Here is a 55186-nt window from a genome sequence, read left to right on the forward strand (position 1 = left end):
AAGTATAAGGCGCGACGCGAGATTCCGAAATATTGTTATTCAACAAATGGTGTAGTTTTGTGATTACATCTCGACAGGAAATATTTCTGCGCGGCGCCGTTTTCGTCGATCCAATGCCGGTGCATGAGCGGTCGCTGCGCGAAGTCGGCCGCGCGGTACGCCGCGCGCGACACGATCAGCGGAGAGCATGGAGTGCTGTCGAAAGGTGAACGACAGGAATGGCCGGGGCTGCTCGATCGCAGTGCCGATCCCGCGATGCGGGCCGGTATCGTAGGCACGTTCATGCAGGTGCTGAAGCGGTCCGACGTCGAATGATCGATGCGGTGCCGGCGCGTCGCACCGGTCGCGATTCAGAAATCGTTGCGCATCTTGCGAAGCAGGTCGCCGGGCGACTGGTGCGTGTCGACCGCGGTGAGGACATCGGTCAGGAACCACGGCAGGTTCAGTTGCGTGTCGGAATCGCCGACGCATACGCGGATCGGCGGCGCCTTCGACGGGAAGCGGGGGGCGTGTGCGGCGTCTCGGGACGGGACGCAATTTTTTGCGTTTGCTTGAACCGGAACCGGCGCATCGACGCCGGACGATGATGCGCCGGCGGCTGCCGGCAAGCTGACGGCGGCAAGCAGGGTCAGGACAGCGACAATGGCAACGCGTTTCATGGGAATCTCCGGCGATATATGTTCGACCGCGCGGGCGGACGCGAGTTCGTCGATGCCGCGGCACCCCGCTCATCCTCTCATCCGCGTGCACCGCTCGTCACATCACTGATACCCGTAACACTGCTTCAGCCCCGCATAGTCATAGAAGTGGCTGCCCGGCGCGATCTTCGCGCCGTCGCACGCGGCCTGGAAATCCGTCTCGCGCTCGTTGTACAGCATCTTCACGATCAGCCGCGACCCGTTGCGATAGACATCCCACTGCACGTTCGCGGCCATCGGCGACACCTGGTCGCCGCGCCACGGGTTGTTCGCATAGGTATAGGTCTGCGCCTGCGGCGTCGGCACGAACACGTTCTTCAGGTTCATGATCGACGCGAACGGAATCACGATCTCCGCATGCGTGAAGCGCAGCTTCGCGGCGCGGGTCAGGTCGCCGCGCGCGATCGCGTCGACTTCGCCGAAGAAGTCGTCCTGCAGCACCTTCGCCATCCGGTACGTGACAGGGTTCGCTTCCTGGATGCCGGGCCCCTTCTGGTAGTAGTCCTCGGCATCCTGCAGATAGGCCAGATACTGCGCCTGCTCCGCGCCGATGTATTTCTCCATCGTGACGCCGCCGGTTTCCGCCTTCATCGCAGGCGCGATCTGCAACAGGTTGTACAGCACGTTCACCGCATCGACGGCCGTCGCGATCTTCGTCTTGCCGTCGCCCTTCAGCGTGTTGGTGAATTTGCCGTCCGCCGACGTGAACGCATGGGTTCCCGTGTTCGCGAACGTGTAGCCGTCGGTGCCGAGCTTCGCGATGAACGCCGGCGACACCAGCGCGGACAGCACCGTTTGCGCAACGTCGGCCGCTTGCGGTGCGGCCTTGATCGCCTTCAGCTTCGCGGCCACCGTCGCGTCGTTCGCGTAGGCCTGGTAGGCCTGGCTTGCCTGATAGGTCGCGTAGTTCGGATCGCTCGCATCGGTCACGAGATCGGTGGCCGGTTTCAGCGAATGGAAATACAGCAGGAAGCGGTTGGTGCCGGCCGGCTGCGCGGCCGGTGCGTTCGCCGGATAGCCGGACGGCGCGGCCGGCAGCGTGATCGCGGCGGACAGCGCCGGCTGCGCGGCGACGAGCGCCGCGGAGAAAAACGTCGAGCTGTCGACCGCGCGATCCTGGCCCGAGTTGACGACGACAACCTGCCGGTTGCCCGCCGAGAACAGCGTGGGCAGCCGCTGCGCGAGACGCGCGGCGAGCTGCTGGTGTTCGCGGATGCCGGTTTGCGTGAGATTGCCGTATCCGGGCGTCGAGATGCCCGGCACGTCGTAACCGAGCAGCGCATTGGCCTTCATCATCGCGTACGTATCGGCCTTGAGCTGCGCGCCGAGCGCGGTCAGCGCGCCGTCGGCCTCGGCCTTGACCAGCATCGCGTAGATCGCGCCGTCGTACTTGAAGCCCGACAGCCCGCGCGAGCCGTGGCGTGCGACGAGTTCGGCGTAGACAGGCGCGTAGCCGGCGGGCGGCGCTTCGTACGTCGCGGCGTCCTGCTGCGGGCGGTACGGCGTCTTCGTCTGGTAGTAGGTTGCGGGAACCGGCGTTGGCTGAGGTTGCGGCTGCGGTGTGGGCGTCGAGCCGCTGTTGTCGGTCGACGTGGCGGGCGGTGTCGAGGTTTCCCCGCCGCAGGCGGCAAGCAGCAGGCAGGCGATTGCGAGTGCGGCGGTGGTGTGGGTCGGGCGTGTCATCGTGGCGTGTAACGGGCGGGACGATGCGGTATCGCGTCGTTCCGTTTCCGGGAGAGATCGGTCGAGCCCGGAAGTGTTGCAAGCGACTTTGACAGCAGAATGTCAGGATCGAGTCGGGCAATCGTCGGATTGCGGCCCGATCGACGATGGCCGGCTGCCGCCGGCCCGTGTGCCCGCGTTCAGTGCAGGCCGGCCGATGCGATCGAGCGCACCGTATCGGTGATGTTCACGCAGCGCGACAGGCCGAAATGCTCGGCTTCGCGGCGTTCGGGTTCGCTGCTCGCAATCGCCACCGCACGTTCGGGCGGCACGCCGAGCGCTTGAAGCGCCACGTCGAAAGGATGCTGGTTTGATCTGGAGTCCTGCTGATTGGCGTCAGTGACGACGACCGAGAAGCGGTCGAGGTTCGCGCGGCCGAACTGGCCTTCGAACATGTCGCTGAGCCGTGCGGCCGGCAGCGTCGTGACGAGACCGAGTCGATATCCTTCTTCCGACGCACGGTCGAGCCACTGGATGATTGCGTCGCGCTGATGGCGCGATTCGCGCGAATCCGGTGTTGCTTCGATCTGTGCGAATGCAGCGTCGAGACGGGTGACGATGGCTTCGATAACCACGGTGATTCCTCTTCAGAAACGTGATGATCCGTTCGCCGACGGGAATGCCACACACCTTAGCGTCGATCCGGAATATGCAACCAATTAATATTTTTATCCGACTCATACGATTCGACTAATGAATCGGGTTGTGAGCCAACGTGGGCGCGGGATGCGTGTCGCGCAATGTTTTTTCACGCAATGCATCGTATCGACAGCTTTCAATGTGATGCACCAAACTCGCGCACGTTGCGCATGCACCGGTCATATGCATGTGAAAAAAACGGCGTATCGGGCGATGCGTGCCCGATACGCCGTCATGCGCTGTCGCGTGTCGGCAGGCGATCAGTGCAGCTTGATCGACGGCTGGTTGCGGCTTTGCAGCCAGTGGCTCAGCGACTGGAACAGCGCGCGCTTCGTGCCGTACACGCTGAACAGGTGCTTGCGGTACAGGAACTTGTACAGTCCGATCGCGGCGAGCCCGTCGACGATCAGCGAGCGCGAACGCACGCCGAGGTCGGCCTGGTACACGGCGCCGGCGTGCCCGAGCGACACGACGGTGCCCGCATCGCGGAACGTGAAGCCGGCCACCGGCTTGCCGGCGACGCGGCGTGCGAATGCATGGACCAGATACACGGCCTGCTGGTGCGCGACCTGTGCGCGCGGCGGCAGGAAGCCGCTCGCGCCGGCCGACGGGCACGCGGCGCAGTCGCCGAACGCATACACGTGCGGATCGTCGGGCGTTTGCAGCGTGTCGGTCACGATCACCTGGTTCGAGCGATTGAGCGCGATGTCGCCGATCTCCCGCAGGATCGCAGGCCCCGCGACGCCGGCCGCCCAGATCGTGATGTCGCTCTCGAGCCGTTCCCCCGTCGCGGTCGTCACGGCATCGGCGCTCACTTCCGCGACGCGCGTATCGGTCAGCACGTCGACGTTCAGCGCGCGAAGCTGCGCGTGCATCTTCGCGGACAGCCGCGCGTCGAGCGCCGGCAGGATGCGCGGGCCGCCTTCGATCAGCCGGATGTGCACGTCTCGCGCGGACACCAGCGCCTTGAAGCGGTACGTCGTCAGTTGCTGGATCGCGTGCCGCAGCGCGGCGGCCAGCTCGACGCCCGTCGCGCCCGCACCGATCACGTTGATGCAGATCGGCGCCGCGCGCTTCGCCGGATGCTGCTCGGCCTGATGATTCGCCTTCGTGCAGGCCGCGAGAAACTTGCGGCGGAAATCCTCGGCCTGGTCGAGGTTTTCGAGCGGCAGCGCATGGCGTGCGGCGCCAGGCACGTTGAAGAAGTTCGTCACGCTGCCGACCGCCAGCACGAGATCGTCATAACCGAGCTCGCGCTGCGGCAGGATTTCCGTGCCGTCCGCGTCGTGCACGGCCGCGATCGTCGCCGTGCGGGCCGCGCGGTCGACCTGCTGCAGCGCGCCCTGCACGAAGCGGAAGCCGTGGCGCTTGGCCTGCGCCACGTATTCGATCGTGTGGGATGCTGGGTCGCGATGGCCCGATGCGGCTTCGTGCAGCAGCGGCTTCCAGAAGTGCGTCGGGTAGCGGTCGACGAGCACGACTTCGGCTTGCCCGCGGCGTCCGACCGTATCGCCGAGACGCGTGGCGAGCTGCAGGCCGCCGGCGCCGCCGCCGACGATCACGATGCGCGGCATGCGCGGCGCGCGGTCCGTTGCAAGGTTGGGCGTGATGTTGTCCATGTTGGGCTCCCGCTGATGACGATTCGGATGACATTGCTCAAGAACCGACGATATAGTTTCGAACCCAGTCGAACAATTTAATGTTTATAAGCGACTCATATGTATTCACTTATAGGAAAGACCGCGACGTTCCGGCAGTTGAAGGCGCTGGACATGATTGCGCGGCTCGGCAGCGTGTCGCGCGCGGCCGAGGAGTTGAACCTGACGCAGCCGGCCGTGTCGCTGCAGGTTCGCCTGCTCGAGGAGGCCGTGGGCGCCGCGTTGCTGCAGCGGGTGGGGCGCGGCGTGCAGCTGACCGCGGCCGGCGAGATCGTGTCGCGCTATGCGCGCGAGATCCTGCATCTGTGGAGCGAGGCCGGCGACGAAGTGGCCGCGCTGACGGGCGATCTCGGCGGTACGCTGCGGATCGGCGCGATCACGACGGCCGAGTACCTGATCCCGCCGCTGCTCGTCAAATTCACCGCGACGCGCCCGCATGTGAAGACGTATTTCAAGGTCGGCAACCGCGACGACATCATCCGCATGCTCGCGACGCATGAAATCGATCTCGCGGTGATGGGCAGCGCGCCGAAGGAGCTGCGCACGCACGCGGTCGAGTTCGCGAAGCATCCGATGGTGTTCGTCGCGGCACCCGGCCATCCGCTGATGCAGCGCAAGCGCGTCGCGCTGAAGGATCTCGAATCCGCGCACCTGCTCGTGCGCGAACGCGGTGCGGGCACGCGCTCGACCGTCGAGAGCCTGTTCAAGACGGCCGGCTACCGCTTCCATGTGGGGTCCGAATTGTCGAGCAACGAGGCCATCAAGCAGATGGCCGAAGCGGGGCTCGGCATTGCGTTCCTGTCGTTGCACGCATGTGCACTCGAACTGCGCACGGGGCTGCTCGGGCAACTGCCGTTCCCCGGCAACCCGATCGAGCGCGAATGGTATGTGGTCACGCTCGCCGACCGGCGAATCTCGCAGGTGACGGGGCTGTTTCGCGACTTCCTGATCAAGCAGGGCGCGCCGGTGATCGACGGCGCGACGGTGGCGCCGCACGAGCGGCGGCGCAAGTAGGTGGATGACGTCGGCCGGGCGGCCGCTCGGTCAGACTAGCCCGAAGTCGTCGTTGCTGTCGGGAATCGACGCGAGCAGCCGTTCGAGCCGATACCAGCCGACGATACGCAGGCACCAGGCGGCGATGGCGGTGCTGGCGTTGCGGGAGCGCGGGCCGGATGAAGGGCGGGTGGCAGAGGACGGCGATGGCGCGGTGAGCGCGGCGCGTTGCGGACAGCAATGGGGCATGACGGTCTCCGTAGGTGTCGGATGGTGCGATCGTAAGCGTCGCGGCGCCTGCCGGCGCGCACGCAAGGATCGTCCTGAGCAGAAACGGATGATCTTTTTCTGTCCGTCCGGATACAGCCCCCGCAGGCCCGGCACGCCGGCCGAAAACGCGTCACAATGCGCGTTCGATACACGATCTGCTGGAGCCAAGCCATGAGCGATGCGATTCTTGCCGCGCCGCCGGACAACGGCGTGCCGGTCAGCCTGCGTTCCAGCCGCGGGCTCGGCTGGCGGGGCTTCGGCGCGGCGTTGCTCGACATTCGCGCCGGCACGTACCGGATTCCGGCGGCCGACCATCACCGCATCGGCGTGCACATCGGCGGGCCCGTTCGCGCGGACTGCGTGTGCGACGGCGAGCGTGTGTCGCGCATCCAGGCGCATGGCGACGTCGACGTGATTCCGGCCGGCCTGCCCGGCCAGTGGACCGACAGCGCCGACTGCCGGATCCTGCACATCATGCTCAGCGACACGTTCGTGCGGCGCACCATCGAACACCTCGAACTGAAGCCGTCGCAGGCGCAGATCCGCCGCCGGCTGCAGGTGCGCGACCCGCGCCTGCAGCATATCGCGTGGGCGATGGCCGCCGAGCTCGAAGCGGAAGACGCGTCGGACCCGCTCTATGCCGAAAGCCTGTGCACGGCGCTCGTCGCGAGGCTGGTCGACGGCCAGCCGGCGTTCCGCGAGCGCCGGCGCTCGCTTGCGCCGAAAGCGGCGGCGCGCGTGATCGACTATGTCGAAGCGAACCTCGACCGGCGCCTGACGCTTGCCGAACTCGCGGCACTCGTATCGATCAGCGTGCCGCATTTCAAGGTGCTGTTTCGCGAAACGCTCGGGATGCCCGTGCACCAATACGTCGTGCGGCGCCGGGTCGAGCGCGCGAAGGCGCTGCTGCTCGAAGGCCGGCTCAGCATCAGCCAGATCGCGCTCGAAGCGGGGTTCGCGCATCAGAGCCACATGGCGAACTGGATGAATCGCGTGCTGGGCGCGACGCCGATGGAGATTGTGCGGTCGGGGGCTCGGGGCGGGCTGCGGCTGGCTTATGACGGCGACGGAAGTCAGGCATAACGAAGCCGCTGGGTGTAGGCAACGCATTGTTCTGGCTGCTTCAGCGTGACCAGCAACACCAGGTTATGGCCCCAGGGCAATTGTCCAACTGCCTGTTGGACAATTGCTGCGTCCGGCCAGGCGTCGGAGAATGAGCGCATGGACATCAGATTGGCGCGGGAAGATCCTTTCACACCCCGAAGGCCTTCTTGAGCGCGTGCACCAATCTCTCGATAACCTTGCTCTGCCCGCCGCCGCAGGATGTCACGGCCGATCTGCCAGTAGAGCAGTACCAGTTCGCGATTGACGTCCAGTGCGGCACGTTGCCGGGCACTAGTTGAATCCTTCATCCGTTCCTGTCCGAATCATCCCTCCCTGCGCGCCGTCCCGGCCGCGCATGCAGACAATCACCACACCTTCATCCCCCAGGAGCGGATCGTGTTCGTGATCTTCGGTGCATCAGGCAACGTCGGTTTGTCGACCGTAACAACCTTGCGCAACGCAGGCCATCCCGTGCGCGCGGTGCTGCACGACGCGCGTCATCGTGAGCGTTTCGCGCAGCTCGGCTGCGACGTGGCGATCGCGGCGCTGACGGATGAGCGCGCGGTCGCGTCGGCGATCGACGGCGCGCGGGCCGTGCAGCTTCTGTGCCCGGTGCCCGTCGCCGACCCCGATCCTGCCGCGACGATGGAGCGGACAATCGACGTCGCGACCGCCGCGCTCGCCGCGAACCCGCCGCCGGCGTTGCTTGCGCTGTCGGACTACGGCGCGGAGCGCGACGGCAATACGGGCATCACGCGCCTCTTTCATTACTTCGAGGAACGGCTCAAGACGATCCCGACGAAACTGACGCTGCTGCGTTCGGCCGAGCATCTGCAGAACTGGACGCGGATCCTGCCGGTCGCGCTCGGTACCGGTGTGCTGCCGAGCTTTCATCATCCGGTGGCCAAGGTATTTCCGACGGTCTGGGCGCCCGATGTAGGCGTCGTCGCGGCGCGGCTGCTGCTCGATGCGCCCGAAGGCGGCAACAAGCCGCGCATCGTCAGCATCGAAGGGCCGCGGCGGGTGAGCGTGACGGCGATCGCGGATACGCTCGGCACGGCGGCCGGCCGCGCGATCGTCGCGCACGAGCTGCCGCGCGACACCTGGAACGAGACGCTGCTGCGCGCGGGCCTCAGCGAACGTCATGCACAACTGATCGTCGATCTGTACGACGTGCACAACGCCGGGCAGATCGACGTCGAGGCCGGCGTGTCGGAGCGGCTTTATGGCACGACGACGCTGGCGGATGCGCTCGCGCAACTGGTGCGCCAGCACGCGCGATGATCGCAGCGGCGCCGAGCGGCATGCACGACGGGCGCAACGTGTATCACGCGGGTCGCCGCACCTTGTTCAGTACCGCATACGAAAGCGACCCGATAACGATCCCCCAGAACGCGGCGCCGAGCCCGAGCCACGTCATCCCCGACGCGGTCGCGAGGAACGTGATCATCGACGCTTCGCGGTGGTTCTCGTCCTCGAAGATCCCGTGCACGTTCGCGCCGATCGCACCGATCAGCGCGAGCCCCGCGAGGATCGCGACGAACGCCTTCGGCAACGCGAAGAACACCGTGACGATCGTGCCCGCGAAGAGTCCGCCGATCAGGTAGAACGCGCCGTTCGCGAGCCCGGCGACGTATCGCCGGTCCGGATCCTCGTGCGCGTCCTTTCCCGTGCAGAGCGCGGCGGTGATCGCCGCGACGACGATCGTGATCCCGCCGAAGCACGCGACGACGAGCGACATCACGCTGGTCGCCGTGATGATCGGGCACGCGCTCGTGTGATAGCCGGACACGCGCAGGATCGTCATCCCCGGCAGGAACTGGCCGGTGAGGCTGACGACGACGAGCGGCAGCGCGAGGCTGAGCGTCGTGCCGAGCGTCCATTCGGGCGAGATGAAGATCGGCCGCGCGACGCTCGGCGACACGTTGCCGAGATGCGTCATGCCGAGCAGCGTCGCCAGCGCGGCGCCGGTGAGCAGCACGAGCACGATGCTGTAGCGCGGCAGCAGGCGCTTGAAGATCACGTAGGCCGCGATCATCCCGAACGCGAGCGCAGGCTGTTCCGATGCGGCGGCGAATGCATGCGTGCCGAACGGCAGCAGGATGCCGGCCATCATCCCGCACGCGATGCCGCGCGGAATGTGGCGCACGAGCCGGTCGAAATAGCCGGTCACGCCGATCAGCAGGATGATCAGCGCGGCCGTGATGTACGCGCCGACGGCCTGGTTGAGCGTCAGTTGCGGAAACAGGCCGACGAGTAGCGCGGTGCCGGGCGCCGACCACGCGGTCACGACGGGCACCTTCAGCTTCCAGCTCGCGAACAGGCCCGATACGCCCGCGCCGATCGAGATCGCCCAGACCCACGACGACACCATCGCGTTCGACTCGTGAGCCGCCTGCGAGGCCTGGAAGAAGATCGCGAGCGGGCCCGCGTAGGAAATCAGCACCGCGAGAAACCCCGCGGTGATCGCGGAAACGGACCAGTCGTTGCCGATCGCGCGGATCGCGCCGGGCGGGGTGTTCGGTTGCATCGTCGTCGGAGAGTGGGATGCCCGGCCACGGGCGGAGCCGGGGCGAATGGCTTGTTTTGCGAACCCCGGATGACCCGCCATTCTGGGCATTGCCTACGCGATTGGCAATTCGCCGACGCGCCTCTGCCTTGTCGGCATTTCGTAAGGAATCCGCGCCGGCGCGGACGGATCGGCATGCCGTACGGCCTTGCGCGTGCATCGTCGAATCGGGCGGCTTCACGAAGACGCGCGGCGCCGTCGAACGTCACGTACTGATCTGCAGCACCTTGTCGACCACCGCCACCTTCACCCCGCCACCCGTCGACAGCGATGCCGTGCCCTGATCGAACGGATGCACGGGCGCATCGGTCGGCGTCCACGCGTGGCGCGCCAGCAGCTCGCGATACCCGCCGCGGATCACGAAGCCGCCGCATTTTTCCGCATACGCGTCGCGCCGCATCCGGTACGCGCGCGGCAGGTCGTACCACGGCAGTTTCGGCAGGTCGTGATGGACGAGGTGATAGTTGTTGTTCAGGTACAGCAGCCGCATCGCGAAGCCGGCTTCGTTGATCGCGATGCGCGCCTTCGGATGCCGTGCGGCGCGGTGCTCGTACAGCGAGCGGATCATCGCGAGCGACAGCGCGGGCCACGTGACCGCCAGCAGGTAGTACCACCACGGCACGCCGATCGTCCGTTGCAGCCACGCGAGCAGCGCGACCACGCATGCAGCGTGCGCCGCCCACATCGGCAGGTAGCGGAAGTCGCCGCGCCGGAACGCGACGAACGCATCGGCGAATGTCGCGGCGATGGCGAGCGGCGGCCCGGCGACGAGCCGCCCGGCGAAGGTCGTGCGTGCGACCGTCAGCGCGCGACGCCAGCGCGGCAGCCGAGCCCAGCGTTCGCGCGATACGTAGTTCGTTTCGGGATCGACGCCGGGCACGGTCAGGTCTTCGTCGCGATGATGGTCGAGGTGCGTGTCGCGATACAGCGCGTACGGATACCAGACCGTCAGCGGCGGATAGCCAAGCAGCTTGTTCACGAAGGCGGAACGTGTCGGATGGCCGTGCAGCAGCTCATGCTGCAGCGATAGGTGCCACGCGCCGAGCAGGATCAGCGGCGGCGTCGCGGCCGCGAGCGACAGGTGCTGCGCGCGCACGAGCAGCAGCACGGCGAGCCAGCTGCCGTAGATCGCGACGATCAGCAGCCAGGTCGGCCATTCGGTGCGGGCGGTGAAGCGGGCGTCGAGCGCGGCGATCGCGCGCGCGTGGTCGACGTCGAAGTATTCGGCCATGGTGCTGAAGCGGGATGGAACGGGCGGCGCGGAGCCGGCCCGGATGCTCGGGGGTCTCGCGGATCACGGTCGGCTTGCCCGGCATGCGCGCGGCGGCGATGCGGGAGCAGGCATCGGGACGTTACCGGGATGGCGCGGCACGGCCAACCAATCGATTCGCATTTGCTTATCGTCGCGCGGCCGATAAGCTTTCAGGCCGCCGCGGCGCGTTCGGTGCCCGTTTTCGTGCGATCGAACCGGGTTCCGCGGCGCCTGCGCCGATGCGTAGAATGCGCGCATGAGCCAATGGATCGCAGAACTGCCGATGTACAACGTGACGCCGCGCCACGCCGTGCTGTGGCGCGCGCTGCTGCGCGACGCGCTCGATGCGTTCGCGAACGCGGGCGGCCCGGCGGACGTCGTGCTGCCCGACGAACCGTTCGACGACCTGCACGCGCTGTGGCGACGCGACGATCTGCTGCTGTCGCAGACCTGCGGCTATCCGTATCGGATGCTTGGCTTGCGCGACACCGTGAGATTGATCGCGACGCCGGTTTTCGACGCGGACGGCTGCCAGGGGGCACGCTACCGCAGCGTGCTGGTCGTGTCGGCCCGCGCGCACGCGGGCGGCGCGACCACGCTCGCCGCCTGTCGCGGGCTGCGGGCCGCATTCAATGGCGGGGATTCGCACAGCGGAATGAACGCGTTTCGGCACGCGGTCGCGCCGCATGCGCACGACGGAAGATTCTTCGGGTCGGTCACGCCGTTCGGCTCGCACCTGAACGTGTTGCGTGCGCTGGCGTCGGGCGAGGCCGATTGTGCGGCGATCGACTGCGTAACGTTCGCGTATGTGCGCGACGCGCTGCCCGAATTGCTGAAGGAGATCCGGATCATCGGCACGACGGCATCCGCGCCGGGGTTGCCGTTTATCGCCTCGCGGGCCCTGGAGGAAAGGCAGGTCGCCGCATTGCAGGATGCGCTCGATCGCGCGGTCGCGGCCGATGCGGAACGCTCGCGCATGCTGAGGTTGAAGGGATTCGAACGGCTGTCGCCGGACGACTACGACACGATTGCGCGGTTTGCGCGGGAGGCCGCCGCGCACGGGTATCCGGAACTGGCGTGAGGTGCGGGCAAGTGCCGGGCGGCGCGAAACGGTGCGACCGTCCGCGCCGCTTCCCGTCACTCCTCGTCCATCAACCGGACCTTGACCCGCTTGCCCTTGATCTTCCCCGCATTGAGCTTGCGCAGCGCGTCGTGCGCGACGCCGCGCTCGATCGCGACATAGGTGGAGAACTCGGTCACGTTGATCTTGCCGATCTGCTTGCCGTCGAACCCTGCATCGCCGGTCAGCGCGCCGAGCACGTCGCCCGGGCGGATCTTGTCCTTGCGTCCGCCGAGGATCTGCAGCGTTTCCATCGGCGGCAGCAGCGTATCGTCGCCGGCCGGCTTCAGCTCGGCGAGCGGATGCCATTCGACGTCGCGCTTCTGCGCCTGCTCGATCGCGCCGACGCGGCCCATCTCGTCCATGCTCGCGAGGCTCAGCGCCCAGCCGTCCTGATCGGCGCGGCCCGTGCGGCCGATGCGGTGCACGTGCACTTCCGGGTCGGGCGTCACGTCGACGTTGATCACCGCTTCGAGCTGCGCGATGTCGAGCCCGCGCGCGGCGACGTCGGTTGCTACCAGCACCGAGCAGCTGCGGTTCGCGAACTGGATCAGCACCTGGTCGCGCTCGCGCTGGTCGAGCTCGCCGTGCAGCGCGAGCGCGTGGAAGCCCTGCGCATGCAGCACGTCGAGCAGGTCGCGGCACTGCTGCTTCGTATTGCAGAAAGCGATCGTGCTCACGGGGCGGTAGTGGTTCAGCAACTGGCCGACGGCGTGCAGCCGCTCGTTCTCGGTCACTTCATAGAAGCGCTGGCGGATCTTGCTGTTGTCGTGACGCTCCTCGAGCTTCACTTCCTTCGGATTGCGCAGGAACTGCTGGCTCAGCTTCACGATGCCGTCCGGATAGGTCGCGGAGAACAGCAGCGTCTGGCGCGTCGATGGGCACATCCGCGCGACCTTCGCGATGTCGTCGAAGAAGCCCATGTCGAGCATCCGGTCGGCCTCGTCGAGCACGAGCGTGTTCAGTGCATCGAGCTTCAGGTTGCCGCGATCGAGGTGATCCATGATGCGGCCCGGCGTGCCGACGACGATGTGCGCGCCGTGCTCGAGGCTCTGCGCCTGCGGGCGCATCGGCGTGCCGCCGCACAGCGTCAGCACCTTCACGTTTTCCTCGGCGCGCGCGAGGCGGCGCACTTCCTGCGCGACTTGATCGGCGAGCTCGCGCGTCGGGCACAGGATCATTGCCTGTACGTCGAAGCGGCGCGCGTCGAGGCGCGACAGCAACGCGAGCGAGAATGCGGCGGTCTTGCCGCTGCCCGTCTTCGCCTGCGCGATCAGGTCCTGGCCGGCCAGCGCGATCGGCAGGCTCGCGGCCTGGATCGGCGTCATGTCGACATAACCGAGCTGCGCGAGGTTGGCGAGCGTGGCGGGTGTCAGCGGCAGCGCGCTGAAGGGCGCTGCGGTGGGTTGGGTCATTCCAGGTCTCCGAGGTAAGGGCGGCCTTCCATCTGTTCGTAGACGATCGTGCCGTCGTCGGCTTCGAAGCGCTCGAGATAGTTGCGCGCGCCGCACAGCGGGCAGCGGAACAGCAGCCCCTGGCCCTCGTCCTTGATGACGACGTCGGACGTTTCCCACTGCGTGCCGCAGCTCTGGTTTCTGCAGGTAAACACGGTCTTTCTCCAGCTGAATTCGGTTGGTGGCGCGCCCGGGCGGGCGCGGCAACGGTGTGCGGCGCTCGCGCGGCTCGGGCGCGGGCCGCACCGGCGGTCGCTTGGACTGCGTCGATGCGGATGATGGATCGGGCGGCGACACGGGGTCGCGCGTGCCGCAATTCTAGCGGAAGCTGGCGCCGCCGCCCGTGCGCGCCATGAAAAACGGCCGCCCCGGAGGGCGGCCGTGTCGTGCGGCGCGGCGGCGTTCGATGCTTACAGCGCCATGTCGGCCGACGCCTTCGCCGGGCGGGCCGGTGCGGTGCCCGTCGCCTGCGACGGCACGTCGACGTCGATCTTCGGCGGCGGCGCGAGCTGCAGCACGTTGCTCGTGTAGGTCCATTCCTCGACGACCTTCGCCGGGCTGTCGTTCAGCTTGGTGCCGTAGCTCGGCACGATCTGGCGGATCTTCTGCTGCCACTCGGGCGTCGCGACCTTGTCCTTGAACACCTTCTTCATCAGGTTCAGCATGATCGGCGCGGCCGTCGACGCGCCCGGCGACGCGCCGAGCAGGCCCGCGATGCTGCCGTCCTGCGAGCTGACGATCTCGGTGCCGAGCTTCAGCACGCCGCCCTTCACCGGGTCGCGCTTGATGATCTGCACGCGCTGGCCGGCCTGCCACAGGCGCCAGTCTTCCTTCTTCGCGTTCGGGAAGTATTCCTTCAGCGCGTTGAAGCGGTCGTCGTCGGTCAGCATCAGCTGGCCGGCGAGGTACTGGACCAGCGGGAATTCGTCGACGCCCACGCGCATCATCGGCGCGACGTTGTGCGTGTTGGTGCTCGTGAGCAGGTCGAAATACGAGCCGTTCTTCAGGAACTTGGTCGAGAACGTCGCGAACGGCCCGAACAGGATGATCTTCTTGCCGTCGATGATCCGCGTGTCGAGGTGCGGCACCGACATCGGCGGCGAGCCGACCGACGCCTTGCCGTACGCTTTCGCGAGGTGCTGCTTCACGACGTCGGGGTTGTCGGTCACGAGGAACGAGCCGCCGACCGGGAACGCGCCGTAGTCCTTCGCCTCGGGGATGCCCGACGCCTGCAGCAGGTGCAGCGCGCCGCCGCCCGCGCCGATGAACACGAACTTCGCGTCGACGGATTGCGGTGGTTCATCCGAATGCAGCTTGACCCACGACACGTGCCACGTGCCGTCGGCGTTGCGCGAGATCTCGCGCACTTCGCTCGACAGCGACAGCGTGAAGTTCGGCTGTGTCTTCAGGTAGCCGACGAACTGGCGCGTGATCTCGCCGAAGTTCACGTCGGTGCCGATCGGCGTCCACGTCGCGGCAACCTTCTGCTTGCGGTCGCGGCCTTCCATCATCAGCGGCACCCACTGCTTGATCTGGTCGTAGTCTTCCGAATACTGCATGCCGCGGAACAGCGGGCTCGCCTGCAGCGCTTCGTAGCGCTTCTTCAGGAAGCGGACGTTGTCGTCGCCCCACACGAAGCTCATGTGCGGCGTCGAGTTGATGAACGAATGCGGGTTCTTCAGCACGCCCTGCCTGACCTGCCATGCCCAGAACTGGCGCGAGATCTGGAACGACTCGTTGATCTCGACGGCCTTCGAGATGTCGACCTTGCCGTCCGCCTTTTCCGGCGTGTAGTTGAGTTCGGCTAGCGCCGAGTGGCCGGTGCCGGCGTTGTTCCAGCCGTTCGAACTTTCGAGCGCGACGCCGTCGAGTCGCTCGACCATCGTCATCGACCAGTCAGGCTGAAGCTCGTGCAGCCAGACGCCGAGCGTCGAGCTCATGATGCCGCCGCCCACCAGCAGGACGTCGACCTTCTTCGTATCGGCCGCGTGCGCGGACGACGCGGCGACGCACAGCGCGAGCGCCGACAGTATTACCCGTAACGTTTTGATCACAGCAGATCCCTTTTTCAACTTGGATGCATCGGTTTGCCATGCCGCCCGACGAGCGTTTCGATCGCGGCCGATACGCGCATCCGGAGATCCGGATCGCGATTCCGGAATTCCGGATCGACGCTGCTCGTCGTTGCATTTGCGCACGCGAAACCGTTGAGAAGGACACCTTCGGATCGGCTTCTTGCGGGCGGGCAATCACCTGCGTCGCGGTGGCGCGCAACGCGCCCGGGCCCCTGCGGCAAGCCTGTGCGGACGACGCTTCAGGCTGCGTGGAAAGAGGCCGCGCGCGACGCGTGTGGCGGGGGCGGGGTGGCAAGGGGCGCGTAATATAACCGAAGTCGATTGCCGTGTCGCACGCGAAAAATATCCTTGTTTTTGTGGGGTTTTTCGCGTGTCCGGGTTTCCGGAATCGGGGTGTGCCGCGCCGGAAAACCGGCGGGAATTTGACGGTGCGGCGCTCGCGATTGGCGCGCCGCGATCCGCTCATTTCGCCGAATTGTTCCTGCAGAATTGCTCGTACGACAGCGCCGAATTCGCGAAGCCCTTTTGCTTCACGAGTTCCCACGGGCGCTCGCATTGCTGCGTCTGTTCGCACCATGCGTAGCCGGCCGAGCCGATGCAGCCGTGCGCGTCGCGATCGCCGCCGACCATTGGCGGCGCGGCCGGCGCGGAAGCGTCGATCGGCGCCGACGCATTGGCAGGCGCGGTGGATTGCGCCGCACAGGCGCTCAATGCGAACGCGATCGCGGCGGCAAGCGAGGCGGCAAGCGAGGCGGAGGGGATGAAACGTTTCATGGGGGCGTGCTCCATGGGATGGGTTTAAGGGAACGGAATGACGGCCTGCATGTTCATCGCACCGTTCACGCGTCCGGCACCGGCACGCGCGACGAGAACTTCACCTCGCGCAACGCGAGGCTCGACTGGATCGACGACACACCGGCCTGCTTCCTCAGCACGCGCTCGACGAATTCCGCATACGCGTCGAGATCGGCCGCGACGACCTGCAGGATGTAATCGGCCGCGCCGGTGATCTTGTGGCACGACAGCACCTCGTCGTGCCGCCGCATCACATCCTCGAAGTGATCCGAATCCTGGCCCGAGTGCATGTTGAACGTCACCTGCACGAACGCGAACACGTTCATCCCGAGCGCTCGCCGGTCGAGGTTCGCCTGGTAGCCGGTGATCACGCGTTCGTCCTCGAGCCGCTTGCGGCGGCGCCAGCACGGCGTGACGCTCAGCGACAGCTTTTCGCCGAGCGTCGCGTTCGACAGCGCGCCGTCTTCCTGCAGCAGGCGGAGCATCGCGCGGTCGACGCCATCCAGTTCAACCGAAGCGCGATTTTTGCTCATGACCGTGGTTCCGTAGACAGTTTTCTCAAAATTGTACGAAACGGGAATGTGAAAAGCAAAGTTATTGCCGGTCGGCGGCAATAGACTGTTGCCACCCCCTCACTGCCATCACTGCAACGGTCAACCATGCTCACGGTCTACAGCAGCGATCATCACCTGCATCGCGGCGTCGAACTGAAGGACGGCGCGATCACCGAGTCGTTCGAAACCCCCCTTCGCGCCGAAACGGTGCTCGCGCAGGTCCGCGCGGCCGGCCTCGGCGACGTGATCGCGCCGCGTGCGTTCGACCGCGCCAGCTATGCCGGTGCGCACAGCGCGCGCTATGTCGATTTCCTCGCCGGCGCCTGGGACGAATGGACCGCGACCGGCCGCACCTGCCAGGCGCTGCCGCTCGTGTGGCCGGTACGTGTGATGCCGGCGGCCGCGACGCTGCCCGATTTCATCGACGGCAAGCTTGGCTTCTTCGCGATGGACGCCGGTGCGCCGATCAACGCGGGCACGTGGGACGCGGTGAGCGCGAGCGCGAATTCGGCGCTCACCGGCGCCGACCTGCTGTCGAACGGCGCCACGCGCGCGGCGTTCGCGCTGTGCCGGCCGCCCGGCCACCACGCGGGCCGCGAATACATGGGCGGCTACTGCTATCTGAACAACGCGGCGATCGCGGCGCAGCACGGCATCGCGAGCGGCGCCGCGCGCGTCGCGGTGCTCGACGTCGATTTCCATCACGGCAACGGCACGCAGGACATCTTCTACGAACGTGAGGACGTGCTGTTCGCGTCGATCCACGGCGAGCCACCCGTGTCGTACCCGTACTTCTCCGGGTACGCGGACGAGCGCGGCACGGGCGCGGGCGAAGGCTTTAACCTGAACCTGCCGCTGCCGAAGGGCACGCAGTGGGACACCTACGAAGCGGCGCTCGGCCGTGCCGCGGCCGCGATCGTTGCGCACGCACCCGACCTGCTCGTCGTGTCGCTCGGCGTCGATACGTTCGAGCACGATCCGATCAGCCACTTCCGCCTTCGCTCGCCCGACTACCTGCGCATCGGCGAGGCGCTCGCGCGCCTGAACCTGCCGACGCTGTTCGTGATGGAAGGCGGCTACATGGTCGACGAGATCGGCATCAACGCGGTGAACGTGCTGCTGGGTTTTGAAGGGCGCGCGTGAGCGCGTCGCACGCGGTTGCGCACCCCGATGTCGTTACGCGTTATGCCCGTACGCGCACGCTGTCCGCGCGACGTTCCGCGTCGTGCACGATGTGCAGTTCGCGCGTGCGGATCGGCAGCGCGCAATCCGCATCGGCGAGCGCCTTGCGCACCTGGCGCGCGAGGCGCCAGCGCATCGCCCAGAAGTTGTCGGTATGCGTCCACACGCGCATGTTCGCGACGGCCGTGCTGTCGTCGAAGCGCATCACCATCACGTCCGGCGCGGGATCCTGCAGCACGTCGGGATCGGCTTCGGCCAGTGCGCGCAGCGCGTCGAGCGCGCGATCGATATCGTCATGCACGGACACTTCGACTTCGAGATCGAGGCGGCGCGTCGGATTGCGCGTGTAGTTGCGGATCGAGCTGCCCCACAGCGCGCTGTTCGGCACGTATTCGCAGATGCCGTCCGGCTTGGTCAGCCGCGTCATGAAGAGCCCGACCTCTTCGACGGTGCCCGCGACGCCCGTGCCGCCGTCGATATAGTCGCCGACCTTGAACGGCCGCAGCAGCAGAAGCATGATGCCGGCCGCGATGTTCTGCATCGTGCCCTGCAGCGCGAGCCCGATCGCGAGGCCGGCCGCGCCGAGCACCGCGACGATGCTCGCGGTTTCGATGCCGAGCTGCGACAGCGCGCCGACGATCGCGACGATGCGGATGCCCCACACGGCGACGTCGCAGAGAATCGGCCGCAGCGTGTCGTCGACGCGCTCCTTGTTCGAGAGCAGCCGGTTCAGCCAGTTGCCGATGCGTTTCGACAGCCACCAGCCCGCGACGAGCAGCGCAAGGCCGGCGCACAGCTTGATGGAAAGGGTGGACAGCGCGTTCCACAGGAACGTCCAGCGTTCCGGATGTAGTTGATCGAGAAACATGACGGGATTCCGGTTTGAAGACACATGGCGCGACGCGCAGCGCTTCCGTCTCGGTCGGAAAGGCTTGCGCTCGCGCGGGCGGCCCTCGACTGTACACGGCACGCGATGTTTCGTGCGAATGCATGGGGTCGGACTGCCCTGTCGTCGGACGGTGAAATCGCGATTTCGTTCTAGTACTAATCGACGGTTTCATAAAATAGGATTCGTCCTATTCAGCCGTTTCAAGCACCCCGATACACTCGGTTTCAAGTTGCCGGATCGCGACGATCGTTCCTCCGCGATATCCGGTTCTTTCCCGATTTTTCATTGATAGCGAGTGACGACGCCATGCGGTTGAACCTGCGTTTCCGTCTCGCACGCGAACAAGGTCAACCCGCGCAACGCGGCGTTCGCTGTTTCCCGATTCGCCGTGCACTGCTGCGCGGTGTCGTCGTGGCGGCCTGCGTCGCTGGCGCACACGGTGCGGCAGCACAGGCGTTTCACGACGCCGCGCCGTTCACGCCCGTGACGGCGGAAACGGCAGACCTTGTCGACGTGCCTTTTTTCAGTTCTGCCCGGACGACGTGGGGCGGCTTGCATGCATCGTCGGCAGCGCCGCTCGACGTCGCGTACGCATCGCATGCGTCGAACGTGCCGACGGGTGCAGATCGCGACGATCCCGTTACTCGTTTCGGCGCATGCGTGGCCTACCGCGTGCTCTGCGACGCGGCGCGCGGTGCGATCGAACGTGGCTACGCGACGCGGTTCGCCTACGGCATTGCATCGCCGTTGCCGTCGATCGGCGCACAGCCGGCATTCGAGCGGAGCGCCGTCGATCTGGCGTCCGCCGAGCCGTTCATGCTCGCAGCGCCGGATCGCGGCACGCGCGCCGGTGCAATTACCGGCAGCCTGTGGGCGTCGCTGGCACGCGCCGAACTGCCTGCCGGCGTCGCGGCGCAGGTCGTCCGTTTGCTGGCCGGGCGCATCGACCCGAAGCAGCGCGGCTTGATCGGCGACACCTTCCGCGTGGCATTCGAACCGAACGACGGCGCGACGCTGCCGGGCGGCGTGCGCGTGACGGCGCTCGACGTGCGCTTTCGCGGCCAGCAGGTGGCGGGCGTGTGGTTTGCGCCCGACGCAGGCTCGCCGGGCGCGTATTACGACCTCGACGGCGTGCCGCTCGGCGGTGCGCATTTCGCGATGCCGGTCGCCGCGACGCGGATCAGCTCGCAGTTCGGCGCGCGCGTGCATCCGGTGACCGGCGCGCGCCACGTGCATTCCGGCGTCGATCTGGCTGCGCCGACGGGCCGTGCCGTCCATGCGTCGGAGAACGGCGTCGTGTCGTTCATCGGCACCGAGCCGCGCGGCTACGGCAAGTACGTGGTGATTCGTCACGACGGCGGCTATGCGTCGTACTACGCGCACCTGTCGGCGTTCGAGCCGACGCTGCGAACCGGCGCGCGCGTCGAGCGCGGCCAGCGTGTCGGCGCCGTCGGCAGTACCGGGACCGCGACCGGCCCGCATCTGCATTTCGAGGTCCGGCGGCAGAACCGTATCGTCGATCCGGTCGCGCTCGTGCAGGCGGCCAAAGCGGCGAAGCTGGATGACGAGCGGCGTGTCGCGTTCAACCGCGTGGCCCTCGATGCGCGCACGCGTCTGGCCTCGGCCACGTGGTCGCAGCCTGTCGCGATGTCGACGCCTGCCGCATCGAATGCCGGCTGACCGTTGACCGTTGACCGGATGTCGGCCATGCCGGTCGGCATCGTTGCAGGCGCGCATCGACGTGCGTGCCGGCGCTCAAGCGGCCGGGCCGATCAGTGCAGACAGCCAACTCACGCGGATTTTTCTACAGGCAACCAGATTTCGAGCACGCCGGTGCCCGTCACCGGGTCGTAGTCCTCGCTGTAGCGTTCGAACTCGGGCGCGTCCACCGCGTTGAACCCCGACGTCGGCAGCCAGCCGTTCCAGATGCTGTAGAAGGTCTGGTGAAGCGTGGAGATATGCCCGCTGTGTTCGAAGACCGCATAACGCTGCGGTTCGAGTTCGACGCAACGAAATGAAGCGGGTAGCCGGTCGCGACTCTTGACCTCGACACCCGCGATGTATTCGAAGCTGCCATCCGCATCCGGGTTGCAGCACACGCCATACGTTACGCCGCCGACCTGGCCGGGGATGTTGCCGATATACGGGATGAAGGCTTGCCAGAGCGCCGGAATCCCTTCATTGGTTTCAAAGGTATACCGGCTGCTCATGCCCGCGATCAACTGCCTTTCGGGGGCTTCGAAGCGCGATGGCGTAACGGCGATGATTTTCAGCTCTTTCATGCGAAGCGGCTCCACAAGAGACAACCCGTCGAGAGTGCGCCGTGCCCGCACTTCTTCCGGCGTGACGCCGAAGAGATCGCGGAAGGCGCGCGTAAACGCCTCATGGGAGCCATATCCGGCATCGAGTGCCACGTGAAGGATGTCCGGCGCGCCTTGCGCCAATGCCCGCGCCGCACGCGTCAGCCGCCTCGACCGGACATAGCGCATCACCGGCCAGCCGGTATTCATCGAGAAGAGGCGCGAAAAACCGAAGCGCGTCATGTCGCAATCGGCGGAAATCCTGTCGAGTGTCAGTTCCCTGTCCAGTTCGGTTTCGATAAACCAGAGTGCTTTTCCAACCGGGTTCATGGTGTGCCAATGAAGGTGTCGGGCGGACTATATGGTATCGGTGGCGGGAACATTTGATCGTTCTTGCGACACGCGGCTTGGCCTGGCGGGCGCGCTCAAGCAAATCGCCACGCCGGGCGGCGTGGCGATGGTCGGCGGGATTCTGCTGCTTAACCGAGCGGCCAGTTCAGGATCGCAATCCCGTCGTTATAGTCGCCGTCCGTACCGTCCTCCGATCCGACCAGCCCGAAGTAGGTCTTCTTGAAGATGTCGACCTGCCGCGAGCCGATCTTCGACGGCTTGCCGTTCGCCGTCACGACCACGCGCACCTTCCCCTTGCCCGAATTCAGCACTTGCGTGTTCAGGTTCGCGTCCTGCGTGCCGGCGCCCTGGAACGTCGCGGCCGGTTTCGGGTTGTCGTCGACGAACACCTCGATCGTCTGCTGTGCGGAAGAGTTGACGAGCGCCGTCACGCCGAACGCGATGTTCGGCGGCAGGTTGAAGATGCCGTCGCGTTCGCCGCCGGCATTCGTCGCGGGGTCGGGCTGAGCGGGTTGCGGTTGCGCGGTCGCTTTCGCGAAGTACGTGACCACGGCGCCGATGCCGAACTTCGCGGCGGCGCCCGGCAGCACGCCGGGCGCGCCGGCCCACGTCACCGTGCAGGCGACCACCTGCCCCGTTGCATCGGTCTTGACCTTGTTCTGCCAGTTGCTGATGTCGAAGCTGTACGGCACGGTGGAGAGGTCGACGAACACGTCGTATTGCGGCAGCTTTTCCACGAGCTGCGCGGTCATGAACTGACGCATCCGGTCGAGCACGGCCTGGTCGCCGCCAGCCTGCACGGCGGTCGCGTCGTTGCCGGCGAGTTGCAGGAGCGCGTACAGATCGTCATGGGTAAACGGTTGTGGCATGTCGTCCTCGTCGTAATGGAAGGTCTCGCGTCGCGCGGCCGACGCATCGGTTTCGCCGTGTCGCGCGCGGAGCAAAGCGTGGGCAGTCGAGGCTGCCCGAATGAATCGCAATGCGTGGTTGGCCCTGTCGCCCTTGCGATACCGAAAGCGGCGCGCAATCCATGCCGCGCCGTGCGTCCCTGTTATTGACGTCCGTCGATCAGCCCAGCGGCCAGTTCAGGAACACGATGCCGTCGTTGTAGTCGTCGTCCGCGCCGTCTTCCGACCCGACGATCCCGAAGAACGATTTCTTGAAGATGTCGACCTGTCGCGAGCCGAGCCGCGACGGCTTGCCGTTCACCGTCACGATCACGCGCACGCGGCCCTTGCCGGAGTCGAGCACCTTCGTGCCGAGGTTCTGGTCCTGCACGCCCGCGCCCTTGAACGTGGCGGCCGGTTTCGGGTTGTCGTCGATGTAGATGTCGATCGTCTGGTCGTTCGACGCGTTGGTGAGCGCGGTGACGCCGAACTTGATGTTGGCCGGGAGATTGAACGTGCCGTCGCGTTCGCCGCCGCCGCCGATGTTGCCGGCGCCGCCGGTGCCGCTGCCGCCGCCGGTTTCGGCGCCCTGATTCCCGCCGGATTGCGACGACGATTGCGCGGCCGTTTCACCGATCGCGGAAAGGCTCGCGAACGAATCGATATGCATTGCGCTGCCGCGCACGCTTTTCCACTGGCCTTTCACGAACGTGTGGCCGTCGGCGACGTCGATGGCGACGACGAGCGTGAACGGTATGCGGCTGGGATTCTCCGGCACTTTGGAGAAGTACGAGAAGGCGCCGTCCGCGACGATCCCCTTGTTGGTCGTAATGACGAAGTAGATGCCGGGGAAATTGTTGCCGGTGGCGTACGGCGTCGGCACGTTGAGCGTGACCAGCAGCTTGCCGTCGCGAATGTTTTCTTTCGCGAGGTCGAGATAGAGGCCGGGGATGTCGACGTAAGTCTCGGACGTGACGACGGGCGCGCTGTTGATCGATGCCGAAATGATGGGCATGGCGGTCTCCTGAAGGCGAAACGGGTTTGGATTGAGTTGCTTCGCGTTTTCGATGCACAACCGCCGGGCTGCCGGGTAGTCGGTGGCCCGGCGGTCATCGGTCGATCGGCGTTTAGCCCATCAGCCGATCGGCCACTGCAGCACGACGATGCCGTCGTTGTAGTCGCTGTCGTGGCCGTCTTCCGACACGACGATCCCGAAGTTGACCGTGAACGGCGACCCGTCCGACTTCTTGCCGTTGATCGGTGCGAGGCGTGCGTCGGTGGCCGACGGCTTGCCGTTTACCGACACCTCGAAGCGGATCTTGCCGTTGCCGGAATTCAGCGTGTTTTCGCGCGGGCCGTCGCGCGTGGTCAGCTTGTGATAAGCAGCGGGTTCCTTGCTGTCGCCGATAAACAACTTGATGTGCTGTTGTTCGGCGGCATTCGCGAAGAAAATCGCGCGGAAATCGGTATTCGGCGGAATCGAAAATTCGCCGGCGCGATTGGATGACGTTTGAGAATCGGCCATGCTTTCCTCCTGAAGAACAGTAGTAAGGCGTCTCCCCGCGTCTCGCAAACGTTTGCCGTTTGAAACGCGGTTCGACAAGCATGTCGAAAAATAAATAAAAAAATATTCAGATGAGAATGGTAATTGTTCAGTAAATCGAAAGCCAAAGTGAATCGATTTAATGAAATATGTTTAATCGAGGGTGTTTTTATATATTCCGGAAACTATATCGACGCGCGTGTCGTTTTTCTGAATAGTGCTCGGTATAGGCGGATCGGCTGCGGTGCAATCGGGCTTCGGGGCGAGCGCTCGGTGTTCGCATCTGGCAGCGTTCGTTTCAACATCAGCATCTCTGTCGTGGCCGCGCCCACCGGCCACCACCGAACGCCCACGCCGAAGCCCGATCGCAAGAGAAGGGTGCGCGGCGACCGGCGAAGAGGATGGACCGACTCACTCCGAACATGAATAGGACCTCACCGGCGCCGCACCCGTGAAGCATAGCGACGGGCGCGGCCGCCGCCTATCGGACGGGACTGATTTTGCAGGCGGCGCGGCCATGCGATGCACGCGCTCCCCGTTGACAGCCCCCTCCGCGTTGTGATCTGATTCCGGCCATGCAAGCCGCCCAGCCCCTCTTCTCGCTACGACTACTAGCCCTTTGTTCCGGGCTGGGTCTGCGGCTGCGCGCTTTCCATCTGCTTCTTTCCTGAAGCGCCAGATTTCCCCCGTATCACCGACCTGGCCCCGGTTGTCGACCGGCGCCTGAGTTCGTCTTTTCTCCGTATCGCTCCGCTCCGTCCCGGTCGCCCAACCGTCAAGGCCGTCGTTCGCCGTACCGCTTTGCCGCTTTTTTACCGCTTTGATCGCTGCGTGCGCAGCCGGCCTCCGCTGCTGAAGGCCGCCGCGCCGCGGTTTCCCGACAAACCGACCGAGGACCGAACATCATGATGCTGAAGAACCCTGCAACGAAATACCGGCCGTTCACGCCCGTCAATCTGCCGAACCGCACGTGGCCGTCGCGCACCATCACGCACGCGCCGATCTGGATGAGCACCGACCTGCGCGACGGCAACCAGGCGCTGTTCGAGCCGATGGATGCGGCGCGCAAGATGCGGATGTTCAAGACGCTCGTCGCGATCGGTTTCAAGGAGATCGAGGTGGCGTTCCCGTCGGCGTCCGAGACCGACTTCAACTTCGTGCGCGAACTGATCGAAGGCGGCCACATTCCCGACGACGTGACGATCGAGGTGCTGACGCAGGCGCGCGACGATCTGATCGAGCGCACCTTCGAATCGCTGCGCGGCGCGAAGCGCGCGATCGTGCACCTGTACAACGCGACCGCGCCGGAATTCCGCAAGATCGTGTTCGGCCTCGACCGCGACGGCGTGAAGCAGCTCGCGGTGAATGCGGCGCGCACGATCAAGCGCTGCGCCGATGCGGCGACCGACACGCAGTTCACGCTGCAGTACAGCCCGGAAACGTTTACGGCGACCGAGCTCGACTTCGCGAAGGAAGTCTGCGACGCCGTGTTCGACGTGTGGCAGCCGACGCCCGAGCACAAGGCGATCGTGAACCTGCCGGCGACTGTCGAGGTCGGCACGCCGAACTTCTATGCGGACCAGATCGAATGGATGCACCGCAACCTCGCGCGTCGCGATGCGCTGATCCTGTCCGTGCATCCGCACAACGACCGCGGCACCGCGGTCGCGGCGGCCGAGCTCGCGGTGATGGCCGGTGCCGATCGGATCGAGGGCTGCCTGTTCGGCAACGGCGAGCGTACCGGCAACGTCGATCTCGTGACGCTCGCGCTGAACCTGTACACGCAGGGCGTCGATCCGGGCCTCGATTTCTCGCAGATCAACGAAGTCGCGCGCACCGCCGAGGAATGCACGCAGTTGCCGATCCATCCGCGTCATCCGTACGTCGGCGACCTCGTGTTTACCGCGTTCTCCGGCTCGCACCAGGATGCGATCAAGAAGGGCTTCGCGGTGCAGCGCGCCGACGCCGTGTGGGAAATGCCGTATCTGCCGATCGATCCGAGCGATCTCGGCCGCACGTACGATTCGATCATTCGCGTGAACAGCCAGTCGGGCAAGGGCGGCATCGCGTACCTGCTCGAGCAGGGTTATGGCGTCGCGCTTCCGCGTCGCCTGCAGGTCGACTTCAGCGCGGCCGTGCAGCGCCTGACCGACGACAGCGGGCACGAGGTGACGAGTGCGCAGATCTGGTCGCTGTTCCAGCAGGAATACGTGGAGGGCGACGCGCCGCTGCGCTATGTCGGCCATGAACTGTCGGAGCGCGACGGCCGCGAGACGATCGTGCTGACCGCCGACGTGCACGGCGAGCGCCGCGTGCTGCGCGGTGAAGGCAACGGTCCGCTCGACGCGCTGATGCATGCGTTGCGCACGCCGTTGCGAATCCAGCACTACGAGGAACGCGCGCTGTCGCAGGGCGCCGATGCGAAGGCGATCGCGATCGCGGAACTGGCCGGTTCGGGCGTGCGCGGCAGCGCGTTCGGCGTGGGCATCGACGCGAACCTGACGACCGCGTCGATTCGCGCGGTGATCAGCGGCGTCAACCGCGCGTATGCGCGGGCGGACGAAGCGGCGCAGGCGACGTTCTTTGGCGCGCAGGCGGCGGCGAAGGCCGTCGCGTAAGCGGGATGGTGACGGCCGCGCCGGCGGCGCGGCCTGACAAACCTGACAGGAGATGACTCCACGCAACGGGCGTATCGTGCTAGCGGCGCGCGCGGGGCCATTTTCCCGCGCCCATCACCATGAGGAATGCGTCATGTCGAAGCTCGATGCCCTGCGGGGCGACATCAAGGGGCAGGCCCAGGAAGCGGATCGCCACAACCTGGTTCGGCCGGACGTAAACGGTGCGCTGTGGGCGCGCGGCCTGACGACCAAGCGGGTGGCCGACCTGTTCCGGACGCTGCCGGGCTTGCCGGGTCACTGGATGCAGTTGCAGAACGAGGTCAACGCCGGGAATCGCTACTTCTACGGCGGCATCCAGAACGGCAGCGTGACGACCGAGGAAGGGAAGGCGCTGATCCGCTGGATCGCCAAGTCGGTCGTGAGCGCGGCCGAGAAGGCGTCGTTCGACTTCCCGCTGCAGCAACTGCGCTTCACGGCCGATATGGGCTGGCTCAAGCTGCAGCGCGTGTCGGGGCGCGTGATGGTGTTCTCGCAACCGTGAGCCGTGCGTCGAAGCCGATGCTGACGGCCCGGGGAGCGCATCGGGACGTGCATCGGGAAGCGCGCGGCGCGTAGTTGAAGGCCGGGCTGTCGTCGGGTGAAGGGTTCGCCCGCTGGCGCAGTCGTTTTGTTTGTCCCCGTTCGTTGGCCACCGCTTCATCTCGAGGTGGCTTCTCGGAATTCGATATTTCGATTATTATCGAATAATGGAAACGAACCAGACCATCGCCGCGCTCTCGGCACTCGCACACGAATCCCGGCTCGCCGTCTTCCGCACGCTCGTGCAGGCGGGACCGCAAGGTCTGCCGGCCGGGCAGATCGCCACGCTGCTGAATGTACCGCCTTCATCGTTGTCCTTTCATCTGAAGGAGTTGGCCCATGCAGCGCTCGTCACGAGCCGGCAGGAAGGCCGCTTCGTCATCTATGGCGCGAACTTCGCGACGATGAACGGCTTGCTGGCCTATCTCACGGAGAACTGCTGCGGCGGCAATCCGTGCTCGCCGGTGTCCGCGTGTTCGACGTCCGGCCCGCAACCTTGCTGAAGCACCTTCGCATACGCCGCCCATGACCACGAACGTCCTGATCCTCTGTACCCACAACTCCGCGCGCAGCGTGCTCGCGGAAGGCATGCTCAATCATTGGGCCGCGAAGCTCGGCAAGGACGTGCGCGCGTACAGCGCCGGCAGTGCGCCGAGCGGCCGGCTCAATCCGTTCGCGCTGGAAGCGCTGACGAACGCCGGTGTCGACGTAAGCGGCTACCGCAGCAAGAGCTGGGACGAATTCACGGGCGACGGCGCGCCTGAAATGCGCGTCGTCATCACGGTATGCGACAGCGCGGCCGCGGAGGCGTGCCCGTACTGGCCCGGCAGCCCCATCAAAGTGCATTGGGGTTATGCCGATCCGTCGAACGCGGTGGGCGGCGACGAAGGCAAGCGGCTCGCGTTCGAACTCACGCGCCAGGCGATCGGCTATCGGATGCTGCAATTGCTGGCGCTGCCGCTCGATCGCATGAGCAACGCCGAACTCCAGGCGGCGCTGACCGAGATTTCCCGGAGCTGACCGTTCGCATGGCGGCCGGCCGAATTCACCGGACGCCAGCGACTTCGAGACCGATACCCGCCCAATGAACACGTCCAACGCCGCTCCGCCGGGGCAGGCTGTCGCCAAGCCTTCCATCAACTTCTTCGAACGCTATCTGACCGTCTGGGTCGCGCTGTGCATCGTCGCCGGCATCGCGCTCGGCCAGGCGCTGCCCGGCCTGTTCCAGCAGATCGGCCGGATGGAATACGCGCAGGTCAATCTGCCGGTCGGATTGCTGATCTGGGTGATGATCATCCCGATGCTCGTCAAGGTCGACTTCGGCGCGCTGCATGAAGTGCGTCAGCACGTGAAGGGCATCGGTGTCACGCTCGTCGTGAACTGGCTCGTCAAGCCGTTCTCGATGGCGTTCCTCGGCTGGCTGTTCATCCGGCATCTGTTCGCGCCGATGCTGCCGGCCGATCAGCTCGACAGCTACATCGCGGGCCTGATCCTGCTGGCCGCCGCGCCGTGTACGGCGATGGTCTTTGTATGGAGCCGGCTGACGGGCGGCGATCCGCTGTTCACGCTGTCGCAGGTCGCGCTGAACGACAGCATCATGGTGATCGCGTTCGCGCCGCTGGTCGGCCTGCTGCTGGGGATGTCGGCGATATCCGTGCCGTGGGCGACGCTGCTCACGTCGGTCGTGCTCTATATCGTGATCCCGGTGATCCTCGCGCAGCTTTGGCGCAAGCGGCTGCTCGCGAACGGGCAGGCGGCGTTCGATGCCGCGATGGCCAGGATCGGCCCGTGGTCGATCGCCGCATTGCTGGCCACGCTCGTGCTGCTGTTCGCGTTCCAGGGCGAAGCGATCCTGAAGCAGCCGCTGGTGATCGCGTTGCTCGCGGTGCCGATCCTGATCCAGGTGTTTTTCAACTCGGCGCTCGCTTACTGGCTCAATCGCGCCGTGGGCGAGAAGCACAACATCGCGTGTCCGTCGGCGCTGATCGGCGCGTCCAATTTCTTCGAGCTGGCAGTCGCGGCTGCGATCAGCCTGTTCGGTTTTCATTCCGGCGCGGCGCTGGCCACCGTCGTCGGCGTGCTGATCGAAGTGCCCGTCATGTTGCTGGTGGTGCGCATAGTCAACCGGTCGAAGGGCTGGTACGAACGTGCTTGAGCAAACGGGAGAATCCATCTGCATGAACTACGTCACGATTCACTGCAATTACGCGGAGGGTACGCATGTCTGACCGTCTGGATGACCTGCCGCAACTCGACGTCGAATCGTTCCGCGTGCCGGATGCCGGCCAGTTGCGGCCGGCGGTGCCGTCGACGTATCCGCCCCGGTTCCTGCTTTTGTACGGCTCGCTGCGCGAGCGTTCGTTCAGCCGCCTGCTGATCGAGGAAGCCGCGCGTTTGCTCGCGGCAATGGGCGCCGAGGTACGCGTGTTCAATCCGAGCGGCCTGCCGCTGCCCGACGATGCGCCCGAGAGTCATCCGAAGGTCGTCGAGTTGCGCGAACTGGTGCAGTGGTCGGAAGGCATGGTGTGGTGCTCGCCGGAGCGGCACGGTGCGATGACCGGCATCATGAAAGCGCAGATCGACTGGATTCCGCTGTCGATGGGTGCCGTTCGCCCGACCCAGGGCAAGACGCTCGCCGTCATGCAGGTCAGCGGCGGCTCGCAATCGTTCAATGCGGTGAACCAGATGCGCGTGCTCGGACGCTGGATGCGCATGCTGACCATCCCGAACCAGTCGTCGGTGGCGAAGGCATTCGCGGAATTCGACGAGGCAGGGCGGATGAAGCCGTCGGCTTATTTCGATCGCGTGGTGGATGTGCTGGAGGAACTGGTCAAGTTCACGCTGCTGACGCGGGATATCGGCCCGTATCTGGTCGATCGGTATAGCGAGCGGAAGGAAAGCGCGGAGGAACTGGCGAAGCGCGTCAATCAGCGCAGTATCTGACCACGCGCATGAATGGCGCGCGACCACGCGGCGTCGATGCTGAGTCGTTCGCCGCCGCGTGCGATCAGCGTCAGCGTGATGACACCAAGGTTGAAGACTGTTGCGAAAGCGCGAAGTGCAGGCCGTCTGCTCCGGTGTTACTCGGTAACCGTGACGCCTGCCGAATGCGCGAGATGCGCGGGCCGCACCACGATTTCAACATGCTGGCCCAGCGACACCAGCGCTTCCATCACCTGATCCAGCGAAATGTTCTGGAGCTTGTAGCCGCGCACCTGAGACACCTCCGGCTGCGTCATACCCGTGATCGCCGCTGTCTCGGCCTGGCTCAAGCCGCGCTTGTCGATCAGCTGGTTGAGCTTGAGCGCGAGCGAAGCCTTGGCCGGCAACGCAATTGAGTCGTCGAAACCGAGGTCCAGCAGCACGTTGTCCATGCCTTGCGGATGGTCGTTGCGGTTCATCGTTGATCTCCTGTTTGCCGATATCCGTTTCTGCTTCGTCGATTATGGCCGGTCACGAGTAGTTCGCAAGTGCCGGCATGGTCGCGATCGCGTTGCGACCATGCCGGCAGATCGAGCGGTATCAGCATTCGCCGGCGCACCGCGCTGCATCTTGCGCGGCACATCGACGATACGATTCAGCGCCCGTGATCAGCGCGAACGGACGTCGGCTTCTTCCATTCCGGCCGGATGCCGGCGGCGCCTCAAACCCGTCTCCGTATCCACAATGGGGAATTCGGGACGCCCCTTGAGATCGAGATAGGTCTCTTCCATCGGCGTGATAACCAGCCGCCGCTCCGTTACCTCGATCCGCACGCGTTGTGCGGGTTCGAACCCTGCCGTTTCGATCCAGCGGCCCGACAACTTGATCCACGGATACAGCGGCGGTGGCTTCTTCGGGCGATGCTTGTTGCGAAGAATCGACTTGATTGTCCGGTATCGGTAAGACTCCTGAATCGTCACGAAACGATCGGGGAAAAGGGCGGGTGCGCTATCATTCGCGTCAGCCATGACTAACTCCTGTGGTGAGTTGGTTGTGGTCAGCGGGCCGTGGGTGTTGCTGCACTCACGGCCCGCGCTCGCTTACGCGTCGAAATCGGACCAACATCCTTCGCATCACGAATAACCATTCACGAAGATCCATTCATCCGCACGCGCAAACGTATCTCCACTGTAGGGGAATTGGCGGCTGCACAGGGATCCGTTATGTGCGTTTCTACCAACGTTAGCCGTTCGGTCTGGTTTTGTATGCTTATCGGCCAGGGTGCCAAAGAGGTCGCCCATGCGTCGTGCACGACGAAGCCGTAAAACATCCTGTCGGGACGATCCAAAATTGTTTAGGATAACTGCTCTAATGACTCGATGTGCGCGATGCGCCGCGCCGTACAATCGGTCCCGTCCGTCTCATTAATCGGACTGGTCCGATTGGGACGGCTCCGCGATCGCGATACCCTTCGGATACCGGGTCTGAACGGCGTCCTGCCTGTCGCCACCCGTTTGCCATTCCCGTTCGCGAGACCGCACGTTGTGCGACCCATCGTGTTTCACCCGGCACCAGCCGCGTGCCGGATTTTCAATTCAATGGATTCCGACATGCCCCATACCGTCGAACTTGCCGGCGCGATCATCTTCGGTTTCGCGCTGCTGCACACCTTTCTCGCGAAGCGCTTCGAAGTGCTCGCGCATCGTCATCCGCGCCACGCGGGCCTGTTCCACCTCAGCGACCGAAGCGCGTATTCACCGTGTCCTTGAGCCTTGCGGCGGTGATCTCGCCCATGTGCGACTCGACGAGTTTGCCTTTGTCATCGAAGAACAGCGTCGTCGGCAGCCCGCGCGAACCGTAGGTCCGCATCGCGCCGAGCGAGCGGTCGAGCAGCACGTGGTCGAAGCGCAGCCCTTTGCGTTCAAGAAACGCGCTCACGGTCTGCACATCCTCGCCTTGATTGATCATCAGGAAACTGACGCCCGGGTAATCCCGCTGCGCCTGCGCGAGGATCGGCATTTCGCGCTGGCACGGCGGGCACCAGGTCGCCCACAGGTTCACGACGACGGGTTTGCCCGCGTAGCGGTTCGGTGCGACGGGCGTCGCATCGAGCGTCTCCACGCGCAGCGCGGACAGCGGCGGCGCCGTGCGGTCGAACGTCGCCAGCACACCCTGCGCCGCACCCCAAGCCAGCATGCCGGCGGCGATGCCGGCGAGCGCGGGGCGCGCCAGCCCCGGCAGGCGGCGCGACCGCCAGCCGATATAGGCGAGCGCGACCGGCAAGCCGATCCACCAGGTAAAGCCGCCGTCGCCGAGCGCGACGATGGATTTCGGTGAGGCGAAATAGTCGGGCCACCAGCGCGCGATATAGCCGACGCGAGCGGCGATCAGCCCGATCAGCAGCGCGTCGAGCAGCAGGCTCGCGGAAGTTTTGTGCTGACCATACGGTCGAGTGCGCTGCGCGAAGCGCGCGACGAGCCACGCGATCAGGGCGGCGATGGCTACGGCCACGACCCTTACGGAAAAGGGGCCGATGCTCAGCATGAGAAAGCGTTCATTGTCATTAATTGAATGAGGAATGCGTTGATGATGGGCGGTCAGGCACACGCTGCGTTGCCGTGGTGCTGGCATCGTCGCGTTGCTTCGATGCGCATGCGCCGCAATGCGGACAGACTGCCGCACCGGCATCGCCGGACGATGCTTGCTGCGCCCGTCCGCGTTCGAGCGCGGACGCGACGAGCTCCGCGCCCATGATACCGGTCGGGAACGCGATGATGCCGTAACCGAGCAGGATCGCGCACGACGTGATCAGCCGGCCGAGCGGCGTGTGCGGCGTCAGGTCGCCGTAACCGGTCGTGCTCATCGTCACGGCGGCCCAGTACACGCCGACCGGAATGCTCGTGATGCCATTCTCGGGGCCTTCGACGAGAAAAATCACCGTGCCGAGGATCACGACGATCACGAACATCCCGCCGATGAACACGAAGATCTTGCGCCGCGCACGCGAGAGCGCGCGGATCAGCATCTGGCCTTCCTCGAGATAGATCGCGAGCCCGAGTATGCGGAACACGCGCAGCAGCCGCAGCAGGCGCACGTCGATCAGCGCATGCAGGCCGGGGAAGAAAAACGCGAGATAGGTCGGCAGGATCGACACGAGATCGACGATGCCGAAGAAGCTGCGCGCATAGGCGGCGGGCTTGCGCGCGGTGAACAGCCGCACCGCGTATTCGGCGGTGAACAGCAGCGTGAACGCCCATTCAGCCGCGTACAGCGCGCTCCCGTACTGCGCGTGCAGTTCCTGCACACTGTCGATCATCACGACGAAGACGCTCGCGACGATCAGCGCGAGCACCGCGATGTCGAGGCCGCGGAGAAAGCTGGGGCGACGGATCGCGTCGCGCATCGTATGGACGAGGGGGGCGGTCGAGAGGTTCACGGGTCGGAGTTTACGTGCCGCCCGATGCCAATCCTATCGGACCTGTCTGAATTGCCGGTGGGTCTTCTTGCGCCCGAAAATCAGACCAGACTGATTCCCGGATGCGGAGCGCTCGTCAACAATGGATCTACCGGACGGCGTGGTGGCTGGCCGGTGTCTCCGTCTGAACACGGAAGACCTCTCCTTTACGGCTGCTTCAGGGCAGCCGTTTTTTTGCCGCCTTGCGTACGACGCCGATCGTCGATACAACGAAGACACGGACGAACGGATGTCCGATCGGAATGCGGCAATCGAAGCCGCGACGCGTGCCTGTTGCCAAGGGGGCATGCTCAAAGGAGACTCTGCTCGATGAAGATCGTTGCGGTCGCAACCCGCATCGTAGCCGTTGGGTGAGCGCGGCGGCTGCCGCCCGACGGGCCGCGAATCCGCGGTCCATCGGGCGTCGGACATTACAGTTTCTTCTCGTGAGCCGCGTCCGCTTGTTGCGCGCCGGCCGACGGGTCGAGCGTCGACAGCGTTTTCTCGGTGAAATTCTCGTACAGCCAGTCCATGCGTGTCCCGTCCATACCGGCGATGCCGCCGAGTGCATACGATGCCGACACCTTGAAGCGGTCGAGCTGACGATTGTCGGTGCCGACGAGCGTCACGGTGCCGTCGACATAATCGCTGCCCGCCATGAAGCCGAACATGACCGCGGAGAAACTCGAGCGCACCCGAATGCCGGTCACTTCAACGTTCAGCTGCATCGCATCGGTTGAATCGGCCTTTGCCAGAAGCTTGCGTGCGTACAGCGCGTTTTCGATTTGCTCCTGCAGTTTCTTGGGGCTGAACTTCAGATTGTCTTTCAACGCTTCCTGGGCAGCCGCGTCCAGCGTAACTTTCACGATAATCGGCTTGGTGCCGAATTTGGACGTCGACGCAGTCGCGGTGGCCTCCGCCTGATTACCTGCGTCGCGTGTCACGCTGCTTGCGCAGCCCGACAGGAAGCCGATCGTCACCAGTGCCAGAGCGGCATGACGGATAACAGATTTCATGATTTGGTCTATGGATTAAGGTTATTAGAGATGGCTCTGTGGCCGGGCGGAAATTTATCACGGGGGGATCTGATTCAAATGGTCGAATTGATTGAAAACACCCCGGCATTTATTCGCCACGGACTTTTCCGCGGATCGAGGATATGAGCACGCTGCGCGGCGATCCGGTGTCGTTCTGCCCGAATCCGAACGAAGAGAAGCGGTGATGCAGGCGCGGTAATCAGGCATCCGCTGCCGCGGCGCCGATCACTTACGTGCGGTCACTGGCCGTTGCCGGATACCGCGCCGCCGAGCCTGTAGGCCGTGAAGAATTCGTACCACGGCGAACCTTCCGCAATCGGCACTGCGAGCGCCGACGTGCGCCGCTTCAGCGCGCCGAACACGTCGTTGATGCGGGCCGTCTGCGCGGCGTCATTGAATGGATAAGGCCGGGACCTTCCCGCCGCGAACGCGCCATACGCGATCGCGAGCAGGCGTGCGCCGTCGTCGGTGCCCGCGATCGCCGCGTCGATCGTTTCGACGAAGCGCGGCCGGTCTTCGGCGCGCGACCCGGACAGGCACAGGAACACGATGGCCGACAGTTCATGCAGATCGTTCACCTGCAGCAAGGCGGGCAGCCGCGCGACGATCCGTTCCACCGGCTCTGCACGCAGCGCGTCGCCGAAGTCGAGCGCGGCGGTCATCGGATTCCTGTCTGATTTCAGGCGATCGAGCGCAGCCGGCGTGGCCGACGCGCCGTCCGGCAACGACGGCGGCGCGGATCGCAACGCATCAGCCACCTGCTGCGTCCATTCCGGAAAGATCATCCGCACGTTACCGAACTGCTCGCCGCCTTCTGCCGCCGGATTCCATCGATAAACGATCGTGCCGCCGCGAATGAACGGCGAATACAGATGCTCGGGCGTTTGCGGCAGCGGCCGCCGATTGATCGGCAGCCACGCGAGCGTCAGCCAGTCGTAGCGGCCGGTTGCGGGCACCGACGGGCTCGAACTCGCGACGACCTGCCACGTGCCGCGATTCGCATAACGGCGGCGCGCGTCGGGCACCGGGACGGTCCGGCCTTTCGCGGTGTCGAAATACGTCGCGCCGGTCACGTTCGCGCCGCTGTCCGCGGCCGGCGTGATGGTGGAGATGACCCACGATGAACCATCGGCCGAACGGTAGTCGGACGGCTTCAGCGTGGCGACGTCGTGAACCATGCGCGTTTCCGCCGCGACGGGGCTCGGGGGGAGATTGGCGGGAGCGGCGACGATACTCGGCATGGGCTTTCCTCGGAATCGGATGCGTATCGTCGAACGGGACGATGCCCGGCGGCGCGGGTTGTTTTCTGTAACTGTAGAACTTCGCCGCCGGAAACGGAAAGCGCCGGATGTGGCGCAACCCGGTCATGCGAACCGCCGCCGGACCATGGCCGATACGGATCGGTTGAAGCAGTGGGCGCACGTACCGCTGCTTCTGTGGATCAAGGCGCGGCCGGTGGGGTGAGCGGATCGATGGTCGGTCGGGGTTTCACGCAGGTATCACGGCATTCATTTATTGTAGTAACATACCTACATTGATGTGTTTGAGGAGTCCACGATGACCATCACCACGCTCTCGAGTCGCGAACTCAACCAGGACGTGACTAAAGCGAAGAAAGCGACAAAGGACGGCCCCGTGTTTATTACGGACCGCGGCAGGCCCGCTCATGTGCTGTTGAGTTTCGAGGAATACCAGCGTCTCACGCAGCAGAGGCGCAACATCGCCGATGCGCTGGCGATGCCCGGTGTCGAGGACATCGAGTTTGACCCTCCGCGCGCGGACGTCACGATCAAGCAGGTTGACTTCTGATGATGTTCGTTCTCGATACCAATGTCATTTCGGAACTGCGGAAGGTGCGAACGGGCAAGGCGGACGGGAATCTGGCGGCCTGGAGTTCGACCGTCGACGCCCCGACGCTTTTTGTTTCTGCCATCACGATCGTGGAGCTTGAGACCGGTGTCTTGCAGATTGAACGCAGAGACCCGGTCCAGGGCGCGCTCCTCAGGGCCTGGCTTGACGGACATGTCCTGCCCGAATTCGCGAGCCGTGTGCTGCCGGTTGATACCGCGGTCGCTCAACGATGTGCGCGGCTCCATGTACCGGATCGACGGTCCGAGCGGGATGCGCTCATTGCCGCTACGGCGCTCGTGCACGGCATGACTGTCGTGACGCGCAATGTGGCCGACTTTGCCGCAACCGGTGTCGCCATCGTGAATCCGTGGGATTGAACGATCAACTCATGCCGCACGCACGGGGAAAATCGGATTGCAGCCGGCGCACAACGCTCCTGCTGTAAAGGCCGGAGTGTTGTGCGGAGGCGGTGTCGGTGGATTCGTCCGGGCTGGAAGCGAATACAAATTGACGCGTCGAAGTTGTAGCCGTGGGGATACAAGAACCGATGAAAAGGAAGATTTTGTATCCCTCGGGCTACCAGAGGCTGCCGACGTCAGCCATGCTGGGCAAGACCGGTCGCCATTTTGACACCCGTTTACACCGATTAATCCGCCTCGAGAGAATTTCGCGGACTGATCTCACCCCTTACCCGCGCATCGGCGGATTGAGTCGCGCGAACGCCTGTTGCCGGCGATACGGGAAGTACGGATACGGCGCTTGCACCGCGCTCGCCGCGTCGAGCGTCGCGACCTGCGCATCGGTCAGCGACCAGCCGACCGCGCCGAGGTTCTGGCGCAGTTGTTCCTCGTTGCGCGCGCCGATGATCACCGACGATACGGTCGGCCGTTGCAGCAGCCAGTTCAGCGCGATCTGCGGCACGGTCTTGCCGGTTTCCTCCGCGATCGCGTCGAGCGCATCGACCACGTCGTACAGGCGCTCGTCGTCGACCGGCGGCCCGTAGCTGGCCGTTTCATGCAGGCGGCTGCCTTCGGGCAGCGGCGCGTTGCGGCGGATCTTGCCGGTGAGCCGGCCCCAGCCGAGCGGGCTCCACACGAGCGCGCCGAGGCCCTGGTCCGCGCCGAGCGGCATCAGGTCCCACTCGTAGTCGCGGCCGACGAGCGAGTAGTAGACCTGGTTCGCCACGTAGCGCGACCACCCGTAGCGATCGGCTGCCGCAAGCGATTTCATGATCTGCCAGCCCGCGAAATTCGATACGCCGATGTAGCGCAGCTTGCCCGCGCGTACGAGATCGTCCAGCGTCGACATCACTTCCTCGACCGGCGTGCCCGCGTCGAACGCGTGCAACTGCAGCAGATCGATGTAGTCGGTGTCGAGGCGGCCCAATGCGGCGTCGACGGCGCGCACGAGCCGTGCGCGCGACGTGCCCGCGTCGTTCGCGCCATCGCCGGTCGGCAGGCCCGTCTTCGTCGAAATCAGCACCCGGTCGCGGCGGCCCTTGAGCGCCGCGCCGAGCACGCGTTCGGATTCGCCGTCCGAATACACGTCGGCGGTGTCGAACAGGTTGACGCCGGCTTCCAGGCAGATGTCGACCAGGCGGCGCGCTTCGTCGACGCCCGTGTTGCCCCATGCGCCGAACAACGGGCCGGTGCCGCCGAACGTGCCGGCACCGAAGCTCAGGACGGGAACCTTGAGGCCGGAGCGGCCGAGCGTACGGTATTCCATGTGCGTTTCCTTTGAATGGTCGAAGCCCGGCGCGTGCCGGACGGGCGCCCGTCGGCGGAATCACACTGTATCGCTTGCGGATATTTCAGATAATTGGGCAGAATTCGAAAATATCCTTCGGATAGGGCGAATAATGCTGCTCGATAACCTCGCGCTGTTCCTGCGCATCGTGGAAAAGGGCGGGCTGGCTGCGGCGGGCCGGGAGGTCGGCCTGTCGCCGGCCACGGTGTCCGAGCGGCTGGCGGCGCTCGAGCGCCACTACGGCGCGGCGCTGCTTACGCGCACGACGCGCGCGATCAGCCTGACCGACGAGGGCCGCACGCTGGTTGCCGGCGCGCGGCGCCTGCTGGCCGAGGCCGGCGAACTCGAAAGCCGCGTGCGCTCAGGCGCACAGACGCTGTCGGGGCCCGTGCGCCTGAGCGCGCCGGCCGATCTCGGACGCGAGCGCGTCGTGCCCGTCGTCGACGCGTTCCTGGCCGAGCATCCGGGCGTCACGGTCGACCTGCATCTCGGCGACGGCTACGTCGATCTCGTCGGGCAAGGGCTCGATTTCGCGATCCGCCGCGGCACGCTGGCGGACAGTTCGCTGCACAGCCGTTCGCTCGGCCGCGCACGGCGCGCGGTGTGCGCGTCGCCCGCGTATCTCGCCGCGCACGGCACGCCACGGCATCCGGACGATCTCGCCGCGCACGATTGCATCGTGATGCGTTTCGGGCCCGACCTGTATGCCGAATGGCCGTTCAGCATCGATGGCGAACTGAAGCGTGTGATGGTGCGTGGCCGGCGCGTAGCCAATGACGGCGCGCTCGTCCGCGCGTGGTGCATCGCGGGGCACGGCGTCGCGCTGAAGTCGCTGGTCGACGTCGAACGGGATCTGGCGTCCGGCGCGCTCGTCGAGGTTCTGCGCGCGTTCTCGCCGGGCGACGTCGATTTGCAGATCGTCTATCCGGGCAGTGCCGTGCAGCCGCGGCGCGTGCGCGCGTTGATCGAGCGGCTGGCGCAGGCACTGGCGGGGGCGTAAAGGCGCGTTGCTCGCGCTGCCTGCGGGAGGGTGTGGCAGCCGTTTTGCCGCGATCGCATCGAATACCGATGTCGTGATCCCGAACGTGACGCGACAGCCTGAAATCGGACCTCGAGCAGATTGCCCACGTTTCGTCATTTAGCTAATATACGAAACGTTAAACAAAGCCTTCCAACCCCATGGACGACGTCACCCGCATCAGCGCACTGGCCAACGAAAGCCGTCTGGCCGTGATGCGCTGGCTCAAGCAGCCGCGCAAGCATTTCCCGCCGCAGCCGCACGGCGATTTCGACGAACTCGGCGTGTGCTGCACGTACATCACCGAGAAGCTCGGCATCGCGCCGGCCACGACCACGCGCCACATGCGCATCCTCGCGGATGCCGGGCTCGTGCAGGCGACCCGTGTCGGCAAGTTCACGTATTACAAGCGGATCGACGGCGCGCTGCAGCAGCTCGGCCGCGATCTCTCGCAACTCTGATTCGACCGATCCCCACCGAGGCAACCGATATGGACGAACTTGCATTGCTGGCCGACGCCGACCGGCGCGCGCACGCGTACCTGGCAGCGACGAACGACCGGCGCGCGTTTCCCGATGCGGCCGCGCTGGCCGGTCTCGCCGCGTTCGACGAGCCGCTGCCCGATACGGGCCGCCCGGCCGACGACGTGCTGCGCCTGCTCGACGAGCAGGGCTCGCCCGCGACCGTCGCGTCGAACGGCCCGAACTACTTCGGCTTCGTGATCGGCGCCGCGCTGCCGGCCGCGGCGGGGGCCGAGCGGCTGATGCTCGCGTGGGATCAGTGCGCGTCGTCGTACGCGAATTCGCCGGTGGCCGCGACGATCGAGCGTCAGGCCGCGCGCTGGGTCGTCGACGTGCTTGCGTTGCCCGAAGGCAGCGCGGTCGGTTTCGGCACGAGCGCGACGGCGTGCACGCTCGTCGCGCTGGTGGCCGCGCGGCGCACGCTGCTTGCACGCAAGGGCTGGGACGTCGACGAGGACGGCCTGATCGGCGCGCCCGAGGTGAAGGTCGTGATCTCCGAGCTTGCGCACATCACGGTGAAGAAGGCGCTGCGCGTGCTCGGCTTCGGGCTGAAGCGTCTCGTCGTCGCGCCGGTCGATGCACACGGTCGCATCGACCCGGCGCAGTTGCCGCCGCTCGACGACATGACGATCCTCTGCTTGCAGGCCGGCGAAGTGAACACCGGCGAATTCGATCCGTTCGCGGCGCTGATTCCGCCTGCGAAGGCGGTTGGCGCATGGGTGCATGTGGACGGCGCGTTCGGGCTGTGGGCACGCGCGTCGTCGAAACGCGCGCTGACGGACGGCATCGACGGCGCGGATAGCTGGACCACCGACGGCCACAAGTGGCTCAACACGCCGTACGACGGCGCGATGGTGATCTGCCGCGACGCGGACGCGCTCGCGACCGCGATGAACAGCGATGCCGTCTACCTGAGCGGCGCGCAGGACGCGCAGAAGAACCTGAACCTCGAATTCTCGCGGCGTGCGCGCGGCATTCCCGTGTGGGCCGCGCTGCGCTCGCTCGGCCGTGCCGGGCTGGCCACGATGGTCGAGCGGCATTGCGCGCAGGCATCGCGTGTCGCGGACGGCCTGCGTGCGGCCGGCTACGACGTGCTGAACCGCGTCGTGCTGAACCAGGTGCTGGTGCGCGCCGGCACGGACGAGGAAACCGTCGCGATCCGCGAGGCCGCGCAGGATTCGGGCGACGTGTGGTTCGGCGCGACCGTGTGGCAGGGGCGTCCGGCGTTCCGGATCAGCGTGTCGTCGTGGCGCACGGAAGACGCGCACATCGATCGGCTCGTGGCGCTGCTGACTGAACTGCGCGGCACGCCCGTGCGCTGACGGGTGGCGGGGGCCGGAGCGGCGGCGAACCGGCGTCGCCATGCGATGCCGTGTCTCCACGCGGCCGGAAATGTCGGACAATGCCGGGGCGCGCCCATGCGCCGCGTCGCCCGTTCGACGGCTGCCCGTTCGCCGGCCCCGGGTGGCGCGCCCAACCGATGCAGTCACGCCAACGAGAGCCCCCCCATGTCGATCACCCCTCCCCGGGAATTGCTGAAGGCCGCCGATATCGCGAAGATGGAACCGACGCGCGCCGTGCATTCGCTGAATCCCAATGCCGTTCGTTTCAAAAGACCGCTCAGCGACCTGACCGGTATCACGCAGTTCGGCTTCCATCTGCTCACGCTGATGCCTGGCCACGAATCGGCCGAATACCACCGTCACCTGTACGAGGAAGAATGCGTGTACGTGCTGTCCGGCACGGGGACGGTCACGATCGGCGAACGCCCTTACGACGTCGGGCCCGGAGATTTCCTGGGCTTCGCGCGCGGCGGTGAAGCACACACGCTGCAGAACACGGGTGACGTGCCGCTCGAACTGATCGTCGCCGGGCAGCGCCTCGAACACGACGTGTGCGAATACCCGAGAATCGGCAAGCGGCTGTACGTGGCCGGCGAGCTCGAGGATTTTGTCGACCTGCCGAAGCAGCGCTGAGCCGATCGGCGATGCCCTGATGCAGGCTGCAGGTCACCGCGCCCGGCGATCGCTGGGTCAAGCGGTTGTGACGATCGTCGCTGCCCCCGTTTTCGCTGGTATCACGGCTCGTGCGGCTGGCCTGTATCGACGCGAGAGCGATCGTGTCGGACCGGCTTCCCGATTCCCGGCAGCGACGATTGCGGCCAGCTTTCCGCGTGGTACGTGCTGCCCGTGCCCGGCATCTGTTCGCTGAACCCGGTCGGTAGCGTGTTTTGCCTCGGTACGCCGCTGTTCGAGGAAGTGACGATGGATATCCTGGTCGCGTCGTCGCGCTTATGATGCAGGAACGCCACCGACAGGGTTCCCCGATATGGACGCGCCGCTCCCGCCGATGCATGCCCCGATTTCCGAAACGGAGCCTGAAACCGAAGCCGCTGCCGAGCCGCGCGCGTCGCGCCTGCATCGGCCCGTCGCGCTCGTCACCGGCTCGACGTCGGGGATCGGCGCGGCCATCGCGCGCCGCCTGACGGCGGACGGCTATGCGGTGATCCTGCATTCCCGCAGTTCGGCCGACATCGGACGCGCGATGGCGCGCGAACTCGGCGCGGCCTACGTGCAGGCCGATCTCGCCGACGATGCCGGGCGCGTGCGGCTGATCCGCGACGCGCTCGCCGTGCACGGGCGGCTCGACGTGCTCGTCAACAATGCGGGGATCAGCCGCGTGATTCCGCATGAGGACCTCGCGGCGGCGACGCCCGACGTGTGGCGCGAGATACACGAGATCAACGTGATCGCGCCGTTCCGGCTCGTCGCCGAAGCACAGCCCGCGCTGCTCGAAGCGGCGTCGCGCGGGCGGGCCGGTTGTGTCGTGAACGTCAGCTCGCATGCGGGCGTGCGGCCGAAAGGCGCGTCGATTCCGTATGCGGCGGCGAAGGCCGCGCTCAATCACACGACGCGGCTGCTGGCGCGCACGCTCGCGCCGGCGATTCGCGTCAATGCGGTCGCGCCGGGGCTGGTCGATACGCCGCTGACCGCCGGCTGGACCGAAGCGCAGCAGCTCTGGCGAGAACGCGCGCCGATGCGTCGCGCGGCGACGCCGGACGACATCGCGCAGACGGTCGCGATGCTCGTCGCGTCCGATTACGTGACGGGCGAGATCGTGATGCTCGACGGGGGATTGAACCTGACGTGACGCTGTGCGGGCGGCCGCGTACGCGACGTTGTGCGCCGACGCGACCGGGCAACGGGGTCACCTCGCGCAGGCGTCGTGCGCAAGCGCCGAAGCGGCCGCCCGGCCAAAGCTGCCGAAGCAGCCAACCCAGCCAACCCAGCCAACCCGATCAGCCGAGATTCGACCGCAGCCGCGCGAGCGCGCCGTCGTGCGTGCGCTCGAACTTCAGCGGCGTGACGGCCACATACCCTTCGCCCAGCGCGACCGTTTCCGAATCCGCGTCGTCGTCGCGCGGCGCGCGCGCCAGCTTCAGCCAGTGATAGTCGATCTCGCGCGGGTCGCGGCCCGACACGATCTCGACGCCCTGCAGCGTGCCGGCGCCCTGGTTCGTCACCTTCAGCCCGCGCACGTCCTGCGCGGGGCGTGCCGGGAAATTCACGTTGAGGCACGCGTCGCTGTCCCAGCCGGCGGCGACGAGCCGGCGAATGACGTCCGGCGCATGCGCGAGCGCCGTGTTCCACGGCACCGCGTTGCGATCGGCGAACGCCTGGCTCAGCGCGATGGCCGGCACGCCGACCAGCATGCTCGTCATCGCGGCGCCGACCGTGCCGGAAAACACCGTTTCGGTGCCGAGATTCGCACCGCGGTTCACGCCGGACAGCACGACGTCGGGCCGCGCGTCCTTCATCAGGTGGCTGACCGCGATCGCGACGCAATCGCCGGGCGTGCCGCGCACCGCGAAGCGGCGTTCGCCCTTGCGATGCACGCGCAGCGGCTCGTGCAGGCTCAGCGAATGCGACGTGCCGCTCTGGTCTTCTGCCGGCGCGACGATCCACACTTCGCGCGCCAGTTGCGTGGCGACCTGTTCGAGCACGTCAAGGCCGGGGGCGTCGAATCCGTCGTCGTTGGTCAGCAGGACGCGGTCGAAAAGCGGGCGGGTTTCTTGCATCGGAGCGGTCCTCGCGGAGATGGGCGATGAGAGGGAAGTGCGGCGTGGCGCAAGCCACAAGGCTAGCATCCCGGCGTGAGAACCGTCGTGTCGTGTCGCCGGCGCGGACGTGAAAACGGGCGCATCGCGCGCCCGTTCGTCGGTGGAGGTGCCGCGTGCGCGGCGGGTCGGAACGGCTTATCCGAGCAGGTGCCGCAGCAGCCCCGCCGACACGACGCCGACGATGACGGTCGGCAGGATCGACAGGCGCGTCGCCGCGAGCAGCGTGATCGCGAGCGCGAGCAGGTCGGCCGGGCGCGTCGACACGAAGGCCGGCGCGATTACCGAGATCAGCACGCAACCGGGCACGTTCTCCATCACCGAAGCCATCCGCGGGCTGAGCGTGCGGTTGCGCAGCAGCACGTAGCCGAGGATGCGCGACAGGTAGGTCGTCGAGGCCATCAGCACGATCGTCGCGACGGTGCTGAAATCCGGAAGCTCAGGCATCGCGCGGCTCCCACCGCAGCGCGGCGATCAGTCCCGCGCACGCGCCGGCCGCGACGTACCACGCGCCGGGCACGGCCAGGTGCATGGCTGCCGCGACGACCAGGCTCACGAACCACGGGCGGCTCGCGCGCATCCCTTTCCACATCCCGCGCAGCAGCACCAGAAACACGGCCGTGAACGCCATGTCGAAGCCGTACTGCTCGACGTTGCCGATCGTCGGGCCGACCGCCGCGCCGAGCGTGGTCATCGAGATCCACGTGAGGTAGAGCCCCGCGCAGATGCCTGCGTAATAGGGGACGCTGATGTGCGTGGCCGAGCGCGCCTTCGCATCGGCGAGCGACATCGCCCAGCTCTCGTCGCACATGAAGAACAGCGCCGCGAACGCGCGGCGGCGCGGCAGGCGCCGGATGTACGGCGCGAACGCGGCGCCCATCAGGATGTGCCGCGAGTTCACGAGGAACGACATCGCGACGATCAGCGCGATATGCGGCGGCGACGTCCACAGATGGATCGCCGCGAATTCGGACCCGCCGCCGAAGTTCAGGCCCGTCATCATCGGTACCTCGAACAGGCTCAACCCTTTTTGCGCCGCCTGCGCGCCCAGCACCAGTGCGAACGGCACGAAACCCAGCATGACGGGCAGCGCCGCGCGCAATCCGCGCCCCATCTCGGCGACATAGGCGGGCTTGTCGCGAAGCCCGGACGACGTTGAAACGCTACTGCTCATGACTCCTCCTTCGGGGGAGGGATTGTCTGCTTTTTTGACTCGAATCGGGTTGCGTTGTCGCCATGGATTTCGGAGAATTTGGCATTGAACTTGTGATTTGAGAATTTTTTGGAATCTGATGCCAAATGAAACTTGATGCCATCGACCGGCGGATCCTCAGCGCGCTCCAGCGCGACGGCCGCATGCAGAACGTGGAACTCGCGCACGAGGTCGGGCTGTCGCCGTCGCCGTGCCTGCGGCGCGTGCGGCTTCTCGAGGAAGCGGGCGTGATCGAGAAATACGTGGCCGTGCTGAATCCCGCGAAGGTCGGCAAGGGGCTGACCATCTTCACGCGCGTATGGCTGAAGGGGCAGGACGCGGAATCCGTGAACCGTTTCGCCGATGCCGTTCAGCAGATGCCGGAAGTCGTCGAGTGCCACCTGATGGCCGGCGACTGCGATTTCCTGCTGCGCGTCGTCGCGGCCGACATCGACGACTACCGGCGTTTCCAGATGGAAACCCTGACGCGCATCCCGGGCGTGCTGAGCGTGAAGACCGATATTCCGATGCAGAAGGTCAAGCTCACGTCGGCGCTTCCGACCTAGCGCGGCGCGTGCGTGCGGAGACGAGTCGACGAACGGTCACGGCTCGGCGACAATCGCCGGATAAACTGGCGTGTCACGCCGCTTCGAGCGTATTGCTCGCACCGCCGTGCGACGTTCGATGCACAAGCAACTAACGGTCAATGTCGATGCGATCGGGCAGGCGGCGCCGCGCGCCGGGTCATGCGCCGGCGCGGATGCGTTTCTTCTTGTCGGGTCACCATGCAGCCATTCAACAATCCGTGGAATTCGCTGGAAATCGTCAAGCTCGTGCTCGGCGTGCTGACGCCGCTGTCGGTCGCGTGTCTCGGCTGGCTCGTCGCGCGCCGGCTGAAGCGGCTCGAACTCGTGCAGTGGACCAACCAGCGGCTGATCGAGAAGCGGCTCGCGCTGTACGACGCGGTCGCGCCGCAGCTCAATGCGCTGCTGTGCTTCTATACGTGGATCGGCTACTGGAAGGACATCTCGCCGGACGACGTGATCCGCGCGAAGCGTGAGCTCGACCGCACGTTCCACATCTACCGCTATCTGTTCGATGACGACGTGTACGACGCGTATCACACGTATATCCACGCGCTGTTCGACATGCACACGGGCCCGGGCCGCGACGCGCGGATCCGTTCGCTGATCCAGGCGCCCGACGGCGACCGCAGCGTGCACGGCTCGTATGAATGGAAGCCGGCGTGGTCCGATCGTTTCGCGACCGCGAATGTCGTGCCCAGGGACGACGTGCTGCGGTATTACACGCAACTGATGGAACGGTTGCGCGTGGCGCTGGGCGCGACGCGCTGACCGCTCGGCATCGCGCGCCACGCGTCTCGCCGGTATCGAATTTCGCTACCCGGCGGCGCGGATTCTCACCCTCGCGCATGCAGCGGATGCGGTGCGCGGCTGCTGCTGACATGCTCGCGCCATGCTCACTCGCGCGAGGTTCGTATGGTTGTCGATACCGGCTGCCGGCCGCTCATGATTCGCTCTCCCGGCGCGGGCCGGCGGCGTCTTTTCTCCGTCGGTTCTCCCGAACCGCATGACATGCCGTTGCCGGTCGAGCCGGAGATCGGCGACATCGTGTTCATCCGCGTGACGGTGCGGCCGTTTCTCGAAGTGGCCAGCGCAACGCGCTCGTGGACGAATCACGTCGGGATCGTCGTCGGGGAGCGCGGCGGCGAGGTACTGATTGCGGAGAGCACGTTTCCGCTGTCGCGCGTCACGACGATGTCGCGGTTTCTCGCGCGCTCCGATCGCGGCGCATGCGTGATCGCACGGCTGAAGCAGCCGATCGATGCCGCGCAGCGAAGCCGGCTCGTCGACGCGGCGATGCGCCGGGTCGGCGTGGTCTACGACACGGGCTTCAATCTCGCGTCGCGCCGGCAGTTCTGTTCGCGTTTCGTTCGAGAAGTGGTGCGCGACGCGACGCGGATCGCGCTCGGCGACGTCGAGACCTTCGACACGCTGCTGCGCCGGAATCCCGATCATCCGCTCGGTTTCTGGAAGGTCTGGTACTTCGGCCGGATTCCGTGGCAGCGCCGCACGGTGACGCCGGCGAGCTTGATGGGCAGTCGGGAACTGCGCGTGGTGGCGGATACGCGCGATTGCGCCTGCGATGTGTTCGAGGACAGAGAATAGAGCGGAAGCGCGGAGGTGAGCCGTCAGTCGTCCGGTGTGACTCAGGCAAAAGAGATCACGAGTTTCTTTCCGCACGCGGCTGCATACTTGCGCAGTGTTTCAATCGACGGAGAGTGCTGGCCTGTCGCGAGCGCGCGTTCGAGCCGCGTGACGGCAGGCGCCTTCGTGCCCATGCGCTCTGCCACATCGGCCTGCGAAAGACCGGCGGCTCGCCGGGCGGCCAGCATTGCGTCGAGCAGCGCGAATTCCTCGCGGTTCAGCCGGTCGTATTCGGCGCGTACCTTCGGATCGGACAATGCGCGCTCGCGCAGTGCCTTATAGGTTGCCATATCGAATCTCCTTCAATCGGCGGCGCGCGGTTTCCAGTTCTTTCCCCGGCGTTTTCTGCGTCTTCTTCACGAAGCAGTGAAGCATGACGATCCGCCGGTCGACGGCCGCACAGTAAAACACACGGGCGATACCTTCCAGGCCCTTCAAGCGCATTTCATACAACCCGTCGCCCATCGGCCTGGTGTGAGGTTCGCCCAGATTCGGGCCGTACTGCTCCATACGGTCGGCGAGTGCGAAGAACCTGGCGGTCAGCGTCTTCGGCAACGCAAACACGCCTGCCTCGACTTGCTCGCTGAAGAAATGGATTTCATACGCGACGGTTCGCATGGTAACAAATTTGTTATTTCCTTGCAAGAAGGAGCGCCGTCGTGTTTGTCATGAGGGCGGCTCGTCGAATGCACGGAAGCACCGGAGAAACGTCCAGACGTTTCTCCGGTGCTTCGTTGCTGATGTGCGAGCCAGATTGTTTGCCGGTGACCTGAATTCGACTAGTTATCCGAATGGATATCAGGCCTGCTCGTGTGCTTCGGGAGGCGGCGAGATCAGTTCCGTCCCGCCACCGCGAGTCGCGCGGCGAGCCCCACGAACACCGTGCCGAGCAGGTATTGCGGCAGTTTCGACGGACGGCGGCGCGCGCCGATCCGCTGGCTCAGCCGGCTCGCGGACAGAATCACCGCGCCGTTCACGACGAGCCCGATCAGGTTGAGCACCGTCGCGAGCACGAGAATCTGCACGGCGATCGAGCCGTGCCCGGGCCGCACGAACTGCGGGAACAGCGCGAGCACGAACAGCGCCATCTTCGGATTCAGCAGGTTCGTCGTCAGGCCCTGACGGAAGATCGCGGCGGTCGAGTGCCGGCGCCGCGACGCGACGGGCGATAGTGCGGTCGCGTCCGAACGAAACGTCTTCCACGCCAGATAGAGCAGATAGGCAGCGCCGGCGAAACGCACGATGTCGTATGCGATCGGTACCGCGAGAAAGAGCTGCGACAGCCCGAGCGCGGCGGCGAGCGCATGACAGTAGGTGCCGGCCTGAATGCCGGCGAGCGTCGCGAAGCCCGCGCGCCGGCCCTGGCTCACGCTGCGCGATGCGATCAGCAGCATGTCGGGGCCCGGCGTGGCCGTCAGCGCGAGACACGCGCCCGAGAACAACGCGAGCGTGGAGAAGTCGGTCATTGCAATCCTTCTTGCGTGAGCGGCGTAAAAAGGAATGTCACTTTAGGCGTGCCGCTGCAGGTGGTCAACCGTGCTCGCGCCAGAATCCGGCCGACGGCCGACTTGCTTCCATCCTTCCGATAAAGCGGAAGCCGTTTTTTTGCCATTTGGGCATGTCGCGCGGCTGCTCCGGCAATTAACAATTACGTCACGAATTTTCGTACGTGATCTAAATACATGCGGAATGTCTGTCTGTAGCATTCGGCGATTGAGTCACAGCTGGCAAGTGCCTTGTCGGCCAGGTCCGAATGTATTCCATGTGGGTAGATCATATGCAAGTCGTCGACCGCCTTCGGGCCGACATCGGTAGCGTCGAAGCGACGCGGTCGCGCGAGGCCGGTTCGCGTTCGGTGTCGCACGACGTCGGTGTGGTCCCGCGGGTTCGCCACGCATTGTGCGTGGCGCTGATCTGCGGCGGTGCCGCGAGCCTGTTCGAGCCGGCCCATGCGCAAGTGCCGGATGCGGGGCGAGCGATGCGCGATATCGAGGCACCACGGCCGGATCTGCCGCCGGAAGCTGTGCCCGAGCTGACGGTGGCGCCGTCGGAAGAGGCTGCCGAGAGCGCGCCCGAGTCGGGGCCTCGCGTGCTCGTTCGCGCGTTCGCGTTCGACGGCAATACCGTGTTCGGCAACGACGAGTTGCAGCCGCTCGTCGCCGATCTTGCCGGCAGCACGCTGGGATTCGCCGACCTGCAACGCGCCGCCGCGCGCATCACTGCCTACTATCGCCGCCATGGCTACGTGCTTGCACGCGCCTATCTGCCTCGCCAGGACATCGACGACGGCGTCGTGCGTATCGAAATCGCCGAAGGGCGCTACGGCGCAATCACGATCCAGAATCATTCGCGCGTGCTCGGTGCCGCGCTGCGCCAGCCGCTCTCGGCGCTGCATCCGGGCGATGTCGTGCGCGGGTCCGGTCTCGAGCGCAGCCTGTTGCTGCTCGACGACCTGGCCGGCGTCGCTGCGCGCGGCACATTGCGTCCGGGCGATATGCCCGGCACCACCGATCTCGTCGTCGACGCCGACAAAGGGCCGCTCGCGTCCGGATCGCTCGAATTCGACAACTTCGGCGACGCAGCGCTCGGGCGCTACCGTGTCGGCGGCAGCGTCGACGTCAATTCGCCGCTGCGGCTCGGCGATCGCCTGAGCCTGCGCGGGCTCGTCAGCAACGAGTTGCAGCGCTATTACCGCGCCGGCTACCAGATACCGGTCGGGCCCGCGTCGACGCGAGTCGGCGTTGCGTATTCGTCGCTGCGCTACCGGCTCGGCGGAGCATTCTCGGATCTCGATTCCAGCGGCCGCGCGAGCGTGCAGACCGCGTACGTGACGCAGCCGCTCGTGCGCGCGCGAAACCTGAACGTCACCGCGCAGATCCAGTACGAAAACAAGAACCTGCGCGACGACTACGGTGTATTCGACATTCGGCGCGACAAGAACGTTGGCCTGTGGACCTTCGGCGTCAGCGGCAACAGTCAGGACGGCTGGCTGGGCGGCGGCCGCAACGGGTTCTCGGTGATGTTCGGCGTCGGGCGGCTGCGCAGCAACGATCCGTTCGAAGCGGATGCGCTGAAAAAATCGATCGGCAGCTTTACGAAGCTGAATGTGAGCGCGCTGCGAGTGCAGGCGCTGGGGCGCCGGTTCGAGTTGTACACGCAATTCAGTGCGCAGCTCGCGTCGCGCAATCTCGACGAATCGGAGAAATTCAGTCTCGGCGGCCCGTACGGCGTGCGCGCCTACGCGCTCGGCGCCGGCAGCGGCGATCAGGGCTGGCAGGCCAGCGCGGAGTTGCGGTATCTCGTCGCGCCGGGATGGCAGATCAGCACGTTTGTCGACGCCGGGCGCGTGCAGGCCGACAAGTACCCGTGGTCGCAAGGGCGAAACATACAGCACATGCAGGCCGGCGGTGTCGGCGCGAGCTGGTTCGGCGCGAAGCGCCAGGTGACGCTGACGGCCGCGTGGCCGCTCGGCGCGGCGTTCGGCTCGCCGACCCGCGCGCCGAGCGTATGGGTTCAGGCCGCTCAATATTTCTGAGCGCGCGTGATCGGCCCGTCCGACAGGGTGGGTTCTATAAAGCAGATTGAAGAGGATACCAAAATGAACAAGGCCTATTCACTGGTGTGGAATGAAGCGCAGGGTGGCTGGTGCGCAGTCGGGGAAACGGCGCGCCGTCGCGGCAAGAAGAGCGGCGGCAAGCGCTTGCTTGCGGCGGGTGTGTCGCTGTTGGGGCTGGCGGCCGCGTCGGGCGCGTATGCGTTGCCGACGGGCGGCGAGATTGCGTCGGGTAAGGCGGACATCGCGACGTCGGCGGACGGCAAGACGATGTCGATCAACCAGCACACGGACAAGCTGATCACGAACTGGCAGGACTTCAGCGTGGGCGGCGGCGAGCGGGTGTCGTTCCAGCAGCCGACGAACCAGTCGATCGCGCTGAACCGGGTGATCGGGGCGAACGGCAGCCAGATTCACGGCCAGTTGGACGCGAACGGGCGCGTGTTCCTGGTGAACCCGAACGGCGTGATGTTCGGCGCGGGCGCGCAGGTGAACGTGGGCGGCCTGGTGGCGTCGACGCAAAACCTGTCGGACGCGGATTTCCTGGCCGGTCGCTACCGGTTCGCGGGCGCGTCGGGCCAGTCGGTGGAGAACGCCGGGACGATCACGGCGGCGGACGGCGGCAGCGTGGCGCTGCTGGGTGCGCGGGTGTCGAACACGGGCGTGATCCGCGCGCAGATGGGCCGCGTGGCGTTGGGCGCGGGCAACGCGTTCAACGTGAACTTCGACGGCAACGGGCTGCTGAACCTGCAGGTCGAAGGCGGGGCGGTGGACGCGCAGGCGCATAACGGCGGGCTGCTGAAGGCGGACGGCGGGGAAGTGCTGATGACGGCGCGCGCGGCCGGCGATCTGCTGGGATCGGTGGTCAGGAACAGCGGCACGATCGAGGCGAAGGGCCTGAGCAGCCGCGCCGGGAAGATCACGCTGGACGGCGGCGAGGTTCAAGTTGGCGGGAATCTGGACGCGAGCGCGCAGGACGCGTCGACGGCGGGCGGCACGGTAACGACGCGCGGCGAGCGGGTGGCGGTATCGCGCGACGTGCAGGTGGATACGCGCGCGGCGTCGGGCCAAACGGGCCAGTGGACGATCGAGGCGGCCAACGCCGGGGTCGGCGGTAACGCCGACGTCGCGATCGACGGTGAGATGCTGTCGCGCAACCTGGGCACGACGAACGTTGCGCTGACGAACACGTCGGGCGACCTCAGGGTGAGCGACGCGGTGACGTGGGCAAGCGAAAACGCACTGGCGCTGACGTCGAAAAAGGGCAACGTCGACGTGAACCAGTCGCTGACTGCGAGCGGCGCGAAGGCGGGCGTGACGATGAACGCGGCGCAACAGATCCGCGTCGGCAACAAGGTGAAGCTGACGGGCGAAAACGCGAGCCTGGCGCTGAACGCGGGTAGCGGCCATACGTTGACGAACGACGATGCGGTGGTCACGCTGTCGGGTCGCAATGCGTCGTTCTCGGCGAATGGCGAAGCGTATGACGTGATCCACGATCTCGCGGGGCTGCGCGGTGTCGACGGCAACATGAACGGCCGTTACGTGCTGGGCAATGCGATCGACGGCAAGGGTGCGCAATTCCGCAGCCTCGGCGGCGGCGGCGCATTCGGCGGTGTGTTCGACGGGTTGGGTAACACGATTTCCCGCTTGGCGGTCAATGGCAACGGTCAGTACGTCGGCCTGTTCGGGATGAATCGCGGCCGTATCGCGAATCTCGCGCTCGATTCGCTCACCGTTAGCGGGCCGTCGAACCGAACAACCGCGTCGGTCGGTGCGCTGGCCGGAGGCAATCATGACGGCACGATCTCGAACGTTCGCGCGACGAACACGACGATTTCGTCGACCGGGAATTTCGGCAGCCTCGTCGGTGGCCTCGTCGGCGACAACGTCGCCGGCGTCATCGACGGTGCCCGATTCCAGGGCACCATCGCCGGCAACGATACGGCCGATTCGATCGGCGGCATCGCGGGCAGAAACGTCTATGCACGGATCACGAACAGCCGGGCCGATGCCTCGATCACGAGCTTGCGATCGTCGAATACCGTGCGCGACATCGGTGGTCTCGTTGGCACGAATCTGTATGGGACGGTGTCGGATTCGACGAGTGCCGGCAGGATCTCGGTAGGCGATCGCGCGCACGTGGGCGGTCTCGTCGGCCGCACCTTGGGCGGTGTAATCGACAACGCGGTCTCGACGGTCGATGTGTCGGCCGGGAAGTCGAGCTTCGTCGGCGGCGCGGTCGGCCTCAGCGACCACGGCACGATTCGTGGTTCGTCTGCACACGGCATCGTGAGCGCGACGAATGGCAGCACGGTCGGCGGCTTCGTGGGGCTCAACAGAGGCGGTCAGGTTGAGCGCTCGCAAGCGTACGGCGCGGTGAACACGAAGGTCGCGGCAGCCACCGGCGGCTTCGCGGGGGAGAACATCGACGGCGGCGTGCTCGAAGACGTGGCAGCGAATGGACGCGTGAGCGACATCGCTGGCGGTGTCGTGGGAGGCCTGGTCGGCAGGAATGCCGGCATGATCCGTCGGGGCGAGGCGGCAGGCGATGCAAGTGTCGGCGACGCCGGTCGCGCGGGCGGGCTCGTCGCCGTGAACGACGGGACAATCGAACAATCCACGTCGGGCGGAACCGTGCATGCCGGCTCGGAGAGTCGGGTTGGCGGACTCGTGGGCCTGAACCGCGGAACGATTTCGGGGTCGGGCGCGACGGGATCGGTCACTGCGGCGCACGGCAGCTACGCCGGGGGACTGGTCGGCGAAAACACGGGTGCTGTCCGGGACTCGAAGGCTTCGGGCAACGTAACGGCCCTCGGCGGCCTGTTCGTCGGCGGGTTTGCCGGGTGGAATGGCCATGGCGCACTGATCGCCGACTCGGAATCTTCGGGGACGGTCACTACCGCCGCTTCGTATGCCGCCGGGTTCGCGGGCGTGAACTATGGTGCGATCCGTTCGTCGCAGACCAGTTCAATGCTCAATTATCAGGGGGCGCTCTCGGCCGCGATGAGAGGCGGATTCGTGGCATTCAACGCGGGGAACATCGATTCGAGCAAGACGACCGGCGCGGCCGCACGTGAGGCGTTCGCCGGCATCAACTTCGGCCGGATCGACGGCAGTCGGTAATTCCCTTCAGCGCAGGAAGCGAATGCCTCGGGCGGTGCCATGAATCCAACGGTGCCGCCCGCACACGGCATGCCGGTTCCGGGACAGATTGGAGCCGGCGGGCACGGCGCGGACGGATTCATCGTCTGCGGAACGAGCAACGAATATCACCGTTCGACGCTCGACAAATAGTTGTATAGGTATACGAAATAATTATTCGTATACAAACCGATCATGAGGAAACGACAAATATGAACAAGGCCTATTCACTGGTGTGGAACGAAGCACAGGGTGGCTGGTGCGCAGTCGGGGAAACGGCGCGCCGTCGCGGCAAGAAGAGCGGCGGCAAGCGCCTGCTTGCGGCGGGTGTGTCGCTTCTGGGGCTGGCGGCCGCGTCGGGCGCGTATGCGTTGCCGACGGGCGGCGAGATTGCGTCGGGTAAGGCGGACATCGCGACGTCGGCGGACGGCAAGACGATGTCGATCAACCAGCACACGGACAAGCTGATCACGAACTGGCAGGACTTCAGCGTGGGCGGCGGCGAGCGGGTGTCGTTCCAGCAGCCGACGAACCAGTCGATCGCGCTGAACCGGGTGATCGGCGCGAACGGCAGCCAGATTCACGGTCAGCTGGACGCGAACGGGCGCGTGTTCCTGGTGAACCCGAACGGGGTGATGTTCGGCGCGGGCGCGCAGGTGAACGTGGGCGGTCTGGTGGCGTCGACGCAGAACCTGTCGGACGCGGATTTCCTGGCGGGCCGCTACCGGTTCGCGGGTGCGTCGGGTCAGTCGGTGGAGAACGCCGGAACGATCACGGCGGCGGACGGCGGGAGCGTGGCGCTGCTGGGTGCGCGGGTGTCGAACACGGGCGTGATCCGCGCGCAGATGGGTCGCGTGGCATTGGGCGCGGGCAATGCGTTCAACGTGAACTTCGACGGCAACGGGCTGCTGAACCTGCAGGTCGAAGGCGGGGCGGTGGACGCGCAGGCGCATAACGGCGGGCTGCTGAAGGCGGACGGCGGGGAAGTGCTGATGACGGCGCGCGCGGCCGGCGATCTGCTGGGATCGGTGGTCAGGAACAGCGGCACGATCGAGGCGAAGGGCCTGAGCAGCCGCGCCGGGAAGATCACGCTGGACGGCGGCGAGGTTCAGGTCGGCGGGAATCTGGACGCGAGCGCGCAGGACGCGTCG

59 protein-coding genes and 2 pseudogenes (2 of these 61 only partly in view) are annotated in these 55186 nt (G+C 65.9%); 30 read left to right on the forward strand and 31 right to left on the reverse strand.

The features are described from left to right. Both FPJ27_RS05200 and FPJ27_RS36790 read left to right on the forward strand, forming a co-directional pair. Nucleotides 1-8: the 3' portion of a hypothetical protein gene (locus tag FPJ27_RS05200; RefSeq protein ID WP_204423260.1), read on the forward strand. It extends 325 nt beyond the left edge of the window; only the last 8 of its 333 coding nucleotides appear in the window; its start codon lies beyond the left edge, outside the window; the stop codon is at nt 6-8. Nucleotides 9-192: 184 nt separating this feature from the next. Next, entirely contained in the window at nt 193-315 is a 123-nt protein-coding gene (locus tag FPJ27_RS36790) for a hypothetical protein (RefSeq protein WP_275557389.1), read from the forward strand. Between the two features lie 35 nt (nt 316-350). On the opposite strand, the gene FPJ27_RS05205 is transcribed toward FPJ27_RS36790, so the two are convergent. From FPJ27_RS05205 to FPJ27_RS05220, 4 genes are all read right to left on the reverse strand, one after another. Next, nucleotides 351-659 (reverse strand): hypothetical protein, encoded by a 309-nt coding sequence (locus FPJ27_RS05205; protein ID WP_204422222.1) that lies wholly within the window; start codon nt 657-659, stop codon nt 351-353. A 102-nt stretch (nt 660-761) separates the two neighbouring features. Continuing rightward, nucleotides 762-2381, reverse strand: coding sequence for a histidine-type phosphatase (locus FPJ27_RS05210; protein WP_204422223.1), 1620 nt, complete (start codon nt 2379-2381; stop codon nt 762-764). Nucleotides 2382-2560: 179 nt separating this feature from the next. Further along, the gene (locus tag FPJ27_RS05215) at nt 2561-2995 is read right to left on the reverse strand and encodes a phosphatase (RefSeq protein ID WP_204422224.1); all 435 of its coding nucleotides are present in this window, start codon (nt 2993-2995) and stop codon (nt 2561-2563) included. Between the two features lie 324 nt (nt 2996-3319). Then, complete coding sequence (locus FPJ27_RS05220; RefSeq protein WP_204422225.1) at nt 3320-4678, reverse strand: NAD(P)/FAD-dependent oxidoreductase; 1359 nt, start codon at nt 4676-4678, stop codon at nt 3320-3322. Nucleotides 4679-4777: 99 nt separating this feature from the next. On the opposite strand from FPJ27_RS05220, the gene FPJ27_RS05225 reads away from it, so the two are divergent. Then, nucleotides 4778-5731 (forward strand): LysR family transcriptional regulator, encoded by a 954-nt coding sequence (locus tag FPJ27_RS05225; protein WP_047901940.1) that lies wholly within the window; start codon nt 4778-4780, stop codon nt 5729-5731. Nucleotides 5732-5761: 30 nt separating this feature from the next. Here the strand turns inward: FPJ27_RS05225 and FPJ27_RS05230 are convergent, their stop codons facing one another. Beyond that, entirely contained in the window at nt 5762-5959 is a 198-nt protein-coding gene (locus FPJ27_RS05230; protein WP_204422226.1) for a hypothetical protein, read from the reverse strand. A 192-nt stretch (nt 5960-6151) separates the two neighbouring features. On the opposite strand from FPJ27_RS05230, the gene FPJ27_RS05235 reads away from it, so the two are divergent. Continuing rightward, entirely contained in the window at nt 6152-7063 is a 912-nt protein-coding gene (locus FPJ27_RS05235; RefSeq protein ID WP_204422227.1) for an AraC family transcriptional regulator, read from the forward strand. On the opposite strand, the gene FPJ27_RS05240 is transcribed toward FPJ27_RS05235, so the two are convergent. Further along, complete coding sequence (locus FPJ27_RS05240; protein WP_204422228.1) at nt 7054-7392, reverse strand: DUF1016 N-terminal domain-containing protein; 339 nt, start codon at nt 7390-7392, stop codon at nt 7054-7056. The genes FPJ27_RS05235 and FPJ27_RS05240 overlap by 10 nt on opposite strands. Nucleotides 7393-7480: 88 nt before the next feature. On the opposite strand from FPJ27_RS05240, the gene FPJ27_RS05245 reads away from it, so the two are divergent. After that, nucleotides 7481-8368, forward strand: coding sequence for an NAD(P)H-binding protein (locus FPJ27_RS05245; protein ID WP_204422229.1), 888 nt, complete (start codon nt 7481-7483; stop codon nt 8366-8368). 43 nt (nt 8369-8411) lie between these two features. Here the strand turns inward: FPJ27_RS05245 and FPJ27_RS05250 are convergent, their stop codons facing one another. Both FPJ27_RS05250 and FPJ27_RS05255 read right to left on the reverse strand, forming a co-directional pair. After that, a complete protein-coding gene (locus FPJ27_RS05250) occupies nt 8412-9614 on the reverse strand; it encodes a benzoate/H(+) symporter BenE family transporter (protein ID WP_204422230.1) in 1203 nt (400 codons plus the stop codon). A 244-nt stretch (nt 9615-9858) separates the two neighbouring features. Then, complete coding sequence (locus FPJ27_RS05255; RefSeq protein WP_204422231.1) at nt 9859-10884, reverse strand: fatty acid desaturase; 1026 nt, start codon at nt 10882-10884, stop codon at nt 9859-9861. 277 nt (nt 10885-11161) lie between these two features. Here FPJ27_RS05255 and FPJ27_RS05260 point away from each other — a divergent pair, with 277 nt between their 5' ends. Then, nucleotides 11162-11986, forward strand: coding sequence for a PhnD/SsuA/transferrin family substrate-binding protein (locus FPJ27_RS05260; protein ID WP_204422232.1), 825 nt, complete (start codon nt 11162-11164; stop codon nt 11984-11986). A 56-nt stretch (nt 11987-12042) separates the two neighbouring features. On the opposite strand, the gene dbpA is transcribed toward FPJ27_RS05260, so the two are convergent. The 5 genes from dbpA to FPJ27_RS05285 form a co-directional block, all read right to left on the reverse strand. Further along, on the reverse strand, nt 12043-13440 hold the full coding sequence (dbpA, locus tag FPJ27_RS05265; protein ID WP_072438114.1) for an ATP-dependent RNA helicase DbpA: 1398 nt from the start codon (nt 13438-13440) through the stop codon (nt 12043-12045). Continuing rightward, nucleotides 13437-13634 (reverse strand): hypothetical protein, encoded by a 198-nt coding sequence (locus FPJ27_RS05270; RefSeq protein WP_072438116.1) that lies wholly within the window; start codon nt 13632-13634, stop codon nt 13437-13439. The genes dbpA and FPJ27_RS05270 overlap by 4 nt, the downstream gene beginning before the upstream one ends. Before the next feature lie 255 nt (nt 13635-13889). Then, on the reverse strand, nt 13890-15551 hold the full coding sequence (gene mqo / locus FPJ27_RS05275; RefSeq protein ID WP_204422233.1) for a malate dehydrogenase (quinone): 1662 nt from the start codon (nt 15549-15551) through the stop codon (nt 13890-13892). A 465-nt stretch (nt 15552-16016) separates the two neighbouring features. Next, complete coding sequence (locus FPJ27_RS05280; RefSeq protein WP_204422234.1) at nt 16017-16328, reverse strand: hypothetical protein; 312 nt, start codon at nt 16326-16328, stop codon at nt 16017-16019. A gap of 65 nt (nt 16329-16393) precedes the next feature. Beyond that, nucleotides 16394-16882, reverse strand: a complete 489-nt coding sequence (locus FPJ27_RS05285; RefSeq protein WP_034181074.1) for an Lrp/AsnC family transcriptional regulator — start codon at nt 16880-16882, stop codon at nt 16394-16396. 126 nt (nt 16883-17008) lie between these two features. Here FPJ27_RS05285 and FPJ27_RS05290 point away from each other — a divergent pair, with 126 nt between their 5' ends. After that, entirely contained in the window at nt 17009-18046 is a 1038-nt protein-coding gene (locus tag FPJ27_RS05290) for a histone deacetylase family protein (RefSeq protein ID WP_204422235.1), read from the forward strand. A 40-nt stretch (nt 18047-18086) separates the two neighbouring features. On the opposite strand, the gene FPJ27_RS05295 is transcribed toward FPJ27_RS05290, so the two are convergent. Continuing rightward, a complete protein-coding gene (locus tag FPJ27_RS05295; protein ID WP_204422236.1) occupies nt 18087-18953 on the reverse strand; it encodes a mechanosensitive ion channel family protein in 867 nt (288 codons plus the stop codon). A 327-nt stretch (nt 18954-19280) separates the two neighbouring features. On the opposite strand from FPJ27_RS05295, the gene FPJ27_RS05300 reads away from it, so the two are divergent. Next, nucleotides 19281-20654 (forward strand): M23 family metallopeptidase, encoded by a 1374-nt coding sequence (locus tag FPJ27_RS05300; protein WP_204422237.1) that lies wholly within the window; start codon nt 19281-19283, stop codon nt 20652-20654. Nucleotides 20655-20764: 110 nt separating this feature from the next. Here FPJ27_RS05300 and FPJ27_RS05305 read toward each other — a convergent pair whose 3' ends face one another. From FPJ27_RS05305 to FPJ27_RS05320, 4 genes are all read right to left on the reverse strand, one after another. Continuing rightward, complete coding sequence (locus tag FPJ27_RS05305; protein ID WP_072438129.1) at nt 20765-21604, reverse strand: AraC family transcriptional regulator; 840 nt, start codon at nt 21602-21604, stop codon at nt 20765-20767. Between the two features lie 149 nt (nt 21605-21753). Continuing rightward, a complete protein-coding gene (locus tag FPJ27_RS05310) occupies nt 21754-22494 on the reverse strand; it encodes a fucose-binding lectin II (RefSeq protein ID WP_204422238.1) in 741 nt (246 codons plus the stop codon). A 199-nt stretch (nt 22495-22693) separates the two neighbouring features. After that, a complete protein-coding gene (locus tag FPJ27_RS05315; protein ID WP_204422239.1) occupies nt 22694-23527 on the reverse strand; it encodes a fucose-binding lectin II in 834 nt (277 codons plus the stop codon). A gap of 120 nt (nt 23528-23647) precedes the next feature. After that, entirely contained in the window at nt 23648-24037 is a 390-nt protein-coding gene (locus FPJ27_RS05320; protein WP_072438133.1) for a fucose-binding lectin II, read from the reverse strand. A 926-nt stretch (nt 24038-24963) separates the two neighbouring features. Here FPJ27_RS05320 and leuA point away from each other — a divergent pair. The 6 genes from leuA to arsH all read left to right on the forward strand — a co-directional run bounded on the left by leuA (nt 24964) and on the right by arsH (nt 30195). Beyond that, nucleotides 24964-26673 carry a 2-isopropylmalate synthase gene (leuA, locus tag FPJ27_RS05325; protein ID WP_177318369.1) on the forward strand — a complete coding sequence of 570 codons (1710 nt, stop codon included), beginning with the start codon at nt 24964-24966 and terminating at the stop codon, nt 26671-26673. Nucleotides 26674-26806: 133 nt separating this feature from the next. Further along, nucleotides 26807-27214, forward strand: a complete 408-nt coding sequence (locus FPJ27_RS05330) for a peptide ABC transporter ATPase (RefSeq protein ID WP_072438137.1) — start codon at nt 26807-26809, stop codon at nt 27212-27214. A 205-nt stretch (nt 27215-27419) separates the two neighbouring features. Continuing rightward, nucleotides 27420-27755, forward strand: coding sequence for a metalloregulator ArsR/SmtB family transcription factor (locus tag FPJ27_RS05335; RefSeq protein WP_072438139.1), 336 nt, complete (start codon nt 27420-27422; stop codon nt 27753-27755). A 22-nt stretch (nt 27756-27777) separates the two neighbouring features. Then, complete coding sequence (locus FPJ27_RS05340) at nt 27778-28272, forward strand: arsenate reductase ArsC (protein WP_204422240.1); 495 nt, start codon at nt 27778-27780, stop codon at nt 28270-28272. A gap of 64 nt (nt 28273-28336) precedes the next feature. Beyond that, nucleotides 28337-29407, forward strand: coding sequence for an ACR3 family arsenite efflux transporter (gene arsB, locus FPJ27_RS05345; RefSeq protein WP_204422241.1), 1071 nt, complete (start codon nt 28337-28339; stop codon nt 29405-29407). Nucleotides 29408-29472: 65 nt separating this feature from the next. After that, nucleotides 29473-30195: an arsenical resistance protein ArsH gene (gene arsH / locus FPJ27_RS05350; RefSeq protein WP_072438145.1), complete on the forward strand. Its 723-nt coding sequence runs from the start codon at nt 29473-29475 to the stop codon at nt 30193-30195. 137 nt (nt 30196-30332) lie between these two features. Here arsH and FPJ27_RS05355 read toward each other — a convergent pair whose 3' ends face one another. Both FPJ27_RS05355 and FPJ27_RS05360 read right to left on the reverse strand, forming a co-directional pair. After that, on the reverse strand, nt 30333-30653 hold the full coding sequence (locus FPJ27_RS05355; protein ID WP_072438147.1) for a helix-turn-helix transcriptional regulator: 321 nt from the start codon (nt 30651-30653) through the stop codon (nt 30333-30335). Between the two features lie 189 nt (nt 30654-30842). Beyond that, entirely contained in the window at nt 30843-31202 is a 360-nt protein-coding gene (locus FPJ27_RS05360) for a SymE family type I addiction module toxin (protein WP_072438150.1), read from the reverse strand. Nucleotides 31203-31784: 582 nt separating this feature from the next. Between FPJ27_RS05360 and FPJ27_RS05365 the strand changes: the two are divergent. Beyond that, nucleotides 31785-31910 (forward strand): annotated as a pseudogene (locus FPJ27_RS05365) (putative Na+/H+ antiporter); the annotation flags it as partial. Here FPJ27_RS05365 and FPJ27_RS05370 read toward each other — a convergent pair. The 4 genes from FPJ27_RS05370 to FPJ27_RS05385 form a co-directional block, all read right to left on the reverse strand. Next, on the reverse strand, nt 31909-32718 hold the full coding sequence (locus tag FPJ27_RS05370) for a TlpA disulfide reductase family protein (protein WP_204422242.1): 810 nt from the start codon (nt 32716-32718) through the stop codon (nt 31909-31911). The pseudogene FPJ27_RS05365 and the gene FPJ27_RS05370 sit on opposite strands and share 2 nt — an antisense overlap. Before the next feature lie 19 nt (nt 32719-32737). Then, nucleotides 32738-33577: an ion transporter gene (locus FPJ27_RS05375; RefSeq protein ID WP_239483317.1), complete on the reverse strand. Its 840-nt coding sequence runs from the start codon at nt 33575-33577 to the stop codon at nt 32738-32740. Between the two features lie 482 nt (nt 33578-34059). Beyond that, nucleotides 34060-34644 (reverse strand): DUF4410 domain-containing protein, encoded by a 585-nt coding sequence (locus tag FPJ27_RS05380; protein WP_204422243.1) that lies wholly within the window; start codon nt 34642-34644, stop codon nt 34060-34062. A 260-nt stretch (nt 34645-34904) separates the two neighbouring features. Then, the gene (locus FPJ27_RS05385; protein WP_204422244.1) at nt 34905-35906 is read right to left on the reverse strand and encodes a hypothetical protein; all 1002 of its coding nucleotides are present in this window, start codon (nt 35904-35906) and stop codon (nt 34905-34907) included. Between the two features lie 129 nt (nt 35907-36035). Here FPJ27_RS05385 and FPJ27_RS36295 point away from each other — a divergent pair. From FPJ27_RS36295 to FPJ27_RS05395, 3 genes and pseudogenes are all read left to right on the forward strand, one after another. Next, a pseudogene (locus FPJ27_RS36295) lies at nt 36036-36129 on the forward strand (class I SAM-dependent methyltransferase); the annotation flags it as partial. Between the two features lie 93 nt (nt 36130-36222). Continuing rightward, nucleotides 36223-36474 (forward strand): type II toxin-antitoxin system Phd/YefM family antitoxin, encoded by a 252-nt coding sequence (locus tag FPJ27_RS05390; protein WP_111020415.1) that lies wholly within the window; start codon nt 36223-36225, stop codon nt 36472-36474. After that, the gene (locus FPJ27_RS05395; protein WP_204422245.1) at nt 36474-36893 is read left to right on the forward strand and encodes a type II toxin-antitoxin system VapC family toxin; all 420 of its coding nucleotides are present in this window, start codon (nt 36474-36476) and stop codon (nt 36891-36893) included. Before FPJ27_RS05390 ends, FPJ27_RS05395 begins: the two co-directional genes overlap by 1 nt. Before the next feature lie 310 nt (nt 36894-37203). On the opposite strand, the gene FPJ27_RS05400 is transcribed toward FPJ27_RS05395, so the two are convergent. Further along, on the reverse strand, nt 37204-38241 hold the full coding sequence (locus FPJ27_RS05400; RefSeq protein ID WP_072438159.1) for an aldo/keto reductase: 1038 nt from the start codon (nt 38239-38241) through the stop codon (nt 37204-37206). 133 nt (nt 38242-38374) lie between these two features. Here FPJ27_RS05400 and FPJ27_RS05405 point away from each other — a divergent pair, with 133 nt between their 5' ends. From FPJ27_RS05405 to FPJ27_RS05430, 6 genes are all read left to right on the forward strand, one after another. After that, nucleotides 38375-39262 carry a LysR family transcriptional regulator gene (locus tag FPJ27_RS05405; protein ID WP_204422246.1) on the forward strand — a complete coding sequence of 296 codons (888 nt, stop codon included), beginning with the start codon at nt 38375-38377 and terminating at the stop codon, nt 39260-39262. Between the two features lie 179 nt (nt 39263-39441). Next, nucleotides 39442-39741: a metalloregulator ArsR/SmtB family transcription factor gene (locus FPJ27_RS05410; RefSeq protein WP_034181860.1), complete on the forward strand. Its 300-nt coding sequence runs from the start codon at nt 39442-39444 to the stop codon at nt 39739-39741. Between the two features lie 29 nt (nt 39742-39770). Next, a complete protein-coding gene (locus tag FPJ27_RS05415; protein WP_204422247.1) occupies nt 39771-41123 on the forward strand; it encodes a pyridoxal-dependent decarboxylase in 1353 nt (450 codons plus the stop codon). 186 nt (nt 41124-41309) lie between these two features. Beyond that, on the forward strand, nt 41310-41777 hold the full coding sequence (locus FPJ27_RS05420) for a cupin domain-containing protein (protein WP_072438165.1): 468 nt from the start codon (nt 41310-41312) through the stop codon (nt 41775-41777). Between the two features lie 204 nt (nt 41778-41981). Then, nucleotides 41982-42098: a hypothetical protein gene (locus FPJ27_RS36300; protein WP_239483236.1), complete on the forward strand. Its 117-nt coding sequence runs from the start codon at nt 41982-41984 to the stop codon at nt 42096-42098. 31 nt (nt 42099-42129) lie between these two features. After that, the gene (locus FPJ27_RS05430) at nt 42130-42951 is read left to right on the forward strand and encodes an SDR family oxidoreductase (protein ID WP_072438167.1); all 822 of its coding nucleotides are present in this window, start codon (nt 42130-42132) and stop codon (nt 42949-42951) included. Between the two features lie 148 nt (nt 42952-43099). Here the strand turns inward: FPJ27_RS05430 and surE are convergent, their stop codons facing one another. The 3 genes from surE to FPJ27_RS05445 all read right to left on the reverse strand — a co-directional run bounded on the left by surE (nt 43100) and on the right by FPJ27_RS05445 (nt 45092). Then, the gene (surE, locus tag FPJ27_RS05435; protein WP_204422248.1) at nt 43100-43879 is read right to left on the reverse strand and encodes a 5'/3'-nucleotidase SurE; all 780 of its coding nucleotides are present in this window, start codon (nt 43877-43879) and stop codon (nt 43100-43102) included. Between the two features lie 177 nt (nt 43880-44056). Further along, nucleotides 44057-44365, reverse strand: a complete 309-nt coding sequence (locus FPJ27_RS05440; protein WP_175002410.1) for an AzlD family protein — start codon at nt 44363-44365, stop codon at nt 44057-44059. Then, nucleotides 44358-45092, reverse strand: coding sequence for an AzlC family ABC transporter permease (locus FPJ27_RS05445; protein ID WP_204422249.1), 735 nt, complete (start codon nt 45090-45092; stop codon nt 44358-44360). Before FPJ27_RS05445 ends, FPJ27_RS05440 begins: the two co-directional genes overlap by 8 nt. A 125-nt stretch (nt 45093-45217) precedes the next feature. Between FPJ27_RS05445 and FPJ27_RS05450 the strand changes: the two genes are divergently transcribed. The 3 genes from FPJ27_RS05450 (at nt 45218) to FPJ27_RS05460 (ending at nt 47299) form a co-directional block, all read left to right on the forward strand. Further along, nucleotides 45218-45676 carry an Lrp/AsnC family transcriptional regulator gene (locus FPJ27_RS05450; protein WP_006749370.1) on the forward strand — a complete coding sequence of 153 codons (459 nt, stop codon included), beginning with the start codon at nt 45218-45220 and terminating at the stop codon, nt 45674-45676. Between the two features lie 219 nt (nt 45677-45895). After that, nucleotides 45896-46465, forward strand: coding sequence for a hypothetical protein (locus FPJ27_RS05455; RefSeq protein WP_175960271.1), 570 nt, complete (start codon nt 45896-45898; stop codon nt 46463-46465). Between the two features lie 144 nt (nt 46466-46609). After that, nucleotides 46610-47299 carry a YebB family permuted papain-like enzyme gene (locus FPJ27_RS05460; RefSeq protein WP_204422250.1) on the forward strand — a complete coding sequence of 230 codons (690 nt, stop codon included), beginning with the start codon at nt 46610-46612 and terminating at the stop codon, nt 47297-47299. Between the two features lie 41 nt (nt 47300-47340). On the opposite strand, the gene FPJ27_RS05465 is transcribed toward FPJ27_RS05460, so the two are convergent. The 3 genes from FPJ27_RS05465 to FPJ27_RS05475 form a co-directional block, all read right to left on the reverse strand. Next, the gene (locus FPJ27_RS05465; RefSeq protein ID WP_072438177.1) at nt 47341-47628 is read right to left on the reverse strand and encodes a helix-turn-helix transcriptional regulator; all 288 of its coding nucleotides are present in this window, start codon (nt 47626-47628) and stop codon (nt 47341-47343) included. Then, nucleotides 47615-47956, reverse strand: a complete 342-nt coding sequence (locus tag FPJ27_RS05470; RefSeq protein WP_072438178.1) for a type II toxin-antitoxin system RelE/ParE family toxin — start codon at nt 47954-47956, stop codon at nt 47615-47617. The genes FPJ27_RS05465 and FPJ27_RS05470 overlap by 14 nt, the downstream gene beginning before the upstream one ends. 215 nt (nt 47957-48171) lie before the next feature. Next, a complete protein-coding gene (locus FPJ27_RS05475; protein WP_072438180.1) occupies nt 48172-48804 on the reverse strand; it encodes a LysE family translocator in 633 nt (210 codons plus the stop codon). A 311-nt stretch (nt 48805-49115) separates the two neighbouring features. Between FPJ27_RS05475 and FPJ27_RS05480 the strand changes: the two genes are divergently transcribed. The 3 genes from FPJ27_RS05480 to FPJ27_RS05490 all read left to right on the forward strand — a co-directional run. Next, a complete protein-coding gene (locus FPJ27_RS05480) occupies nt 49116-50873 on the forward strand; it encodes a ShlB/FhaC/HecB family hemolysin secretion/activation protein (RefSeq protein ID WP_239483237.1) in 1758 nt (585 codons plus the stop codon). Nucleotides 50874-50936: 63 nt separating this feature from the next. Next, nucleotides 50937-54017 (forward strand): GLUG motif-containing protein, encoded by a 3081-nt coding sequence (locus FPJ27_RS05485; RefSeq protein WP_204422251.1) that lies wholly within the window; start codon nt 50937-50939, stop codon nt 54015-54017. 230 nt (nt 54018-54247) lie between these two features. After that, nucleotides 54248-55186 carry the 5' portion of a GLUG motif-containing protein gene (locus tag FPJ27_RS05490; RefSeq protein WP_204422252.1) on the forward strand. Its footprint extends 2568 nt past the window's final position, so the window shows 939 of its 3507 coding nt (coding positions 1-939); the start codon lies at nt 54248-54250; its stop codon lies beyond the right edge, outside the window.

It is taken from the genome of Burkholderia sp. MS455, assembly GCF_016899445.1.
In the GTDB taxonomy this organism is placed as follows: domain Bacteria; phylum Pseudomonadota; class Gammaproteobacteria; order Burkholderiales; family Burkholderiaceae; genus Burkholderia; species Burkholderia pyrrocinia_C.

Coding starts and splice junctions, on each gene's coding strand:
- FPJ27_RS05225 (WP_047901940.1), top strand. CDS start 4,778: ATGTATTCACTTATAGGAAAGACCGCGACGTTCCGGCAGTTGAAGGCG.
- FPJ27_RS05370 (WP_204422242.1), bottom strand. CDS start 32,718: ATGCTGAGCATCGGCCCCTTTTCCGTAAGGGTCGTGGCCGTAGCCATC.
- arsH (WP_072438145.1), top strand. CDS start 29,473: ATGTCTGACCGTCTGGATGACCTGCCGCAACTCGACGTCGAATCGTTC.
- FPJ27_RS05455 (WP_175960271.1), top strand. CDS start 45,896: ATGCAGCCATTCAACAATCCGTGGAATTCGCTGGAAATCGTCAAGCTC.
- FPJ27_RS05420 (WP_072438165.1), top strand. CDS start 41,310: ATGTCGATCACCCCTCCCCGGGAATTGCTGAAGGCCGCCGATATCGCG.
- FPJ27_RS05335 (WP_072438139.1), top strand. CDS start 27,420: ATGGAAACGAACCAGACCATCGCCGCGCTCTCGGCACTCGCACACGAA.
- FPJ27_RS05210 (WP_204422223.1), bottom strand. CDS start 2,381: ATGACACGCCCGACCCACACCACCGCCGCACTCGCAATCGCCTGCCTG.
- FPJ27_RS05315 (WP_204422239.1), bottom strand. CDS start 23,527: ATGCCCATCATTTCGGCATCGATCAACAGCGCGCCCGTCGTCACGTCC.
- FPJ27_RS05385 (WP_204422244.1), bottom strand. CDS start 35,906: ATGCCGAGTATCGTCGCCGCTCCCGCCAATCTCCCCCCGAGCCCCGTC.
- FPJ27_RS05390 (WP_111020415.1), top strand. CDS start 36,223: ATGACCATCACCACGCTCTCGAGTCGCGAACTCAACCAGGACGTGACT.
- FPJ27_RS05355 (WP_072438147.1), bottom strand. CDS start 30,653: ATGAACCGCAACGACCATCCGCAAGGCATGGACAACGTGCTGCTGGAC.
- FPJ27_RS05230 (WP_204422226.1), bottom strand. CDS start 5,959: ATGCCCCATTGCTGTCCGCAACGCGCCGCGCTCACCGCGCCATCGCCG.
- FPJ27_RS05300 (WP_204422237.1), top strand. CDS start 19,281: ATGCGGTTGAACCTGCGTTTCCGTCTCGCACGCGAACAAGGTCAACCC.
- FPJ27_RS05400 (WP_072438159.1), bottom strand. CDS start 38,241: ATGGAATACCGTACGCTCGGCCGCTCCGGCCTCAAGGTTCCCGTCCTG.
- FPJ27_RS05330 (WP_072438137.1), top strand. CDS start 26,807: ATGTCGAAGCTCGATGCCCTGCGGGGCGACATCAAGGGGCAGGCCCAG.
- FPJ27_RS05380 (WP_204422243.1), bottom strand. CDS start 34,644: ATGAAATCTGTTATCCGTCATGCCGCTCTGGCACTGGTGACGATCGGC.
- FPJ27_RS05255 (WP_204422231.1), bottom strand. CDS start 10,884: ATGGCCGAATACTTCGACGTCGACCACGCGCGCGCGATCGCCGCGCTC.
- FPJ27_RS05395 (WP_204422245.1), top strand. CDS start 36,474: ATGATGTTCGTTCTCGATACCAATGTCATTTCGGAACTGCGGAAGGTG.
- FPJ27_RS05475 (WP_072438180.1), bottom strand. CDS start 48,804: ATGACCGACTTCTCCACGCTCGCGTTGTTCTCGGGCGCGTGTCTCGCG.
- FPJ27_RS05250 (WP_204422230.1), bottom strand. CDS start 9,614: ATGCAACCGAACACCCCGCCCGGCGCGATCCGCGCGATCGGCAACGAC.
- FPJ27_RS05295 (WP_204422236.1), bottom strand. CDS start 18,953: ATGTTTCTCGATCAACTACATCCGGAACGCTGGACGTTCCTGTGGAAC.
- FPJ27_RS05290 (WP_204422235.1), top strand. CDS start 17,009: ATGCTCACGGTCTACAGCAGCGATCATCACCTGCATCGCGGCGTCGAA.
- FPJ27_RS05415 (WP_204422247.1), top strand. CDS start 39,771: ATGGACGAACTTGCATTGCTGGCCGACGCCGACCGGCGCGCGCACGCG.
- dbpA (WP_072438114.1), bottom strand. CDS start 13,440: ATGACCCAACCCACCGCAGCGCCCTTCAGCGCGCTGCCGCTGACACCC.
- FPJ27_RS05285 (WP_034181074.1), bottom strand. CDS start 16,882: ATGAGCAAAAATCGCGCTTCGGTTGAACTGGATGGCGTCGACCGCGCG.
- FPJ27_RS05405 (WP_204422246.1), top strand. CDS start 38,375: ATGCTGCTCGATAACCTCGCGCTGTTCCTGCGCATCGTGGAAAAGGGC.
- FPJ27_RS05260 (WP_204422232.1), top strand. CDS start 11,162: ATGAGCCAATGGATCGCAGAACTGCCGATGTACAACGTGACGCCGCGC.
- FPJ27_RS05205 (WP_204422222.1), bottom strand. CDS start 659: ATGAAACGCGTTGCCATTGTCGCTGTCCTGACCCTGCTTGCCGCCGTC.
- FPJ27_RS05220 (WP_204422225.1), bottom strand. CDS start 4,678: ATGGACAACATCACGCCCAACCTTGCAACGGACCGCGCGCCGCGCATG.
- FPJ27_RS05460 (WP_204422250.1), top strand. CDS start 46,610: ATGGTTGTCGATACCGGCTGCCGGCCGCTCATGATTCGCTCTCCCGGC.
- FPJ27_RS05470 (WP_072438178.1), bottom strand. CDS start 47,956: ATGCGAACCGTCGCGTATGAAATCCATTTCTTCAGCGAGCAAGTCGAG.
- FPJ27_RS05375 (WP_239483317.1), bottom strand. CDS start 33,577: ATGCGCGACGCGATCCGTCGCCCCAGCTTTCTCCGCGGCCTCGACATC.
- FPJ27_RS05480 (WP_239483237.1), top strand. CDS start 49,116: ATGCAAGTCGTCGACCGCCTTCGGGCCGACATCGGTAGCGTCGAAGCG.
- surE (WP_204422248.1), bottom strand. CDS start 43,879: ATGCAAGAAACCCGCCCGCTTTTCGACCGCGTCCTGCTGACCAACGAC.
- FPJ27_RS05440 (WP_175002410.1), bottom strand. CDS start 44,365: ATGCCTGAGCTTCCGGATTTCAGCACCGTCGCGACGATCGTGCTGATG.
- FPJ27_RS05360 (WP_072438150.1), bottom strand. CDS start 31,202: ATGGCTGACGCGAATGATAGCGCACCCGCCCTTTTCCCCGATCGTTTC.
- FPJ27_RS05320 (WP_072438133.1), bottom strand. CDS start 24,037: ATGGCCGATTCTCAAACGTCATCCAATCGCGCCGGCGAATTTTCGATT.
- FPJ27_RS05240 (WP_204422228.1), bottom strand. CDS start 7,392: ATGAAGGATTCAACTAGTGCCCGGCAACGTGCCGCACTGGACGTCAAT.
- FPJ27_RS05280 (WP_204422234.1), bottom strand. CDS start 16,328: ATGAAACGTTTCATCCCCTCCGCCTCGCTTGCCGCCTCGCTTGCCGCC.
- FPJ27_RS05340 (WP_204422240.1), top strand. CDS start 27,778: ATGACCACGAACGTCCTGATCCTCTGTACCCACAACTCCGCGCGCAGC.
- FPJ27_RS05485 (WP_204422251.1), top strand. CDS start 50,937: ATGAACAAGGCCTATTCACTGGTGTGGAATGAAGCGCAGGGTGGCTGG.
- FPJ27_RS05235 (WP_204422227.1), top strand. CDS start 6,152: ATGAGCGATGCGATTCTTGCCGCGCCGCCGGACAACGGCGTGCCGGTC.
- FPJ27_RS05445 (WP_204422249.1), bottom strand. CDS start 45,092: ATGAGCAGTAGCGTTTCAACGTCGTCCGGGCTTCGCGACAAGCCCGCC.
- leuA (WP_177318369.1), top strand. CDS start 24,964: ATGCTGAAGAACCCTGCAACGAAATACCGGCCGTTCACGCCCGTCAAT.
- FPJ27_RS05305 (WP_072438129.1), bottom strand. CDS start 21,604: ATGAACCCGGTTGGAAAAGCACTCTGGTTTATCGAAACCGAACTGGAC.
- FPJ27_RS05310 (WP_204422238.1), bottom strand. CDS start 22,494: ATGCCACAACCGTTTACCCATGACGATCTGTACGCGCTCCTGCAACTC.
- arsB (WP_204422241.1), top strand. CDS start 28,337: ATGAACACGTCCAACGCCGCTCCGCCGGGGCAGGCTGTCGCCAAGCCT.
- FPJ27_RS05465 (WP_072438177.1), bottom strand. CDS start 47,628: ATGGCAACCTATAAGGCACTGCGCGAGCGCGCATTGTCCGATCCGAAG.
- FPJ27_RS05430 (WP_072438167.1), top strand. CDS start 42,130: ATGGACGCGCCGCTCCCGCCGATGCATGCCCCGATTTCCGAAACGGAG.
- FPJ27_RS05450 (WP_006749370.1), top strand. CDS start 45,218: ATGAAACTTGATGCCATCGACCGGCGGATCCTCAGCGCGCTCCAGCGC.
- FPJ27_RS05410 (WP_034181860.1), top strand. CDS start 39,442: ATGGACGACGTCACCCGCATCAGCGCACTGGCCAACGAAAGCCGTCTG.